Here is a 56102-nt window from a genome sequence, read left to right as displayed (position 1 = left end):
CCGGCGAGGAGAGCGGCGCCCCGCCGTGGACGATCGGCTCGCACCGCTCGGCGGCGAACCCGACCGGCACCGACGGTCCCGAGGCAGCGCCGTTCGGCGGCGTGCAGATCGGCGAGACCGGCATCTGGATCCGGGAGTACACGACCGAGCCGGAGAACGGCGCGCTCGGCGTCTTCGCCCACGAGTTCGGCCACGACCTCGGGCTGGCCGACTACTACGACACCCTCGGCGCCGAGAACGGCACCGGCTTCTGGAACCTGATGAGCCACGGCTCCTGGCTCAACCACGGCACCGACACCATCGGCACCACGCCCAGCCACCTCGGCGCCCACGAGAAGCTCCAGCTCGGGTGGCTCGACCACACGGTCGTCGCCGCCGGGGACTCCGCCACCGTCGACCTCGGGCCGGCCTTCCACGCCACGAAGAAGTCCCAGGCGGTGCTGGTCGAGCTGCCGCCCGGCACCGAGCAGACCGACGTCGGCCCGGCGGCCTCGGGCCGCCGCCAGCTCTACTCCGGCGCCGGCGACAACCGCACCGCCACCGTCACCAGCCCCGCGTTCACGGTCCCGAGCGGCGGCGAGCTCACCGCCCGGGCCAGCTACGAGATCGAGGCCGGCTACGACTGGGCCTACGTGGAGGTCTCCGCCGACGACGGCGCGACCTGGACCGCCCTGGAGACCGACCGGTCCGAGCCCGGCGACCCCCGCCACGGCATCACCGGCAGCACCGACGGCGCCTGGGTCGGGCTCACCGCCGACCTCGCGGCGTACGCCGGCCGCTCGGTGCGGGTGCGCTTCCGGACGGTCACCGACCAGGCGCTGCACCTGCTCGGCCTCCGGGTCGACGACATCGCCGTCACCGGGGACCCGGGGACCGTGCTCGCCACCGACGTCGAGGACGGCGCCCCGGGGTGGACCCGCGACGGCTTCGTGGTCGTCACCGACGGGCAGCACGAGACGACGTACTCGCACTACTACCTGGCCGAGAACCGGGTCTACGGCGGCTACGACGTGGCGCTGCGCGAGGGGCCGCTGCACTTCCCGTACTGGACGCCGGAGAGGTACAACACCGTGCAGCGCTTCCCCTACCAGGACGGCCTGCTGGTCTGGTACGTCAACGGCCGCTACGCCGACAACAACACCAGCCAGCACCCCGGGGGCGGCGCGGCCCTGCCGGTCGACGCGATGCCGCAGCCGCTGACCTGGTCCGACGGCCGGGTCGCGCGGAACCGGATCCAGACCTCCGACGCCACCTTCGGGCTCGGGCTGACGACGCCCTGGACGCTCACCGAGCAGGGCTGGCCGGACGGCACGTCCACGCTGCGGGCCCGCACCCGGGTGCAGCCGTCGGTCTTCGACGACAGCGATCCCGAGCGCTACTGGGACCCCGCGAACCCGACCCACAGCACGCTGGTCGCCGGCAGCGGCACCCGGATCCGGGTGCTGAGCCGGAACCCGGTCCACGGCACGATGCGGGTCCGGGTGAACTGAGCACCTATCCTCCTGAGGTGTCCGACCCCCGCCGTGGCCTCCTGCTCGGCGCGGCGGCGTACGTCATGTGGGGGGCCTTCCCGCTCTACTTCCCGCTCCTCGAGCCCGCCGGGGCCGTCGAGATCCTGGCGCACCGGGTGCTGTGGTCGGCGGTCACGATGGGCCTGCTGGTCGTGGCGCTGCGCCGCACCGCGCGGTTCCGGGCGCTCGCCGGGGACCGGCGGCTGCTCGGCCTGCTCACGCTGGCAGCGGCCCTGATCAGCGTCAACTGGGGCGTCTACATCTGGGGCGTCAACAACGGCCGCGTGGTGGAGGCCTCGCTGGGCTACTTCATCAACCCGCTGGTCACGGTCCTGATCGGCGTGCTGCTGCTCGGCGAGCGGCTGCGCCCGCTGCAGTGGGGGCGATGGGGGTGGCCGGTGCGGCGGTCGGGGTGCTGACCTGGGACTACGGCCGGCTGCCGTGGGTGGCGCTGGTCCTGGCGCTGTCCTTCGGCACCTACGGGCTGCTGAAGAAGACAGCCAACGCCGGCGCCATCGAGAGCCTGGCCCTGGAGACCGCTGTGCTCGGGCCGGTCGCGGCGGCGTACGTCGGCTGGCTGATGCTGACCGGCGGCTCCAGCTTCGGCACCGAGGGCATCGGCCACTCGCTGCTGTTCCTCACCCTCGGCGTCGTCACCGCGGCGCCGCTGATCTGCTTCGGCGCGGCCGCCACCCGGGTCACGATGGTGAGCCTCGGGCTGCTGCAGTACATCACCCCGGTGCTGCAGTTCGCCGTCGGCGTGTTCCTGCTGGGCGAGGACATGCCGCCCGGGCGCTGGGCCGGCTTCGCGCTGGTCTGGATCGCGCTGATGGTGTTCACGGTCGAGGCCCTGAGCCACCACCGGCGCCAGCTGCGGCTGATCGCCCAGGCCAGCACGGCGGCGTAGCCGCCGGGCCGCTGGGCTCAGGCCGAGCGGACCGCGACGATGTCGGCGAACGACTCCAGGGCCGAGCGCACCGGCCCGGGCGGCAGCACGTCGAGCTGGGCCTTGGCCTGCTCGGCGCGGGCCACGACGTAGGCCCGGGCCTGGTCCATGGCCGGGTGCCGGCGCAGCAGCTCCAGGGCCTCCGCGTGCAGCGCGTCGTCGGCGAGGTCGGCGTCCAGCAGCTCCAGGAGCCGGGCGTCGGCGGGGTCGGTGGAGGCCCGCGCCATCAGCACCGGCAGGGTCGGCACGCCCTCGCGCAGGTCGGTGCCGGCCACCTTGCCGGACTCCTCGGACTCCGAGGCGATGTCGAGGATGTCGTCGGAGAGCTGGAAGGCGCCGCCGACGATCTCGCCGTAGGCCGTGAGCGCTTCCTCGACCTCGCGGCTGGCGCCGCCGAAGCGGGCGCCGTAGCGGGCCGAGGTGGCGATCAGGGAGCCGGTCTTGCCGGCCACGACCTCCAGGTAGTGAGCCAGCGGGTCCTCGTCCGGACCGGGCGCGACCGTCTCCATGATCTGGCCCTCGACCAGCCGGGTGAACGTCTCGGCCTGGATCCGCACGGCGTCCGCGCCGAGGGTCGCGGTCAGCTCGGAGGACCGGGCGAAGAGGAAGTCGCCGGTGAGGATCGCTACGTGGTTGTCCCACCGGGCGTTGGCCGAGTCGGCGCCGCGGCGCAGCGCGGCCTCGTCCATGACGTCGTCGTGGTACAGCGAGCCGAGGTGGGTCACCTCGACGACGCAGGCCGCGGTGACGACCTCCTCCGCCGCGGGGTGCTCCCCCGCCTCGGCCGCCAGCAGCACCAGCAGCGGGCGGAACCGCTTGCCGCCGGCGTCGAGGAGGTGGCTGGCCGCCTCGGTGACGTAGGGGAACCGACTCTGGACATGGCCGTAGAGGGCCTTCTCGACGACCGCGAGGCGCTCACGCAGCCGCGCCTCGAGCGCGGGATCGGTGACGGGCAGGGCCAGGCTGGAGCTCACCTGAGGAATTGTCCCGCATCGGCCGCGAGATCGAGCACGGGGCCGGGCACGACGCCCAGCAGGAGCGTGCCGAGCACCGCCACCACGATAGTGGCGGTGGTCAGCGGGGAGGACCTGGTGACGACACCGACCTCCGGCTCGGGATCGGTGAAGAACATCAGCCGGATGTGGCGCACGTAGAAGTAGATCGTCACCACGCTGCACCCGATCGCCACCGCGACCACCGGCCAGGCGCCCGCCGACATCGCGACAGTGAAGACCGCCCACTTGCCGACGAAGCCCGCCGTCAGCGGGATGCCGGCCATCGAGAGCAGGAAGAACGCGAACGCCCCGGCGACCAGCGGCGAGCGTCGGCCCAGGCCGGCCCAGCGCGGGAACGAGGTGGCCTCGCCGCCCGCGTCGCGGACCAGCGTGATCACGGCGAACGCGCCGACGGTCGCGAAGCTGTAGGTGGCCAGGTAGAACAGCACCGACTGCATCGAGGTGATCTCGCCGTCGGCCAGCGCGTCGGCGCCCTGGGCGCCGAGCACGCCGGTGAGCAGGAAGCCGGTGTGGGCGATCGCCGAGTACGCCAGCATCCGCTTCACGTCGGTCTGGGTGACCGCGAGCACCGCGCCGAGGACCATGGTCAGGATCGCGACCAGCCACAGCATCGGCTGCCAGTTCCACTGCTCGGCGCCGAAGCCGACGTAGAACAGCCGCATCAGCGCGCCGAAGGCGGCGATCTTGGTGCAGGCGGCCATGAAGGCCGTCACCGCGGTCGGGGCGCCCTGGTAGACGTCGGGGGTCCAGGAGTGGAACGGCGCGGCGCCGATCTTGAACAGCAGGCCGACCGACAGCATCCCGATGCCGACCAGGAGCAGTGTCTGGTTCCCGGTCTCGTTGCGGACTGCCTCGTTGATCCGCTCCAGCTGCATCGACCCGGCGTAGCCGTAGACGAGCGCGACGCCGTAGAGGAAGAAGCCCGAGGAGAACGCGCCGAGCAGGAAGTACTTCATCGCCGCCTCCTGGCTCAGCAGCCGGCGACGGCGGGCGAGCCCGCACAGCAGGTACAGCGGCAGCGAGAGCACCTCGAGGGCCACGAACATCGTGAGCAGGTCGTTGGCCGCCGGGAAGAGCATCATGCCGCCGACCGCGAACATCAGCAGCGGGTAGACCTCGGTGTGGTCCAGGCCCTTGGTGGAGGCCTGCCGCTCCGCGTCGGTGCCGGGGAGCGCGGCGGCCTGGCCCGCGAACGCCGACACCCCGCCCTCCAGGCGGCGCTCGGCGAAGAGCAGCACGCCGGCGATCGCGAAGACCAGCACCAGACCCCAGAGGAAGACGCTGGGGCCGTCGACGGCGATCGTGCCGCCGGCGGTGACCAGCCCGCGGCCGCCGCCGACCTTGTCCAGGCCGGTCCCGACCAGCACGGTCCCGACCAGCGCCGCGACCAGGCCGGCCAGCGCCAGCCCGACCTGCACCGGGTGCCGCCGCTCGCGGGGCAGCGCGGCCTCGACGACCACGCCGAGGCAGGCGACGACGAGGACCACGATCAGCGGCCACAGCTCGGCGTACTCGATGGTGGGCTTGATGAACTCCATCAGTGTCCGCCTTCCTCGGTCCCGTGGTCCCCGCCGTCGGCGACCGTCGGCGGGTCGTCACTGACCCCCACGTGCTCCAGCAGCGAGTCGATCGCGGGGTTGCTGACGTCGAGCAGCGGCGCCGGGTAGAACCCGAAGAGCACCAGACCGACCATGAGCGGGGCGACCGCGAGCACCTCCCGGAGTCCCAGGTCCCGGCGCGCGCCGGGGGCCATGTCTTCGGGGAGGGCCTCGGGACGGGTGTCGGGCCCGGTCATGATCCGCTGGTAGGTCCACAGCACGTAGATCGCGGCCAGCACGATGCCGGTCACGGCGACCGCGCCCACGAACCAGTGGTAGTCGAAGGCCGCGATGATCACCAGGAACTCGGAGATGAACGGGCTCAGGCCGGGCAGGCTCAGCGTCGCCAGGCCGGCCACCAGGAACAGCCCGGCCAGCAGCGGGGTGGCCTTCTCGATGCCGCCCATCTCGCTGATCAGCGTGGTGCCGCGGCGCCGGATCAGGTAGCCGGCCACCAGGAACAGCGCGGCGGTGCCGAGGCCGTGGTTGACCATGTACAGGATCGAGCCGGAGCCGCCCTGGCTGCTGAACACGAAGATGCCGAGCGTGATGAACCCGAAGTGGCTCAGCGAGGTCAGCCCGATGAGCCGCAGCACGTCGTCCTGGCCGATCGCCAGCAGCGCGCCGTACACGATCGAGATCAGCGCGAGCGTGACCACGAGCGGGGTGGCCCACTGCGAGGCCTCGGGGAACAGCCCCAGGCAGAAGCGCAGCATCCCGAAGGTGCCGATCTTGTCGAGCACGCAGACCAGCAGGATGCTGGTGCCGGGCGTGGCGTTCTCGGTGGTGTCGGCCAGCCAGGTGTGCAGCGGGAACAGCGGGGCCTTGACCGCGAACGCGATGAAGAACCCGGCGAACAGCCAGCGGCCGGCGTCGGTGGAGATGTCGAGCTCGGCGAGGTCGGAGAGCAGGTACGACGGGGTCCCGGCGTCCGCGGAGACGACGTAGAGCCCGATCACCGAGCCCAGCAGCACCAGCCCGCCGGCGAGCTGGAACATCAGGAACTTGAGAGCGGCGGCCGAGCGGCCGGCGCGGCCGAAGCCGCCGATCAGGAAGTACGCCGGGATCAGCGTCGCCTCGAAGACGACGTAGAAGAGGAACACGTCGGTGGCCGCGAAGACCGCGAGCGAGAGCCCCTCGAGGGCCAGCGTCCAGGCCACGAACGAGGACGGGTGCGCGTCGCCGTCGTGCCAGGCGCCGACGAGGACGACCGGGACCAGCACCGCGGTGAGCAGGATCAGGAGCAGCCCGAGGCCGTCGACGCCGAGGGCGTAGTGGACGCCGAACGCCTCGATCCAGCTGTGGTCCTCCTCCAGCTGCATGCCGCCGTCGACGTCGAACTGGAGCGCCACCGCGACCGCCACCGCGAGGGTGACCAGCGAGACCGCCACGCCGACCTGCTTCGCCAGGGCCGGGGAGGTGCGAGGCAGGAACGGCACCACGGCGGCGCCCACGAGCGGGATCGCCACCAGCACCGTGAGCCAGGGGAAGTCGTTCATCGGCGTCCTCGTTCGGAGCGGAGCGAAGCGATCAGGAGCAGGGGGCGATTCGTCACAGGTTCACCGCCAGGAGGGCCAGCACGACGAGCACGGAGCCGCCGAGGACGGAGAGGGCGTAGGAGCGCACGAAACCGTTCTGGGTGCGCCGCAGCAGGCCGCCGAGGCCGCCCACGACGCGGGCGCCGCCGGTGAACAGACCGTCCACCCCGACCCGGTCGCCGACGACCAGGTCGCGGACCAGCGCCCCGCCGGGCCGGACGACCAGGGTGTCGTTGATGGCGTCGCCGTAGAGGTCCGCCCGGGCCGCGCGGGTGGCCAGGGAGACCTCCCGCGGCGCGGTCACCGGGACATCGCGCCGCCCGACCAGGAACCAGGCCGCAGCCACGCCGCAGGCGACCACGACGACCACGAGCGCGGTGACCGCCAGCGCCGGCAGCGGCGCGTCGTGGTGGGCGACCTCGCCGACCACCGGGGCCAGCCAGCTCTCGATCCACCCGCCGAGCAGCAGCACCCCGCCGAGGACCGAGAGCGCGGCCAGTACGACCAGCGGGCCGGTCATCACCGAGGGCGACTCGTGGGGGTGGGCGTCCTCCTTCCAGCGCTTGCTGGTGAAGAACGTGAGCAGCATCAGCCGGGTCATGTAGAACCCGGTGATCCCGGCGCCGAGGAGCGCGAGCAGCCCGACCAGCCAGTTCTCGGCCAGGGCGGTCTCGATGATCTTGTCCTTGGACCAGAAGCCGGAGAAGCCCGGGAAGCCGATGATCGCGAGGTAGCCCATCGCGAAGGTCAGGAACGTGACCGGCATGGCGTGGCGCAGCGCGCCGTAGCGGCGCATGTCGACCTCGTCGTTCATGCCGTGCATCACCGAGCCGGCGCCCAGGAACATGTTCGCCTTGAAGAACCCGTGGGTCAGCAGGTGGAAGATCGCGAACGCGTATCCGGCGGGGCCGAGGCCCGCGGCCAGCATCATGTAGCCGATCTGGCTCATCGTGGAGCCGGCCAGCACCTTCTTGATGTCGTCCTTGGCGCAGCCGATGATCGCGCCCCACAGCAGCGTGACCGTGGCGACGACGACCACCGCGGTCTGGGCGTGCGGGGCGAGGTCGAAGACGAAGTTCGAGCGCACGACCAGGTAGACGCCGGCGGTGACCATGGTCGCCGCGTGGATCAGCGCAGAGACCGGCGTAGGGCCCTCCATGGCGTCGAGCAGCCAGGCCTGCAGCGGCACCTGGGCGGACTTGCCGCAGGCGGCCAGGAGCAGCAGCAGCCCCACGGCGGTGAGGGTGCTCTCGCTGGCTCCCGCGGTGAGCTCGCTGACGCCGGAGAAGCTGGTGGTGCCGAAGGTGACGAAGAGCAGCGCGATCGCCAGCGCCATGCCGATGTCGCCGACCCGGTTGATCACGAATGCCTTCTTGGCCGCCGCGGCGGCGGAGGGCTTGTGCTGCCAGAAGCCGATGAGCAGGTACGACGCCAGGCCGACGCCCTCCCAGCCGAGGAAGAGGACCAGGTAGTTCTCGGCCAGCACCAGGAGCAGCATCGAGGCCACGAACAGGTTGAGGTAGCCGAAGAACCGGCGCCGTCGCGGGTCGTGGTCCATGTAGCCGATGGAGTAGACGTGGATCAGCGCGCCGACGCCGGTGATCAGCAGCAGGAACAGCGCCGAGAGCGGGTCGTAGAGCAGGTCCATGCCGACGTCGAGACGGCCGACCTGGATCCAGTCGTAGAGGTGCTGGACGACCTGCCGGTCGGACTCCTCGCGGCCGGTCAGGTCGACGAAGAGGACCAGGCTGACGACGAACGACGCGGCCACCGTCGCGGTGCCGAGCAGGTGGCCCCACCGGTCGGTCGCGCGGCCGCCGAGCAGCAGCACGGCGGCGCCCAGCAGGGGCAGCGCCACGACGAGCCACAGCAGCGACTGGACGCCGTCGGCGGTCGCGGGAGCCACCACCGGGACGCTCTCGGAGAGTGCATACATCGGGCTGCGGCTCCTAGTTCTTCAGCAGGCTCGCGTCGTCGACCGAGGCCGAGCGACGCGTCCGGAAGATGGTCATGATGATCGCGAGCCCGACGACGACCTCCGCGGCGGCCACGACCATGACGAAGAACGCCGCGACCTGCCCCTCGAGGTTGCCGTGCTGCTTGGCGAAGGCCACCAGCGCGAGGTTGCAGGCGTTGAGCATCAGCTCCACGCACATGAACACCACGATGGCGTTGCGCCGGGTCAGGACGCCCACGCAGCCGATCGCGAACAGGATCGAGGAGAGCAGGATGAAGGGGGTCACGTCGTCCATCAGCGGCCGCCCTCCCCGGTGTCCTGCCCGGTGTCCTGCCCGGTGATCTGCCCGTAGTCCTGCCCGGTGTCGTTCCCGACGTGGTGCCCGGACCCGGCGGAGGTGTCCCCGGGCGACCCGGAGCCACCCGGTACGCCGCCCAGCGAGCGCTGCACCTGCTCGATGTCCTCGGCGAGCGCCGGGGCGGAGCGCACCGTCCCGCGCGCCGCCAGCACCCGGCTCACCGAGGAGCCGGCGGCCGTGCCGTCGGGCAGCAGCGCCGGGGTGCCGACGGCGTTGTGCCGGGCGTAGACGCCCGGGGCCGGCAGCGGGCCGAGCGAGGTGCCCTTCTCGGCGTGGTCGCGCAGCCGCTGGGCGGCCAGGGCCTGCTGGCCGGGCTTCGGCGTGAGCCGCTCGCGGTGGGCCAGCACCATGGCGCCGAGGGCCGCGGTGATCAGCAGCGCGCTGGTGGTCTCGAACGCGAAGACGTAGCGGGAGAACAGGATGTTCGCCAGCGCCTCGATGTTGCCGCCCTCGTTGACCTCCTCGAGCCCCACGACGGTCCCGAAGGTGACCTGGCTCAGCGCCACCACGAGGACCGAGCCGAGGAGCAGCCCGCCGAGGATCGCCAGCACCCGCTGGCCGCGGATGGTCTCCACGACCGAGTCGGAGGCGTCGACGCCGACCAGCATCACCACGAACAGGAACAGCATCAAGATGGCGCCGGTGTAGACGATGATCTGCACCGCGAAGAGGAACGGCGCCTCCAGCACGGCGTAGAGGACCGCGAGGCTGATCATCACCACCGCGAGCAGCAGCGCGGCGTGCACCGCCTTGCGGACGAACAGGATGCCGAGCGCGGCGATCACCATGATCGGGGCGAGGATCCAGAACGCGGTCATGCGCCCGCCCCGCTGCCCGGAGCGGACGGCGCCGTCTGGGCCGTCGGGGCCGGCGCGGCGTACGCGCCGCGGTAGTAGTCGCCCTCGTCGTCCCCGAGCAGCATCGGGTGCGGCGGCTGCTCCATGCCCGGCAGCAGCGGGGCGAGCAGGTCGGACTTCTCGTAGATCAGGTCGGCGCGGTTGTCGTCGGCCAGCTCGTACTCGTTGGTCATCGTCAGCGCCCGGGTCGGGCAGGCCTCGATGCACAGCCCGCACAGGATGCAGCGCAGGTAGTTGATCTGGTAGACGCGGCCGTAGCGCTCCCCGGGGCTGAAGCGTCCCGAGCCGTCGGGCAGGTCGACGTTCGAGGCGCCCTCGACGTAGATCGCGTCGGCCGGGCAGGCCCAGGCGCACAGCTCGCAGCCGATGCACTTCTCCAGCCCGTCGGGCCACCGGTTGAGCTGGTGGCGGCCGTGGAAGCGCGGCGCCGTCGGGAACTTCTCGAAGGGGTACTGCTCGGTCACCACCTTCTTGAACATCGTGCGGAAGGTGACCCCGAACCCGGCGACCGGGTCCCAGAACTGCTCCTTGAGCGTGGCCATGTCAGGACTCCTCCGATGCGCCCGCGCGGACCGTGGGACTGGTGGGGAAGCGCAGCGGCGGGGCCGCTCCGCGGACCGGGCCGCCGGCCGGCATCGGCGGCACCGGGAAGCCGGCGGTGGTGGTGGGGCCCGGGGCTGGCTGGGCTCGGCCGCCGCCGGGGTCTCCTCGTCCTCGTCCTCGCCCACGAAGAACAGGACCAGGAAGAGGACGGCGAGGATGCCGGCGCCGATGAGCAGGTAGCGCCGGTCCAGGCCACCCTCCAGGGAGATCGCCCGGACGGTGGCGACCGCGACGATCCACAGCAGCGCGACCGGGATCAGCCGCTTCCAGCCGAACGCCATGAACTGGTCGTAGCGCAGCCGCGGCAGGGTGCCGCGCAGCCAGATGAACAAGAAGATGAAGAACAGCACCTTGCCGAGGAACCACAGCACCGGCCAGTAGCCCTCGTTGAACCCGGGGTAGAGCTCGTCGATCCAGAACGGCGCGTGCCAGCCGCCGAGGAACAGCGTCGTGGCCAGCGCGGAGACCGTGGCCATGTTGATGTACTCGGCCAGGAAGAACAGCGCGAACGTCATCGAGGAGTACTCGGTGTGGAACCCGCCGACCAGCTCGCCCTCGGCCTCGGGCAGGTCGAACGGGGCGCGGTTGGTCTCGCCGACCATCGCGATCACGTAGATCACGAACGAGGGCAGCAGGATCAGCCCGAACCACAGGTCGTCCTGGGCGTTGACGATCTGGGAGGTCGACATCGACCCGGCGTAGAGGAAGACCGCGACCAGCGCCAGGCCCATCGCGACCTCGTAGGAGATCATCTGGGCGCTGGAGCGCAGCCCGCCGAGCAGGGAGTACGTCGAGCCGCTGGACCAGCCGCCGAGCACGATGCCGTAGATGCCGATCGAGGCGATCGCCATCACGAACAGCACCGCCACCGGGATGTCGGTCAGCTGGAGCGGAGTCCTGATGTCGGTGAACGGCACGTCCACGACCGGCCCGAACGGGATCACCGCGAACGTGATGAACGAGGGGATGACCGCGATCAGCGGCGCCAGGAGGTAGACCGTCCGGTCGGCGGCCTTGGGGATGATCCCCTCCTTGAAGATCAGCTTCAGGGCGTCGGCCAGCGACTGCAGCAGCCCGAAGGGGCCGTTGACGTTGGGGCCGGGGCGGTGCTGCATGCGGCCCACGACCCGGCGCTCGAACCAGATGTTGAACAGCGTCAGCAGCAGCAGGAGGACCAGGATCAGCACGGCCTTGACCAGGACCAGCCACCACGGGTCGTGCCCGAAGTCGTCCAGGCTCACGTCGGTCGTCAGGGGCAGCGGCACCGGGCTCATGACATCCCTCCCGTCAGGTGCACCCGGGACCCGGGCGAGGCGAGCCCGGCGAGGACGCCGCGCCCGAAGGAGTTGCCCGGCACCCAGACCACGTCGGGCGGCAGCTCACGGTTGATCACGGCCGGCAGGGTCACCGATCCCCGGTCGCCGGTGATCGTGACCATCTGGCCGTACCGCTCGAAGACGCCGGTCGGGACCCGGACCACCGGGACCCGCGCGGTGGCGTGCAGGTTGTCGTCGCCGTCCTGCATCGAGCCGTTGTCGATCATCAGCTTCCAGCTGGCGAGTCGGTAGGCCTCCCCCTCCGGGGCGGCCGGCGCCGCCGGCGCGGGGACGTCGTACGCCGTGGCCCGCTCGCCGTCCCAGGGGCCCATCTCGATCATCCGGGCGCGGACCTCCGCGACGGTGCGGAACCCCAGGGGCCGGCCGAGCTCCTCGGCGATGCCGGCGAGCACCCGGGAGTCGGCGAGCGCGGACGGGTTCACGAACACCGGCTCGAAGGGGCGGGTCCGGCCCTCCCAGGTCACGAAGGTGCCGGGCTTCTCGGCGACCGAGGCCACCGGGAAGACCACGTCGGCGGCCCGGGTCACCTCGGTCTCGCGCAGCTCCAGGGCGACCACGAAGGACGCGGCCGCGACCGCGGCGCGGGTGGCGGCGGGATCGGCGGTGTCGTCGGGGTCCACCCCGCCGATCACCAGGCCGCCGAGCTCGCCCGCGACCAGGGCCGCGACGATCGCGTCGGCGTCCCGACCGGGGGCCTCGGGGAGGTGCTCGACCCCCCAGGCGGTCGCGGCGTCGACGCGGGCGGCGGGGTCGGCGACCGGACGGCCGCCGGGCAGCAGGTTCGGCAGGCAGCCGGCCTCGACCGAGCCGCGGTCCCCCGCGCGGCGCGGGACCCAGGCCAGCCTGGCCCCGGTGCGCCGGGCCAGCCGGGCCGCTGCGCTGAGCGCGCCCGGGGAGGTCGCGAGCCGCTCGCCCACGAGGACCACCGAGGTGGCGTCGATGCCGTGCTCCCCGTGCTCGACGAGGGAGTCGAGGACCGCTGCCTCCTCGCCGGGACCAGCGATCAGGGCCTTGCCGCCGGCCTTGCGCAGCCCGCGACTGCGGTACGGCGCGACCGAGAGCACACGGGTGCCGTGCCGGGAGGCCTTGCGCAGCCGCAGGAACAGGGTGCCGGCCTCCTCCTCGGGCTCCAGCCCGGCCAGCACGACCGTGCCGGCCGCCTCCAGGTCGGCGTACGTGACCCCGCCGGCGCCGGGCGCGCCGAGGACGACCTCGGCCGCCAGGAAGCCGGCCTCCTCGGCGGAGAGCGGGCGGGCCCGGAAGTCGACGTCGTTGGTGCCGAGGGCGACCCGGGCGAAGGCGCTGTAGGCGAACGCGTCCTCCGCGGTGACGCGCCCGCCGGGAAGCACGCCGACGGCTCCCGCCGCGCGCAGCCCGCGCGCCGCAACCGCGAACGCCTCGGTCCAGGACGCCGGGCGCAGGTCGCCGTCCCCGCCGTCCTCGACCCGGTCGCGGACCATCGGGTAGCCGAGCCGGTCGGGCTGCCGGGCGTAGTGGAACGCGAAGCGGTCCTTGTCGGTGATCCACTCCTCGTTGACCTCGGGGTCGTTGCCGGCCAGCCGGCGCATCACCTTGCCGCGCCGGTGGTCCACGCGGATCGCGGCGCCGCAGGCGTCGTGCTCGGCCACGGCCGGGGTGGAGACCAGGTCGAAGGGCCGGGAGCGGAAGCGGTACTCCGCGGAGGTGAGCGCGCCGACCGGGCAGATCTGGATCGTGTTGCCCGAGAAGTAGCTCTGCAGCGGCTCCTTCTCGTAGATGCCGACCTGCTGGAGCGCACCCCGCTCGAGCAGCGCGATGAACGGGTCACCGGCGATGTCCTCGGAGAACCGGGTGCACCGGGCGCACAGCACGCAGCGCTCGCGGTCGAGCAGCACCTGGGCGGAGAGGTTGATCGGCTTGGGGTAGGTGCGCTTCACGCCGGTGAACCGCGACTCGCCCCGCCCGTTGCTCATCGCCTGGTTCTGCAGCGGGCACTCGCCGCCCTTGTCGCAGACCGGGCAGTCGAGCGGGTGGTTGATCAGCAGGAACTCCATGATCCCCTGCTGCGCCTTGTCGGCGACGGCGCTGGTGGCCTGGGTGCTGACGACCATGCCCTCGGCGACCGGGATCGTGCAGGACGCCTGGGGCTTGGGGAACCCCCGGCCGTTGCCGGCGTCGGGGATGTCGACCAGGCACTGGCGACAGGCGCCGACCGGGTCCAGGAGCGGGTGGTCGCAGAAGCGCGGGATCTGGACCCCGACCTGCTCGGCGGCGCGGATCACCAGGGTTCCGGCCGGGACGCTGACCTGGATGCCGTCGATGGTGAGCGTGACCAGGTCCGTCTCGGTCGAGACCTTGTCCGGTGTGGTGGTCACGAGACCCCCTCGGTCGCGAAGGCGGTGGCGGCCACCGGGTCGAACGGGCAGCCGCCGTGGGTCAGGTGGGCGAGGTACTCCTCGCGGAAGTGCTGGATCGAGCTGGTGATCGGGCTGGTCGCGCCGTCGCCGAGCGCGCAGAAGGCGCGGCCGAGGATGTTGTCGCACTGGTCCAGCAGCAGCTCGAGGTCGGCCTCGGTGCCCTGGCCCCGCTCCAGCGCGGCCAGGGTCTGCACCAGCCACCAGGTGCCCTCGCGGCAGGGCGTGCACTTGCCGCAGGACTCGTGCTTGTAGAACTCGGTCCAGCGCAGCACGGCCCGGAGCACGCACACCGAGTCGTCGAAGATCTGCAGCGCGCGGGTCCCGAGCATCGACCCGGCGGCCGCGACCCCCTCGAAGTCCAGCGGGACGTCGAGGTGCTCGGCGGTGAACAGCGGTGTGCTCGACCCGCCGGGGGTCCAGAACTTCAGCTCGTGACCGGCCCGGACGCCGCCGGCGAGGTCGAGCAGCTCGCGCAGCGTGATGCCCAGCGGCGCCTCGTACTGGCCGGGGCGGGTCACGTGCCCGGAGAGCGAGAAGATGCCGAAGCCCTTGGACTTCTCGGTGCCCATCGAGGCGAACCAGTCAGCGCCGTTGCCGACGATGCTCGGGACCGAGGCGATCGACTCGACGTTGTTGATCACGGTCGGGCTGGCGTACAGGCCCGCGACGGCCGGGAACGGCGGGCGCAGCCGGGGCTGGCCGCGTCGGCCCTCGAGCCCCTCGAGCAGGGCCGTCTCCTCGCCGCAGATGTAGGCGCCGGCGCCGGCGTGCACGACCACGTCGAGGTCGAAGCCGGACCCGTGGATGTTCGTGCCGAGGTGGCCGGCGGCGTACGCCTCGGCGACCGCGGCCTGGACCCGGCGGATGACGTGCAGCACCTCGCCGCGGATGTAGATGAACGCGGTGTTGGCGCGGATGGCGTAGGAGCTGATGATCACGCCCTCGACGAGCGTGTGCGGGCTGGCCATCATCAGCGGGATGTCCTTGCAGGTGCCCGGCTCGGACTCGTCGGCGTTGACCACGAGGTACTTCGGGCGCGGGTTGTCCTGCGGGATGAACGACCACTTCATGCCGGTCGGGAAGCCGGCGCCGCCGCGGCCGCGCAGGCCGGCGTCCTTGACCGCCTCCACGACCGCGCTGGGCTCCATGGCCAGCGCCCGGTCCAGGGCCCGGTAGCCGCCGGACTCGGTGTACGCCGCGAGCGTCCAGGCCCGCTCGGTGTCCCAGGTGTCGGTGAGGACCGGGGTCAGGACTCCCCCGTCGCGCCCACGCTCGTCGAGCTCAGTCATCGTGGGTCTCCTGCTCGATCGTCTCGGACTCCGCCCGGGAGGTGTCGGCGGTGGAGGCGGCCGAGAGCTTGCTGGTGTCGGTCCCGGAGTCGGCGGCGCTCGCGGCCCGGGTGCTGGAGTCGGGCGCCGTCCAGCCGTGCTCGCGGGCCAGGGTCAGACCGGCCAGCGACGCCGGCCCGGCGGCCGGCCCCTCGTCGACCCGGCCGTCGGGGAAGCCGGCGAGCACCCGCTCGGCCTCCCGCCAGGTGCAGATCCGCGGGCCGCGGGTGGAGCGCACCTCGGCCCCGGCGCGCAGGTCGTCGACCAGCTGGACCGCCGAGGACGGGGTCTGGTTGTCCATGAACTCCCAGTTCACCATCACCACCGGCGCGTAGTCGCAGGCCGCGTTGCACTCGACGTGCTCCAGGGAGATCGTCGCGCTGTCGCCGTCGCGCAGCAGCGTCGTCTCGTCGTTGCCGACGTCGAGGTGCTCCTGGAGCCGCTCGAAGATCGCGTCGCCGCCCATCACCGCGCACAGCGTGTTCGTGCAGACGCCGACCAGGTAGTCGCCGACCGGCTTGCGCTTGTACATCGTGTAGAACGTGGCGACGCCGCTGACGTCGGCGGCGGAGATGCCGAGGATGTCGGCGCAGGCCTCGATGCCCTCGGGGGTGATCCGGCCCTGCACCGACTGCACCAGGTGCAGCATCGGCAGCAGCCCCGAGCGGGGCTGCGGGTAGCGGGCCGCGATCTGCTCCAGCTCGGCGTACGCCGTGTCGTCGAGCGCGGGGGTCGTGCTCATCGGTCGACTCCTCCCATGACCGGGTCGAGGGAGGCGATCGCGACCACCACGTCGGCGACCATGCCGCCCTCGCTCATCACGCTGGTCCCCTGCAGGTTGTTGAACGACGGGTCGCGGAAGTGCGCCCGGAACGGGCGGGTGCCGCCGTCGGAGACCAGGTGCGCGCCGAGCTCGCCGCGCGGCGACTCGATCGGCACGTAGGCCTGCCCGGCCGGCACCCGGAAGCCCTCGGTGACCAGCTTGAAGTGGTGGATCAGGGCCTCCATCGACTCGCCCATGATGTGGCGGATGTGGTCGAGGCTGTTGCCCTGGCCGTCGCTGCCGATCGAGAGCTGGCTGGGCCAGGCGATCTTCCGGTCGGCGATCATCACCGGCGCGCCCTCGAGCCCGGCCAGCCGGTCGGCGGCCTGCTCGACGATGCGCAGGGACTCCCACATCTCGGCCAGGCGGATCCGGAACCGGCCGTAGGCGTCGCTGGTGTCCCAGGTCTGGACGTCGAAGTCGTACTCCTCGTAGCCGCAGTAGGGCTGGGTCTTGCGCAGGTCCCACGGGTAGCCGGTGCTGCGCAGCACCGGGCCGGTGATGCCGAGCGCGAGGCAGCCCTCGAGGTCGAGGTGGCCGACGCCCTCGAGGCGGCCCTTGAAGATCGGGTTCGCGTTGCAGAACGCGGCGTACTCGGGCAGCCGCTTGCGCATCAGGGCGATGAAGGCCCGGATCTCGTCCAGCGCCCCGACCGGGAGGTCCTGGGCGACGCCGCCGGGGCGGATGAACCCGTGGTTCATCCGCAGGCCGGTGATCAGCTCGAACAGGTCCAGGACCAGCTCGCGCTCGCGGAAGCCGATCGTCATCACGGTCAGCGCGCCGAGCTCCATGCCGCCGGTCGCGATCGCGACCAGGTGCGAGGAGATCCGGTTGAGCTCCATCAGGAGCACCCGCATGACCTGGGCCTTCTCGGGGACCTCGTCCTCGATGTCGAGCAGCCGCTCCACGCCCAGCACGTAGGTCGTCTCGTTGAACAGCGGGGCGAGGTAGTCCATCCGCGTGCAGAACGTGACGCCCTGGGTCCAGGTGCGGTACTCCATGTTCTTCTCGATGCCGGTGTGCAGGTAGCCGATGCCGCACCGGGCCTCGGTGACCGTCTCGCCGTCCAGCTCGAGGATCAGCCGCAGCACGCCGTGGGTCGAGGGGTGCTGGGGCCCCATGTTGACGACGACCCGCTCCTCGGCCTCCTCGGCGAGGCCGTCGGCGATCTGGTCCCAGTCCTGGCCGGAGACGGTGAAGACCCGCCCCTCGGCGGTGTCGGCACCGGCGGCGTAGGTGTCCTGGTCGGATCCGGTGGTCGAGCTCGTGGTGACCATCAGCTGTAGCTCCTCCGCTGGTCGGGAGGCGGCACGGAGCCGCCCTTGTACTCCACCGGGATGCCGCCCAGGGGGTACTCCTTGCGCTGCGGGTGGCCCGGCCAGTCGTCGGGCATCAGGATCCGGGTCAGGGCGGGGTGGCCGTCGAAGATCAGCCCGAACATGTCCCAGGTCTCGCGCTCGTGCCAGTCCAGCGCCGGGTAGACCGACACCGTCGACGGGACGTGCGGGTCGGCGTCCGGTGCGGTGGTCTCCACCCGGAGCCGGCGGTTGTGGGTCATCGAGCACAGGTGGTAGACCGCGTGCAGCTCGCGGCCGTGGTCCTCGGGGTAGTGCACCCCGCTCACGCCGGTGCACAGCTCGAAGCGGAGTGCCGGCTGGTCGCGCAGCTGGCGCATCACCGCGAGCAGGTCGTTGCGGCGCACGTGCAGGGTCAGCTCGCCGCGGTGGATGACCACGCCCTCCAGCGCGTGCTCGACCCCCTCGGAGGCCAGCGCGGCCTCGAGCGCGTCGGCCACCTCGTCGTACCAGCCGCCGTAGGGGCGCCGGGCGTTGCCGGGGTAGGCGATCGCGGTGCGCAGGCCGCCGTACCCACTGGTGTCGCCGGAGCCGCTCGCGCCGAACATGCCGTGCCGCTCGCCGACCTGCCGGACCTCGTGGCCGGTCGGGGCCGGGACGTTGACCGGGGACTGGTCGACCGCAGCCTGCTCGGGCCCGGTGGTGCGCTCGGGCTTGCTCTCGGGGTCGCTCACCGCAGCAGGCCCTTCATCTCGGTGAGCGGCAGGGCCCGCAGCGCGGCGGTCTCGGTCTCCTCGATCTCGGCGAGCCGGTGCGGGCCGAGCTTGGTGGCCTGGACCTTGTCGTGGAGCTTGAGGATCGCGTCGATCAGCATCTGCGGGCGCGGCGGGCAGCCCGGCAGGTACATGTCGACCGGAACGACGTGGTCGACGCCCTGCACGATCGCGTAGTTGTTGAACATGCCGCCCGAGCTGGCGCACACGCCCATGGCCAGCACCCACTTCGGCTCGGGCATCTGGTCGTAGATCTGGCGCAGGACCGGCGCCATCTTCTGGCTCACCCGCCCGGCGACGATCATCAGGTCGGCCTGGCGGGGGCTGGCCCGGAAGACCTCCATGCCGAAGCGGCCGGTGTCGTGCTTCGGGCCGCCGGAGGTCATCATCTCGATCGCGCAGCACGCGAGACCGAAGGTGGCCGGCCAGAACGAGGCCTTGCGCATGTAGCCGGCCAGGCCCTCGACAGTGGTCAGCAGAACTCCGCTGGGGAGCTTCTCCTCGATACCCATCTCAGCTCTCTTCTCTTCCCACGCCGTCGCGCCCGGTCAGTCCCACTCGAGCCCGCCGCGGCGCCAGACGTAGGCGTAGGCGATGAAGACGGTGGCGATGAACAGCACCATCTCGACCAGACCGAAGATCCCGAGCGCGTCGAAGTGGACGGCCCACGGATAGAGGAAGACGATCTCGATGTCGAAGACGATGAACAGCATCGCGGTGATGTAGTACTTCACGGGGAACCGGCCGCCGCCGACCGGCTGGGGAGTCGGCTCGATGCCGCACTCGTAGGAGTCGAGCTTCGCCCGGTTGTAGCGGCGCGGCCCGACGAGGAAGGCCATGGCCAGCCCGCCCAAGGCGAAGACGGTGGCGATCACCGTCAGCACGACCACCGGGACGTACAGCTCCACGGGCACTCCTCCGCGCAATCGTGAACTTGTGAATAGAATCACTAAGTGGTGTGGGGCACAGTGTGCCACTGATCCCCACGTTGCGCACAGCGGGTCGGCGATCACCGCCCGGAGGGGTGGATCCGGTCCACGGGCGGGCGCGCGGGCGGGCCCGCGGGCCCGTGGGGCAGCGGTGAGCAGGCCACCGTTCGGCCGAGGATTTCGGTGGCAGGCTCACCGCCCACGATCGCGCTCGGTGGCAGGCTCACCGCTCGCCCGGGATCCGGGCAGCAGCGGGGATGAGTACGGCGGGGTCGGCGCCCTCAGGCGGTGGCGCGGTGCAGCGCGACGATCCCGCCGGACAGGTCGCGCCACTCCGGGCGCTGCCAGCCCGCGGCGGCGACCAGGTCGGCGAGGCCGCGCTGGTCGGGCCAGGCCCGGATCGACTCGGCCAGGTAGACGTAGGCGTCGGGGCTGGAGGAGACCGCCCGGGCGATCGGGGGGAGCGCCTTCATCAGGTACTCGAGGTAGACGAGCCGGAACGGCGACCAGGTGGGGTGGCTGAACTCGCAGACCAGGAGCCGGCCCCCGGGCTTGGTCACACGTCGCATCTCGGCGAGACCGGCGAGCGGGTCGACGATGTTGCGCAGGCCGAAGGAGATCGTGACCGCGTCGAAGGTGTCGTCGGCGAACGGCAGCTGGGTGCCGTCGCCGGCGGTGAACGGCAGGTGCGGCCTCGCCTGCTTGCCGACCCGGAGCATGCCGAGGGAGAAGTCGCAGGGGACCACCGTGGCGCCGCGGTCGGCGAAGGGCTGGCTGGAGGTGCCGGTGCCGGCCGCCAGGTCGAGCACCAGCTCGCCGGGGCGGGGGTCGACCGCCGCGATCACCGCGGTGCGCCAGCGCCGGTCCTGGCCCAGCGAGAGCACGTCGTTGGTGAGGTCGTAGCGCTTCGCCACGGCGTCGAACATGCGCCGTACGTCGGAGGGCTGCTTGTCGAGTTCTGCGCGGGCCACGCGCCGAACACTAGGCCGTCGCCGAGCGGCGGCGGACATCCGGCCGCCGGCCCGGGCCTCAGGCCGCGAGGTTCTCGAGCACCTCGATGGCCTCCTCGGGGTCGAGGCCGACACCCTCGAGCAGCCAGGTGGTCCCGTCCGCCCCGAGCTGGCACTGCAGACCGGAGGGCTGCTCGTCGGGGATCTCCTCGCCCTCCGCGACCGGCTGGGACCAGTAGACCGCGCACACGCCCTCGCCGACCTTGACCAGCTCGCGGGTGCTGCGCTCCAGGCCCAGCAGCGCGGCGTCGACCGGCGGGCCGGCCGGCGTGTAGGCGCCGGCCTCCACGGCGACGGCCGTCACCGTGAGCTGGACCTGCTGCTGCTCGTCGGAGTAGGAGCGCACAGCGGCCTTGGCGCCGAAGATCGTCTCCAGCTCCTCGGCGGACTTCGCGTAGAGCTCGCCCTGGGTCTCGGCGGTCTCGACCTCGGCGCCGGATTTGCCGGCGGTGAGGTCCATCGCCGTCAGCTCGACGGGCACCTCGATGGTGTCGGGCAGCTTCGGCGCGTCGGAGTCCGTGGACCCCTCCGCCTCCGGCAGGAGCACAGTCAGGACCACGAGCAGTCCGAGGCTGACCAGTCCGAGGGCGATACCGGTGATGCGCTGGGCGGCAGGAGTACGACTCACAGGCTCGACGGTACCGAGCCCCGGTGGCCCGACCGTCGCCCGGCCACCCCTGACCGGTCCCGGAAGGCCTGCGGGCGCGGCGTAGGCTCGCAGGCGTGACGACGAGTTCGACCCCGGCAGGCCCGCCGACCGGCGGTGCGCCGGACGGTCCGCTGGTCGCCCGGACCGTGGCACTGGACCCGGCCGACGTTGACGACCTGCTCGCGCTGCTGCCGGCCGACCGGCCCGTGACCTGGCTGCGCCGCGGGGAGGGCCTCGTGGGCTGGGGCGTCGCCGCGGAGATCCGGACCAGCGGCCCCACCCGGTTCGCCGACGCGGCCAAGTGGTGGAGCGAGACGACGGCCCGCGCGGACGTCGAGGACGAGGTCCAGGAGCCGGGCACCGGCCTAGTCTCGTTCGGCTCGTTCGCGTTCGGTGCCGAGCCGGGCCACTCCGTCCTGGTCGTGCCGCGGGTCGTGGTCGGCCGCCGGGGCGACCGGACCTGGCTGACCACCGTCGGCGCCGACGCCCCCGCGCCCCGCCCCGAGCTGACCGCCCAGGAGCCGCCGGAGGCGCCGGTCGGCATCGCGTTCGCCGACGGCGCCCTCGACGGCGAGCGGTGGATGAGCGTGGTCGCGGACGCCGTGGCCCGGATCTCCCGTGGCGACCTGGAGAAGGTCGTCCTGGCCCGCGACCTGATCGCGACCGCCACCGAGCCGGTCGACGTGCGCTGGCCGCTGCGGCGGCTCACGCAGCTCTATCCGATGTGCTGGACCTTCCACGTCGACGGCATGTTCGGCGCCACCCCGGAGATGCTGGTGCGCCGCGAGCGCGGGCTGGTGACCTCCCGCGTGCTGGCCGGCACGATCCGGCGTACCGGCGACGACGAGCGCGACCTCGCCCTGGCCGCCACCCTGGCCCGCTCCTCGAAGGACCTCGAGGAGCACGAGTACGCCGTGCGCTCGGTCGCGGACGCGCTGGACCCGCACTGCTCCTCGATGAACGTGCCCGAGGCGCCGTTCGTGCTGCACCTGCCCAACGTCATGCACCTGGCCACCGACGTGGCCGGCGTCGTCCACGACGCGGCGACGGTCTCCTCGCTCCAGCTCGCCGAGGCGCTGCACCCCTCCGCTGCGGTCGGCGGCACCCCCACCCCGGTCGCCACTGCCCTGATCGCGCAGATCGAGGGCATGGACCGGGGCCGGTACGCCGGCCCGGTGGGCTGGATGGACGCCGCCGGTGACGGCGAGTGGGGTATCGCGCTGCGCTCGGCCTCGGTGGAGGGCGCCGCCGTGCGGCTCTTCGCCGGCTGCGGCATCGTCGGCGACTCCGACCCGGAGGCCGAGCTCGCCGAGGCGCAGGCGAAGTTCGTCCCGGTCCGGGACTCGCTCGCCCCCTGACCTCAGAGGTCGGTGCCGTCGGCGCGCCGGAGGTACTCCTGGCCCGCCTGCGGCAGGAACGCGTTCATCTGCGTCTCGACGACCCCGTGCCCGAAGTCGGAGTAGACCCGGTCGTGGATCGCGAGGTTGCGGGGGGCGCCCACCGCGCGGGCGAACTCCACGGCCTCCGAGGTGCGCATCCACGGCGCGGAGGCGGGGACCAGGAGCACGTCCACGGGCTCGCCGGGCACGGTCAGCGCGTCGCCGGGGTGGTAGACCTTCCGGTCCCCGCAGGTCAGCACGTAGCCGCTGTTGAAGACCCGCGGGAACTCCGGGTGGATGACCGCGTGCAGCTCGCCGACGACCCGCACCGGCAGGCCCAGGTCCAGCTCCTGGCCGGGCTGCACCACCGTGACCCGCTCGGCGACGTCGGGGGCGTCCTCGGCGATCTTCGCCGCGACGGCGTCGACGGTGAACACGGCGGCGTCGGTGCCGCGCAGCAGGTCGGGCTGGTAGTGGTCGAAGTGCTCGTGGGTGATCAGCACCGCGTCGGCCCCGTCGAGCGCCTCGGGCGTCGCGAAGAGGCCCGGGTCGACCACGACAGTCGTGCCGTCGTGCTCGATCCGGACGCAGGCATGGCCGAACTTCGTGATCCGCATGGCGCTCAATCTAAACGGCCGGGTCGCCCGCCGGTCCCGGCTCCCTACGATGCTGCCATGACCGAGCACGCGCTGGACCACGTGGCGGTCCGTCGGGCCACGCCCGCGGACGCCGAGCTCCTCGCCCACCTGCACCCCGACGTGCTCGACGACGTCCTCGACGACGCCGGCGCCGGCCTGATGCCGCGCCAGCTGCTCGACGACCGCCAGGACCGGGTCGCCGCGCGGGTCGAGCGCTGGCGAGAGCTCCTCGCGGGCGACCAGCCCACCTGGGTCGCCGTCGACACCACCGCGGAGGGCGAGCTGATCGGGCTCGCCAGCACCGGCCCGGGCCGCGACAACGACCTCGCCGACGACATCGCGCTCGAGCTCACCGCGCTCTACGTCCGGGCCGCGTGGTGGGGCAGCGGGGTCGGCTACGAGCTGTTCCGGACCGCGGTCGGCGACCGCGCGGCGTACCTGTGGGTGCCGGGCGCCAACGAGCACGCGATCCGGTTCTACGAGCGGCAGGGGTTCCGCCTCGACGGGACCGAGGACGAGCTCGACGAGGGCCGGCACGTCCGGATGGTGCGGGCCGGCCGGTGACCGCGACGCCGGTGCGCCACCTCGACCTCGCCGACCCGGCCTTCGACGTCACCTCCGCGCAGGTGCACGCCGCCCGCGCCGAGGGCTGGTACGCCGAGACGCCGTGGGGCTGGGCGGTGCTGCGGTACGCCGAGGCCGCCGAGCTGCTGCGCGACCGCCGGTTCCGGCAGGGCAACGCCCGCTGGCCCGAGCAGAACGGCATCTCCTCCGGGCTGTTCGCGGGCTGGTGGAAGGAGACCCTGCTCAGCCTCGAGGGCGAGGACCACACCCGGATCCGCCGGCTGATGGTGCCGGCGTTCCGCAAGCGTGCGATCGAGGCGATGGCCCCGTCCTTCCGGGCCCTCGCCGAGGAGCTGGTCGACGGGTTCGCGGCCCGCGGCGAGGTGGAGTTCATCGGCGAGTTCGCCGAGCCGTACTCCGCCCGGATCATCTGCCGGCTGCTCGGGCTGGACGAGGCGCACTGGAAGCAGGTGGCCCGGTGGGCCGACGACCTCGGGGCCTCCTTCTCCGTCGACGTCGCCCGACAGGTGCCGCGGATCGAGGCGGCCATCACCGGCCTGCACGGCTATCTGGACGAGGTAGTGGCCGACCGGATCGCCCGGCCCCGCGAGGACCTGGTGACGACGCTGGTCCGGGCCAGCGAGGACGGCGAGCGGCTCAGCCGCCACGAGCTGGGCGTCGCGCTGGTCTTCCTGGCCTTCGCGGGGATGGAGACGACCCGCAACCAGCTGGGCCTCGCGCTGCAGACGCTGCTCGCCCGGCCGGACCAGTGGCGGCTGCTCGCCGAGCGTCCCGACCTGGGCCCGAACGCGGTCGAGGAAGTGATGCGGGTGAACCCGACAGTCACCTGGGTGACCCGCGAGGCGATCGAGGATGTGGACTTCCACGGCCTGCACATCCCCCGCGGCGGCATCGTGCAGGCGCTCTCCCACAGCGCCGGGACCGACCCCGAGGCCATGGGCGACCCGGCCCTCGACATCACCGCCACCCGACCGCCGCACCACGGCTTCGGGGCCGGCATCCACCACTGCCTCGGCCACCTCGTGGCACGCACCGACCTGGCGGTCGCGCTCCCGCTGCTGGCCCGTCGGATGCCGGACGCGGTGCCGGACGGGCCCGGCGTGTGGCTGCCGGTCTCCGGGAACACCGGGGCGGTCCGGTTCCCGATCCGGTTCCGCCCCGACCCGGGCTGACCCGGGCTGGGTAACGATGGGGTCATGACGACTGCCATCGCCCTGACGGGCGTGACCGGCGCGCTCGGCGGCCTGGTCGTGCGCGCGCTGGCCGACGACTTCCGCCTCGACCTGCGGCTGCTGGCCCGCGATCCCAGCCGGGCCCCGGACCTGGACACCGACCTGCGGGCCTGCGACTACGCCGACCCGGCCGGCGCCGAGGAGGCGCTGCGCGGGGTGCGGACCCTGTTCATGGTCTCCGCCTCGGAGTCGGCCGACCGTCGCGCCCAGCACCGCGCGTTCATCGGCGCCGCGGCCCGGGCGGGGGTCGAGCACGTCGTCTACACCTCGTTCGCCGGCGCCGCGCCGGACGCGACCTTCACGCTGGGCCGCGACCACGCGGACGCCGAGGCCGCGATCCGGGAGTCCGGGATGGCGTTCACGATCCTGCGCACGCTGAGCGGGCCGGAGGCGCTCACGCTGGCCGAGGTCGCCGAGCGGGCCGGTGCCGCGCTCGGCCGCGAGCTGCGCTTCGTCGACGAGACCGAGGACGAGGCCTACGCCTGGCGGCGGGACCGGTACGGCGCCGAGCAGTGGCAGCTGGACGCCTGGGTGAGCACCTACACAGCGATCCGGGACGGCTCGGTCGCCGAGGTCACCGACGACGTACGCCGGGTCGCCGGGCATCCGCCGCGCACCCTGGAGGAGGCGCTCAGGTCCTGACCGGCCGGCCCGCCGCGCTCGCCTCGAGCGCGGCGATCAGCGTCCGGGCGTCGTGCGGGCCCTCGTGGCGCCGCTCGCCGATGAAGAACGTGGGGGTCCCGCGGACCCCGCTGGCCTGCGCGCTGGCGACGTCGCGCTGGAGCCGGGCCGCGAGCCGGTCGTCCTCGAGGTCGCGCAGGAACTGCTCCACGTCGAGCCCGAGGTCGGCGGCGTACCCGGCCAGGTCGGCGAGCTCGAGCTCGTCCTGGTGCTGGAACAGCAGGTCGTGCATCTCCCAGAAGCGCCCCTGCCGGTCGGCCGCCTCCGCGGCCACCCCGGCGAGCTCCGCGTGCGGGTGCACCGCGAGCGGGAGGTGCCGGGCGACGTAGCGCAGCCGGTCCCCGAAGTAGGCGCGCACCTCCCGGGCCATGCCGGTGGCCCGTCCGCAGAACGGGCACTCGAAGTCGAGGTACTCGACGAGGGTCAGCTCGGCGTCGACCGGGCCGCGGACGTGGTCGACCTCCGGGTCGACGGGCTCGCTGAGCAGGGTCGGGAGCGCGGCGTCGTGCTGGCCGAACATCCGCGCCGCCACCTGGAACAGCAGCCAGCCCACCACGCTGGCCAGCACCGCGGCGAGCAGCACGCCGACGGTGGCCTGGTCCTGGACGGCCGGGTCGTCGGCGAAGGCCAGCCCGATGATCAGCAGCGAGACCGTGAAGCCGATCCCGGACAGGGCGGCGCCGCCCATCAGGTGCCCGGTGCCGACCCCCTGCGGGAGCCGGCCGAGCCCAAGCCGGACCGCCAGCAGCGCGCCGCCTCCGATGCCGACCAGCTTGCCCACCACCAGCCCGAGCACCACGCCCCAGGTCACCGCCGACGTCAGCGCCTCGCCCAGCACCCCGTCGCGCAGGTCGACCCCGGCGTTGGCCAGGGCGAACAGCGGCACGACGACGTAGCTGGTCGGGGCGTGCAGCACCTCCTGGAGGCGCTCGTTGACCGAGATCGCCCGGTTCAGGGTCCGCCGCGCCGCGCGCTGCACGTCGGGCATCGGCGACTGCCGGAAGGCGCGGAACCCGACGGCCGCGGACTCGACCAGGCGGCGGCTCGGTGCCTCGGCCGGCACCAGCAGCCCGGCCACCATCCCCGCGATCGAGGCGTGCAGCCCGGACTCCAGGGTCGCGACCCAGAGCACGACCACCAGGACGACGTAGGGCCAGGCCCGCCACTGGCCGACCCGGTCCAGCACCACCAGGCCGACCAGGCAGGCGGCCGCGACCAGCAGCGGCCGCAGCGCCAGCGACTCGGAGTAGACCAGCCCGATCACGCTGACCGCGACGATGTCGTCGATGACGGTGAGCGTGAGCAGGAAGATCCGCAGCTGGGTGGAGACCGCCGGGCCCACCAGCGCCAGCACGCCGAGCAGGAAGGCGGTGTCGGTGCCGATCACGATGCCCCAGCCGCGCGCGGCGTCGCCGGCGGGATTCAGCGCCAGGTACAGCGCCGCGGGCACCAGCATCCCGCCGATGCCCGCGACCAGCGGCACCACGACCCGGCGGCGGTCGGTGAGCTCGCCGACCGCCAGCTCGCGGCGTACCTCCAGGCCGATGACGAAGAAGAACAGCACCATCACGCCGTCGTTGATCCAGTGGTGCAGGTCCAGGGAGATCCCGCCGCTCCCGACGGACACCGAGACGACCGTGTGCCACAGGTCCACGTAGGAGTCCGACCAGGGCGAGTTGGCCCAGGCCAGCGCGAGCAGCGAGACCGCCACGAGCAGGCCGGCGCTGCCCGCCTCGGTGGAGATGAAGGCCCGCAGCGGCGAGGGCGCCTGACGCTCGAAGTCGTCGGTGCCGCCGGCGCCGCACCGCGTCGCTCCGGTGTCCAGGCCGCTCACGGGGCCCAGGATAGGGCCCGGTCCCAGGGCCTGCGGTTGCTCTCGGCGGCGAGCCGGGAGAGCCTGGCCCCGTGACCACCTCCTCGCGGCTGCGGACCACCGTCCTTCCCATCCTCGTCGGCGCCGGCGCCGTGGCCGCGGTCGTCGGCTTCACACTGCTCCCCTCGGGGCCCTCCCCGGACCCGGCCGCGTCGGAGGGCGACGCGGCCGCCGAGCGGACAGCGGCGGCGCACACGACTGCCTGCCGGACCTGGCGGACGCAGTACCCCGAGCCCCGGCTGAGCGAGGAGCTGGAGACGGTCCAGGCGGGGGCGTCCTCGGTGGGCGGCCTCGACGGCGTCGAGTTCTACTTCGACTGGGTGGACGTGGAGGCGACAGCGGCCACGCTGGACGAGGCGGTCGCGGCTACCCAGCAGGCGGCGACCACCCCCGACCTCGACGAGACGACGTACGCCGCCGCGGCCGCGCACGCCGAGGCCCTGGGCGCCTACCGCGCCGTCGTGCCAGAGGTCGCCACCGGCGAGGACCTGACCGCGCTCACCGGCGAGCTCGCCGTCGCGCTCACCGACACCCGCGAGCAGCTCGAGGCGGCGTGTGCCGACGTCGCCGACCCCGCGGCCGGCTAGGGAGCCAGGGCCCGGATCCGGGCGTCCAGGTCGCGCCGCCCCGCGCGGCCCACGACGGCCTCGACCACCTCGATGCCGCCGTTGGGGCTGGCCAGCGCGTGCTCGAGCTCGGCGCGGGTTCCGACCTGCCAGTGCGGGGTCCGGGTCGCGGCGCACAGCGCGGCGAGGTCGACGCGGTGCGGCGTCGCGAAGATCCGCTCGAACGGCCCGGCGTGCTCGGCAGCGCCCTGCTCCAGGGTGGCGAAGATCGACCCGCCGTCGTCGTTGACGACCACGATCGTCAGGTCCGGCCGCGGCTCGTCGGGGCCCAGGATCAGCCCGTTGGCGTCGTGGAGGAACGTGACGTCGCCCAGCAGCGCGAGGCTGCGGCTGCCGTAGGGGCGACCCAGCGCGGCGCCGATCGCCGTCGACACGACGCCGTCGATGCCGGCCAGCCCGCGGTTGGCGATCACCTTGCGGCGCTCGTGGACCGGATGGGCGGGCGCCATCAGGTCCAGGTCGCGGATCGGGTTCGAGGCCCCGACGTGCAGCAGCCCCCGGGGCGGCAGCGCGCGTGCGACCGCGCCGGCCACGTCGTACGGCGTGAGCGCGGGCTCGGCGGCCAGCAGCGCGTCGAGCTGCCGGGAGACCGAGCGGTCGGCCGCCAGCCAGGCGGCCAGCCAGCCCGGGTCGGCCGCCGGAGCGTCGTCGAGCTCGGGCGCGGTCCCCAGCAGCAGCGCCGGGTACGCCGGGTCCGACCAGGTCCCGCGGTGGCGCACCGCGATCGTCTCGACGTCGGGACGGGCCAGCAGCCGGCTGACCGGCCGGGACAGGGTCGGGTGGCCCAGCACCACCACCCGCTCGATGCTGCTGGCCAGCTCGGTGTCGAGCAGCAGCCGGCAGCAGCGCAGCGCGTTCGGCCCGGTCCGCGACCCGCTGCTGGGCTCGGCCAGCACCGGCCAGCCGCCCCGCTCGGCCAGCACCCGGGCGGCCGCGCCGGCGTCGTCACCGGCGACCACGACGGTCCGTGGCCCGCGGGCCAGGCGGTGCGGGGCACCGGTGCCGGCGGGGACGCCGGCCCCGGCCTCGGTCTCGATCTCGGTCTCGGCGGAAGTGCCCGCGGGCGGGAGCACCCACCGGTCGGCCGGCACCAGCGGCTCGTCGAGCTGGACGTTCCAGTGCGTCGGCCCGGCGGCCTCCGGCTCGGGGAGCGGGTCGCCGGCCGCGAGGTCGCGGGTCGTCACCAGGGGCCCGAAGATGCCGACCTGGTCGGTGGTCTGGTTCGCGCCGGTGCCGCGCAGCCGGGCCGGGCGGTCGGCGGTGAGGACCACCAGCGGCAGCCCGGCGTGCGCCGCCTCGAGGACGGCGGGATGCAGGTTGGCCACCGCGGTCCCGGACGTGCACAGCACCGCCGCCCGGGCCCCGACCTTGGTCAGGCCCAGGGCGACGAAGCCGGCCGAGCGCTCGTCGATGCGGGTGTGCAGCCGCAGCCGGCCCGCCGCCGCGGCGTCGTACGCCGCGAAGGACAGCGGCGCGTTGCGGGAGCCGGGAGCCAGCACGACCTCGCTCACCCCGGCGTCGAGCAGGGCCGTCAGCACGGCCCGGGCGTGGGCGGTCGCGGAACCGGTCTCGGGGCTGGTCACGACCGGCGATCCTGCCGCACGGCGCGCACCGCCGCGAGCCGCGCCTCCCAGGCCGCCACCCGCTCCGGGTCGGCGCTCAGCCGATCCAGCGCCGCCGGGTCCACCGTCGGCAGCCGCACCGGCAGGGCGCCGTCGACCGGCAGCAGCGGGTCGACCGTGACGTCGTCGGTGAGCAGCTGGACGGTCGCCAGCCCGCAGGCGTGCGGCAGCTCGGGCAGCGCCGCGGCCAGGGCCACGCCCGCGGCGATCCCGACCGAGGACTCCAGGGCGGAGGAGACGACCACCGGCAGCCCGATGTCCTCGGCGATCCGCAGGCAGGCCCGGACCCCGCCGAGGGGCTGGACCTTGAGCACCGCGATGTCGGCGGCCTCCAGGTCGCGCACCCGGTAGGGGTCGGCGGCCCGGCGGATGGACTCGTCGGCCGCGACCGGCACGTCCACGCGGCGGCGCACCCGGGCCAGGTCCTCGACCGACGCGCACGGCTGCTCGACGTACTCCAGGCCGCCGGCGGCGCGGTCCAGCGCCCGGACGGCGGCCACGGCCTCCTCGACCGGCCAGCCGCCGTTCGCGTCGACCCGGACCCGGCCCTCGGGGCCCAGCGCGTCGCGGACCGCCTCCACCCGCGCCAGGTCGTCGGCGAGCGTCTGGCCGGGCTCGGCGACCTTGACCTTCGCGGTGCGGCAGCCCCCGCGGCGCACGACGTCGTACGCCGCCTGGGGACCGACCGCGGGCACTGTGACGTTGACCGGCACGCTGGCCCGCAGCGGCTCCGGCCAGTCCCCGGCCGCGGCCTCCTCGGCGCAGCGCAGCCAGGGCTCGCTGACCGCCGGGTCGTAGTCCAGGAACGGGCTCCACTCCCCCCACCGGCCGGTGTCGGGGTCCTGGAACAGCACTCCCTCGCGCACCGTGATGCCGCGGAAGCGGGTCCGCATCGGGATGCTCCAGACCCTCACCGCTCCGCCTCCCCGGCCAGGGCGCGCAGCCGCAGCCGGTCCGGCTTGCCGTTGGCCAGCATCGGCAGGTCGTCGAGCGCGACCACCTGGCGCGGCGCCCAGGATCGGGGATGCGCCGCCGCCACCCAGTCGCGGGCATCGGCCAGCGGGAGCCGGCCCACGACGAACGCCACCAGCCGGTTGCCCCACTCCTCGTCGGGGACGCCGAGCACCTCGGCGGCCACCACGTCGGGGTGCTCGCGCAGCCGGGCGGCGACGGCCGGGCCCGGCACGTTGACGCCGCCCGTGACCACGACATCGTCGAGGCGGCCGAGCACCTGCAGCCGGCCGTCCTCGTCGAAGCGGCCCGCGTCGGAGGTCCGGAACCAGCCGTCCACGAGGACCTCCGCGGTCAGCGCCGGGTCGCCCTCGTAGCCGGCGAACAGCGTCGGGCCGCCGAGCCGGATCCGCCCGTCCGCCTCCAGCGCGACAGCCACCCCGTCCAGTGGCACGCCGTCGTAGACGCAGCCGCCCGCGGTCTCCGCCGAGCCATAGGTCGCCACCACCCGCACCCCGGCCGCCTCGGCCCGAGCGCGCAGCGCAGGGTCGATCGGCCCGCCGCCGAGCAGCAGCGTGTGGAAGGTGACCAGCGCCGCGGCCGACTCCGGGTCCGCCAGCAGCCGGTGCAGCTGGGTCGGCACCAGCGAGACGAACCGGTCGCCGGGGCCCATCGCCTCGGTCGCCGCCGCGAAGGACTGGTGGTCCTCGAGCAGCACCGGCTCGTGGCCCGCCGCCAGCGAGCGGCACACGACCTGCACGCCCGCGACGTACGCCGCCGGGACCGCGAGCAGCCAGCGGCCGGTCGCGCCGACCCGCCGCGCCGAGGCCGCCACCGAGGCCAGCACCGCTGAGCGCGGCAGCAGGACGCGCTTGGGGCGACCGGTCGACCCCGACGTCTGGACCGTCCACGGGTCGGGCTCGGCCTGTGAGGTCAGCCACGTCCTGAGCGCGGCGACGGTGGCGCGGGCGTCGGTCGGAGCGGAATCCACCAGACGAACGCTAGTCCTGCGTGGTCCCATGCTCCGGTGCCGACCCGCCTGGACCAGCTCAAGCCCCCCACGCCGCTGGCCGGTCGTCTCTCCACCCAGTCGGTGCTCTACGCCGTCGGCGACGGGGCCGCGATCACCGCCAGCGCGGTCTTCTTCACCCAGGTGGTGGGGCTGAGCGCCGCCCAGGTGGGGCTCGGCATCACGATCGCCGGCGTCGTGTCGTTCCTGGTCGCCGTCCCGGCCGGCAAGCTCGCCGACCGGATCGGCCCGCAGCGGACCTGGGCGCTCGGCGCAGTCGCGACGGCCGGCATGTACGCCGTGTGGCCGTTCGTGCACGGGTTCGCCGCCTACCTGGTGGTCAGCGTGATCCTGGAGGTCGTCAACAGCGCCGGCGGCGCCGGTCGCGGCGCCTACGTGCTGGACCTGGTCCCCCGCGACGAGCGGGTCCGCACCCAGGCGTACATGTACTCCGCGCTCAATCTGGGCTTCACGCTCGGCGCCGCCCTGGGCGGCATCGCGCTCGGCGTCGGCAGCCTGGACCTGGTCCGCGGGCTGCCGTGGCTGGTGGCCGCGCTGGGGCTGGTGAACGCCTACTGGATCACCCGGCTCCCCGCCGCCCGGCACCGCGAGCGGCCGTCGGCGCTGGAGGAGGCCGTGGCCGGCGCGGTCGCCGACGCCCACGAGCCGGCGCAGCGCCAGGTGCCCGGGGCGCTGCGCAACCGGGGCTTCCTGGTCACCTCGTTCTTCACCGGGGTGCTCAACACCAACCAGGTGCTGCTGCAGATCGTGATCCCGCTGTGGCTGGTCGAGGCGACCGACGCCCCGCGGGTGCTGCTCGCCTGGCTGTTCGCCACCAACACCGTGATGTGCGTGCTGCTGCCGATGGCCGCCTCCCGCGGCGTGCGCGACGTGTCCTCGGCCCTCAAGGCCGTCCGGGTCAGCAGCGTGTTCTTCGTCGTCTCCTGCCTGATCACGCTGGCCACCCACGACACCGTCGGGTGGCCCACGATCGCGCTGGTCTGGGTCGGCCACGTCACCGTGACCGGGGCCGAGCTCTACCTCTCCGCCGCCAGCTGGGCCCTGGAGTCCGAGCTCTCCGACCCGGACCGGCGCGGGGAGTACCAGGGAGCCGGCAACCTCGGCAGCACCCTCGGCTACGTGTGGGCTCCGGCCCTGTACACCTACCTGGCCATGGAGTGGGGCGCCACCGGCTGGCTGGTGATCGCCGGGATCGTGGTGGTCGCCGCGATCGGGATCCACCCCGCCGCCCGGGCCGCGCAGCGCTTCCTGGAGCGCCACGACCTCGACCCGACGCGCTGAACCGGGCCGGAGCGGTGTTGAATCACCCCCCGTGGCAACCTCGTCCCCGACCCCTGGCCAGTGGCTCGCCGGCGCCCGCCCGCGCACCCTGCCGGCGGCGCTCGCCCCGGTGCTCGCCGGCAGCGGCGTCGCGGCGTACGCCGACGGCTTCGTGTGGTGGAAGGCGCTGCTCGCCCTGGTGGTGAGCCTGGCGCTGCAGGTGGCCGTCAACTACGCCAACGACTACTCCGACGGGATCCGCGGCACCGACGCCGACCGGGTCGGCCCGATGCGGCTGGTCGGCTCCGGGGTCGCCACCCCCGCGGCGGTGAAGCGCGCGGCGTTCCTCGCCTTCGGCGTGGCCGGCGTGGCCGGCGTGGCGCTCGCCGCCACGACCGCCTGGTGGCTGGTGGCCGTCGGCGTCGTGTGCGTGCTCGCCGCCTGGTACTACACCGGCGGCTCCCGGCCCTACGGCTACCTGGGCCTGGGCGAGGTGATGGTGTTCGTCTTCTTCGGCCTGGTCGCGGTGCTCGGCACGACGTACGTGCAGACCGGGACCTGGGAGTGGCCGGCGCTGTGGGCGGCCATCGGGATCGGGGCGCTGGCCTGCGCGATCCTGGTCGTGAACAACCTGCGCGACATCCCCACCGACACCGAGTCCGGCAAGCGCACCCTCGCGGTCCTGATCGGGGACCGGGCCACCCGGCTGCTGTACGCCGCCCTGCTGCTGGTCGCCGCGGCCGCCGTCGTCGCGGTCGCCGCCGCCACGACCTGGTGGGTGCTGGTCGGGCTGCTCTTCCTGCTGCCGGCAGCCCCCGGGCTGCGCGCCGTGCTCGGCGGCGCCACCGGGCCCGCCCTGGTCCCCGTCCTGCAGACCACCGGCACCGGCGAGCTGGCCTGGGCCGCGCTGGTCGGCGTCGCGCTGGCCGTCTGCGGCTGAGCGGCGGGCGGGCGCGGACCCCGGGTCAGGGGCGGCTCAGTCCTCGCGGGCCTTGCGCTCCTCGAAGCGGATCTTGGCCGACTCGGCCCGCTGCTCGACCCGGCGGGCGAACGCCTGCCGGGGCGCCGAGAGCAGGAAGTAGGAGCCGATGCCGCTGAGCACGAGCGCGATGATCGCGACGAAGAAGAGCTCGGCGGTGTCGGCGACCAGCAGCCAGACAGCCAGGACGAGCGCGAACGACCCGAGGAACAACAGGGCGCGCAGACCGGTGTAGACCCAGAACTCCTTCACGCCCTCAGGGTAGTTGCTCACCAACGACGCCCTACCCTGGAGGGGTGCTCAAGATCCTGCTGGTGGTGGCGCTCGTCGCAGTGCTGGTCTACCTGGTCGTCCGGGTCGCCGAGCGCCGTGGGGGCGCAGTCGTGCGCCGGCGCTCCCCGAGGCCGCAGCCGCCCCGGATGGTCGCGCCGGACGACGACGAGGACTTCCTGCGCGGCCTGGACCGCAAGCGCCGGGACCCCGAGGCCCCCGAGGAGCCCGAGGCCCCCTGAGGAGCCCGAGGCCTCCTGAGCCCGGACGTCAGCCGGCGCCAGGCGGGCCCTGCGCCTCGAGGCCCGGCACGGCCGGCGCCTCGATCGCCGGAGCGGCGTCGGCGTAGGAGTGCTGGCTGGTCGTGGAGAAGAAGTTGATCCCGATGAAGTTGAACCACAGCGTCGCCAGGCCCACCAGCGCCAGGATCGCGGCGTGGCGGCCCTTCCAGCCGGCCGTCGCGCGGGCGTGCAGGTACGCCGCGTAGACGACCCAGGTGATGAAGGCCCAGACCTCCTTGGGGTCCCAGTTCCAGTACGACGACCAGGCCTGGTGCGCCCAGATCGGGCCGGAGATCAGGGCCGCGAACGTCCACACCGGAAACGCGAAGGCGTGCATCCGGTAGGAGATCAGGTCGAGCCGGTCGGGGCCGGGCACCCGGGCGAGGTAGCCGCCGGTCGAGCCCTTGCGCAGCGCCCGCTCCTTGAGCAGGAACAGCACCGAGGTGATGCCGCCCAGCGTGAAGGCGCCGGTCGCGATCACCGCGGACACCACGTGCAGGACCAGCCACGGGGAGTTGAGCGCCTCGGCCAGCGGGGCGACCTCGTCGTGCAGCCAGATCACCGCGGCCATCAGCAGCCCGACCTCGACGAAGGCCACGATCGGCGCCATCCAGGCCAGCTGGAACTTCCGGTAGAGCAGCAGGTAGCCGAGGCTGACCACGAAGGTGCCCGAGAGCGTGAACTCGTACATGTTGCCCCACGGCACCCGGTTCGGGTCGGCGGCCATGCCGCGGCCCAGCAGCGCCACGAAGTGCACGGCTGTCGCGAGCACGAGCAGCAGCAGCCCGAGCCGCCCGAAGAGCGCGGTACGGCGCTCGGTGTCGGGGTCGGCGGGCCCGCCCTCGGCCACCGCGACGGACCCGTCGCCCCGATCGGCGGTGCGGGTGGCCTCGGCGGCCGGGATCGAGCCGGCGGTGACCGGCAGCCGGCGCAGGGCCGACCACTCGACGAGGTGGGCGAGCAGGGCCAGGAAGTACACGACGCCACAGGCGGCGACCGCCTGGTTGCTCAACGTCTCCCACGCGGAGTTGGTCACGAGTCCTCCTTGGACCGGGGTGCTGCGGCTGACTGGTGGTGGTCGGGGGCGGCCGGCTCGGCCGGCGCGTCACGCAGGGCGTCGGCGACGGCCTGGATCTCGGCGGTGACGTCGCCCCCGCCGGAGCGGTCGAGCGCGGCGATCTCCACCAGTGTCTCCCCGTCCACCCGGCGAGCACGAACCCAGACCCGCCGCGGGCGGATGAACAGCGACCCGCACAGGCCGATCAGGGCCAGCACGACGCCGCCGAGGGCCAGCTCCTTGCCGGGGGTCTGGCTGATCTGGAGCCGGTTCCACTGCTCGACGCCCTCGAAGGTGACCGAGCCGAGACCGTCGGGCAGCTCGGCGGTCTGGCCCTCCTGCAGGTCCAGGCGCAGCGGCTCCCCGTCGGCGTTGCGGACCTGCTCGGCGTCCCCCTTCGGCAGCACGTACACCGACTGCGGGGAGCCGTCGTCGAGGCCGAGGTCGCCGGTGTAGACGAGCATCGAGAGCAGCGGGTTGTTCAGGTCGCCCATCAGGTTCGTCGGGTCGCCGTCGACGTTGATGAACGTCGGGTAGAACAGCCCCTCCAGGCCGATCTGGGCGGGCCGGGCGTCGGGTGCCTTCACGACGCCGAAGGAGAGCAGCCCCTGGTCCTGGGGCAGGAAGATCGTCGGGCCGCTGTAGGCGACCTCGCCGGTGCCGTCGCGGACCGTGATCACCGGGGCGTAGCCGTGGCCGATCAGGAACACCTCGGTGTCGCCGATCGCGAGCGGGTGGTTGACGCGCAGGTCGTAGGACTTCTCCTCGGCGTCGGGGCGCTCCCGGTAGCGCAGGTCGGCGCTGAACCCCTGGGCCATGCCCTTGCGGGGACCGTCGAGGAGCCAGTCGACGTCGAACTCGTCGACGGTGAACGAGAACGGCTCCATCTCGTCGGCGTCGAACAGGTCGCCGGGCACGAAGTCGTCGTACTGGGTCAGGCTGTTGGAGAAGCCCTGCCCGACGACCAGCAGCACGCCGCCCTTGTAGCCGAACAGGCTGCCGATCGCGAAGCCGACCAGCACCACGAGCACCGAGAGGTGGAAGACCAGGTTGCCGGCCTCGCGCAGGTGGCCACGCTCGCTGCTGACCGCGCCCTCCCCCGGGTCGTCCAGCTCGGCGGCGCGGACCCGGTAGCGGCGCCCGCGCAGCACGGTCCGGGCCCGCGACAGCACCGCGTCGACGTCCTCGGAGGTCGTGTACGCCGTGGAGTCGGGCAGCCGGGACAGGTTGCGCGGGGCCCGGGGCGGGGCGGCGCGCAGGGCGCGGGCGTAGACGAACAGCCGCGGCACGATGCAGCCGACCAGCGAGATCATCAGCAGGATGTAGATCGCGGAGAACCAGGGCGCGTCGTAGACGTCGAAGAGCCCGAGCCGCTCGTAGACCGGCGTCAGGTCGGGGTGCTCCTCCTGCCACTGGCTGGTCTTGAGGGAGTCGACCCCCTCCTGCGGGATGATCGAGCCCGGCACCGCGGCCAGCGCCAGCAGGAGCAGCAGCACCAGCGCGGTGCGCATCGAGGTGAGCTGGCGCCACGCCCAGCGCAGCAGCTCACGGAAGGTCAGCTCGCCGGAGCGGCGCGATGGGTCCACGGTCTCGCCCTGGGTCTCGTCGGGGGTGCTGGGGTCGGGGGTGGTCTCGGCCGGAGGCCTGCGGGTGCTCACACCGACACCTCGAAGTCGCTGATCAGGTGCAGCTGGAGCCAGGTGACTGCCCAGTCCCACCAGCCGGTGAGGAGCGCGAGCCCGACCAGGATCAGCATCCCGCCGCCGATCCGGGTCAGCCACTGCTGGTGGCGACGCAGCACCGCCAGGGCCCGGGTGGCGTGGTCCCAGAACAGCCCGGCCAGGATGAACGGCAGCCCGATGCCGACGGAGTAGGCGCCGAGCAGCAGGGCCCCGCGGCCGGCGGTGCCCTCGGCGTACGCGAGCGTGCTGATCACGCCCAGCGTGGGACCGGCGCACGGGGTCCAGCCCAGGCCGAACAGGAAGCCGATCAGCGGCGCGGCGGCCAGCCCGACCGACGGCACCTTGTGCACCCGCACGTCGCGCTGGAGGAACGGCACCAGGCCCATGAACGCCAGTCCGAGCACGATCGCTACCAGGCCGAGCACGATGTCGAGGGTGTCGTCGTTGACCTTGAACCAGTACGCCACGCTGCCGCTGGCGACGCCGAGCAGCACGAAGACGGAGCTGAAGCCCAGCACGAACAGCACCGAGCCGAGCAGCATCCGGCCGCGCCGGACCCGACCGCTCGCGGCGTCGGCGGCCAGGTCCGCGCCGGAGAGCCCGGTCGCGTAGGACAGGTACGCCGGCAGCAGCGGGATCACGCAGGGCGAGAAGAACGAGACCAGGCCGGCCAGCAGCGCGACCGGGACCGCGAGCACCAGCGCGCCGGAGCCGGCGATGTCGCTGAACGTCTCACCCACGGCTCACGCCCCGCTGCCGGCCGGGGCGTCCTCCGCCGCGACCTCCTCGACCACGTCGACCAGCGTCAGCTTCGAGGGGATGTCGCCGTTGACCAGCGCCGCGACCCGGCCCTCACGGTCCAGGACCAGCGTCGTGGGGATCGTGCGCAGGTTGGTCACGCCGGAGAACGCCAGCAGGGCCTGACCGTCGACTGCATAGATCGAGGGGTAGTCCACGCCGAACTGGCGCTGGAAGGCCAGCCCGTTGGCGGGGCTGTTGTCGCGGATGTTGACGCCCACGAACGAGACGTCGAGCTCGGCGAGCTCGCGCTCGGCCTCCACCAGCATCGGCATCTCGGTGCGGCACGGCGGGCAGCCGGACCACCAGGCGTTGACGACGACCACCTCGCCCCGACGCTCGGCGAGGTCGATCGGGTCGCCCTCCAGGGTCTTCCCGGCCAGCTCGATCGGGTCGGACCGGTCACCGGGCTCGAACTGCACGACCCGCCCCTCGCCGGAGATGTATCCGCCGTCGTTGGTGCCGCCCAGCGAGGAGCAGCCGGGAAGCAGCAGGAGCAGGCAGGCGAGCAGGACGCCCGACCGGGCGCGGGAACCGGACATGACTAGGGCTTGTGCTCCTCGGGTGCGCCTCCGGCCGAGAACGGCGCGCTGCGGTCCGCGACCGGGATCAGGTCGCCGGCCGGCTCGGAGTAGGAGACCTGGGTCAGGCGGTCCCCGACGAAGTGGAAGGAGGTCAGCGAGCACAGCGTGCACTGGCGGCTGCGCGGGTCGTGCGCGAACGAGCGCTTCTCCACGTGCAGGCGGGTGGTCCAGATCGGGAGCTGGTGGGAGACCACGACGGCCTCGTGGCCGGCGGCGGCGACCCGGGCGTCCTCGACGGCGGCCATCATCCGCGCCGCGATGTCCCGGTAGGGCTCGCCCCACGACGGCCGGAACGGGTTCCACAGGTGCTTCCACAGCTGCGGGCGCTTGAGCAGCGTGCGCGCCCCCTCGCCGAAGCTGATCCCCTCGAAGACGTTCGTGGACTCGATGACGCGCTCGTCGGTGACGACCTCGAGCTCGCGGACCTTCGCCAGCGGGGCGACGGTCTCCCTGGCCCGCTCCAGCGGCGAGGAGACCAGGTGGGTGATGTCGCGCTCGCCGAGGACGTCGGCGACCCGCTGCGCCATCTGCTGGCCGCGCTCGGAGAGGTGGAAGCCGTCGCGGCGGCCGTAGAGCACGCCGCCGGGGTTGTAGACCTCGCCGTGGCGCAGCAGGTGGACGATCGTGTCGGGCGTGGCGCTCACGCGCTCACCTCCGTGGCTCGGGCGGCGGCACGCGCGGCGCCGGGCAGCGCGTCCAGGACGGTCTGCACCGCGCGGTCGTCGTGCGCGCTGGAGAGGAACCAGGTCTCGTACGCCGAGGGCGGCAGGTAGACCCCGGCCTCGAGCATCGCGTGGAAGAACGCGGCGTACGCCGCGGTGTCGGTGCGGGAGGCGTCGGTGAAGTCGCGCACCGGCCCCTCGCACAGGAAGACCGAGAACATGGTGCCGCTGGCCTGCACGGTGTGCGGGACGCCGGCCTCGGCGAGCGCGGTCGCGACGGCCGAGCGGATGGTGTCGCCGGCCGCGCCGATGTGGGCGTAGACCTCGTCGGTGGCCAGCCGCAGCGTCGCCAGCCCGGCGGTGGTGGCGACGGGGTTCCCGGCGAGCGTGCCGGCCTGGTAGACCGGCCCCTGCGGGGCGAGGTGGGCCATCACGTCGGCGCGGCCGCCGAACGCGGCGGCCGGGAAGCCACCGCCCATCACCTTGCCGAACGTGGTCAGGTCCGGGGCCCAGCCCTCGACGGCGCCGTCGAGGCCCCACTGGCCCTGCCTGGAGGCGCGGAACCCGGTCATCACCTCGTCGCTGACGAACAGCGCACCGTGACGCCGGCAGGTCGCGGCGAGGAACTCGTTGAAGCCGGGCTCGGGCGGAACGATGCCCATGTTGCCGGGAGCGGCCTCGGTGATCAGGCACGCGATCCGGTCGCCGTGCTCGGCGAAGGCCGCCTCGACGGCGGCCCGGTCGTTGTAGGGCAGCACCAGCGTCAGCTCGGTCGAGGAGACCGGGACGCCCGGCGTGCCGGGGACCGCGAAGGTCGCCAGCCCGGAGCCGGCCGACGCCAGCAGCGCGTCGACGTGGCCGTGGTAGCAGCCGGCGAACTTGACCACGACGTCGCGGCCGGTGAAGCCGCGCGCCAGCCGGATCGCGGACATCGTCGCCTCGGTGCCGGAGGAGACGAACCGGACGGCCTCGACGGAGGTCCTGGCCACGATCTCCTCGGCCAGCTCGACCTCGGGCTCGGTCGGGGTGCCGTACGACGTGCCCCGGGCGACCGCGGCCTGCACGGCGGCCAGCACCTCGGGGTGGGCGTGGCCCAGCAGCATCGGGCCCCAGGAGCAGACCAGGTCGACGTACTCGTTGCCGTCGACGTCGCTCAGCCAGGCACCGGCCGCGGACCGGATGAACCGAGGGGTGCCGCCGACCGCGTTGAAGGCGCGCACCGGGGAGTTCACCCCGCCGGGGGTCACTGCGCGGGCGCGCGCGAACAGGTCCTCCGAGCGCGTGGTCCCCTGCGCGGGGGCGTGAGGCTCGGACGAGGTGGGGGCAGGCACGGACTCATTGTCCCCCAGCGGACCAACCTGCTCCGGGCCCGCCGCGGGGCCGCGCCTGGTTTGCGTGACGCGGGTCACGGGAACAGAGTCGGTGTCCGCCGATCCTCCCCCATCCGTGGGAGGCCCCGGAAAGGCCCACGGCCGTAACCTGGCCGTGACACCATTCGTTCCAGATTCGTTCCAGCAGTAACTCCGGGTGCCGCGGGCACCCGGTCAGGCAGAGCCCGGCGTCCAGCCGTGTCACAGGAGTCGCGAGATGTCAGCCAACCGTTTCGGGCGAGCACAGAAGGCCACCGCACTGGTCCCGCTCGCGCTCCTGTCGGCGGCCTGGACCGCCAGCCTCGCGGGCGTCGGCTCGGCGACCACCTCCGTCTCCGCCCCGGCCCCGGCGGTGGCCGAGGGCCTCCCCGACGGCACCAGCGTGCCGACCCGCGCGATCGAGGCCCCCGCGAGCGTGTCCGCTCCCGACGTCGTCGCCCCCGGGCTGCGCGGCACCGACCCGGCCCAGGTCGTCTCCTCCGCCTCCACCTCCGGCATCCCGGCGGTCGCCCTCGCCGCCTACCAGCGTGCCGAGACCGTGATCAACGCCGCGGACACCTCCTGCAACGTCAGCTGGCAGCTGGTCGCCGCGATCGGCCGGGTCGAGTCCGACCACGGCCGCTACGGCGGCAACCGCCTCGACGACGCCGGCCTGGCCGTGCCCGGCATCTTCGGCCCGGCGCTGGACGGGACCAAGAAGACCCGCGCGATCAGCGACACCGACGCCGGCCAGTTCGACAGCGACGCCGTCTGGGACCGCGCCGTGGGCCCGATGCAGTTCATTCCCTCCACCTGGTCGGTGGTGGGCGTCGACGCGGACGGCGACGGCCGCCGCAACCCGCAGGACGTCGACGACGCCGCCCTGGCCAGCGCCGTGTACCTCTGCTCCGGCGCGGACGACCTCGCCACCGAGGCCGGCCAGCGGGCCGCCGTGCACCGCTACAACAACAGCGACTCCTACGTCGACCTGGTGCTCTCGATCGCGGCCTCCTACCTCGCCGGCGAGTTCGCCCCGGTGCCCAACGCGACCACCTCGGCCGGCTACTTCCTCCCGGACCCGCAGAGCAACGGGCCCGGCACGACCGCCGGCGCGCCCAGCGCGAAGAAGCCCGGCGCGAGCACGAAGCTGCGCGAGGGCACGACCGGCGGCGGCCGGGTCACCCAGCCCGAGGACGACGAGGGCATCGCGGCGGCACCGGCACCGGTGAAGCCCCCCAAGCCTGCCAAGCCGACCCAGCCCCAGCAGCCCGGCAACGGCGGCGGTGCGGGCGACGGTGCTGGCGACAGTGGGGGCGGCACCGTCGACAAGGGCGGCCCCGGCATCCCCGGCGCGCCCACCGTGACGCTGCCTCCGCTGCCCGGCACCGGCATCCCGCCCGTCGACCAGCTGCTCAACCAGACCCAGGCCCGCGCCCAGTGCGTGCTGGACGGGTACGTCGTGCTGACTCCGGCGTTCCGCGCCTGCGTCGAGCGCTACACGCAGCCCTGACCCGGCCCTGACCCGGGCCCGACCGGCCCCCGGCCGACCCGTGGCTCAGCGCGCGAGCAGGCGGGCCGCCTCGGTGGCCCAGTAGGTCAGCACCACGTCGGCACCGGCCCGCCGGATCGAGGTGAGGGTCTCGAGGATGGCCGGCTCCCGGTCGATCCAGCCGTTCGCGGCGGCCGCCTCGACCATCGCGTACTCCCCCGAGATGTTGTACGCCGCCACCGGCACGTCGACGGCGTCGCGGACCCGGCGTAGCACGTCGAGGTAGGCCAGCGCCGGCTTCACCATCACCAGGTCGGCGCCCTCGGCGACGTCGAGCAGGGCCTCGCGCACGCCCTCGACGGCGTTGGCCCCGTCCTGCTGGTAGGTGCGCCGGTCGCCCTGGAGCGCGGAGTCCACGGCCTCCCGGAACGGCCCGTAGAACGCCGAGGCGTACTTCGCGGAGTACGCCAGGATCGAGACGTCGGTGTGGTCGGCCCGGTCGAGCGCCGCGCGGATCACCGCCACCTGGCCGTCCATCATGCCGCTGGGGCCGACCATGTCGACGCCGGCGTCGGCCTGGACCTGCGCCATCTCGGCGTACACCGCGAGGGTGCGGTCGTTGTCGACCCGCCCGTCCGGGGTGAGCAGCCCGCAGTGGCCGTGGTCGGTGAACTCGTCGAGGCACAGGTCGCTCATCACCGTGAGCGCGTCGCCGACCTCGGCGACCACGTCGGTGATCGCGAGGTTGAGGATCCCGGCCGGGTCGGTCGCGCCGGAGCCGACGGCGTCCTTCTGGGCGGGGATGCCGAAGAGCATCACCCCGCCGAGCCCGAGCTCCGCGGCCTCGGTCACCGCCGCCAGCAGGCTGGAGCGGGTGTGCTGGACCACGCCGGGCATCGAGGAGATCGCGACCGGCTCGTCGATGCCCTCGCGCACGAAGACCGGGAGCACCAGCTGGCGCGCCTCGAGCGAGGTCTCGGCCACCATCCGGCGCAGGGCCGGGGTGGTGCGCAGCCGGCGCGGGCGCACCGTGGGACCGGGGACGGGGGCGTTGCTCTCCATGGGCCGATCCTCTCTCGCCGCCGGTTGCGGACGCGCAGAGACCCCGCGCCGGTACGACGCGGGGTCTCGCTCTGGGTCTCGACACGCTCGCTCGCGCTCGCGGCTCGACCACCGTGGTTGCTACTCGGCGCGGACCTTGCGGGAGCGCGCGCTGGGCTTGCGGTCCGACGGCTTGGTGACCGGCTGGTCGGCCTCGACCAGCGCGGCGCGGCGGGCGGCGCCGAAGTCCGCGAGGGCGTCGGCGAGCTCCTCGACGTCCGGGTTGGGGGCCAGCACGTCGACCCGCAGGCCGTGCTCCTCGGCGGTCTTCGCCGTGGCCGGCCCGATCACCGCGATGATCGTCGACGGGTGCGGCTTGCCGGCGATGCCGACCAGGTTGCGCACGGTCGAGGACGACGTGAACACGACAGCGTCGAACTTGCCGGTCTTGATCGCGTCCCGGGTCGGCGCCGGCGGCGGGGTGGCCCGCACCGTCCGGTACGCCGTGACGTCGTCGCACTCCCAGCCCAGGTCGATCAGGCCCGCGACGAGGTTCTCGGTCGCGATGTCGGCGCGCGGCAGGAAGACCCGGTTGATCGGGTCCAGCACGTCGTCGTACTCGGGCCAGTCGGCCAGCAGCCCGGCCGCCGACTGCTCGCCGGAGGGCATCAGGTCCGCGCGCAGGCCCCAGGCCGCGATCGCCTGGGCGGTCTTGTCGCCGACCGCCGCGATCTTCAGCCCGGAGAAGGCACGGGCGTCGAGCCCGTACTCCTCGAACTTCTCGCGGACGGCCTTGACCGCGTTGACCGAGGTGAAGGCGATCCACTCGTAGCGGCCCTCGACCAGGCCCCGGATGGCCTTGTCCATCTGCTGGGGGTTGCGCGGCGGCTCCACGGAGATCGTCGGCACCTCCTCGGGCACCGCACCGTACCCGCGCAGCCGCGCGGTGAGCGGGCCGGCCTGGTCCTTGGTGCGCGGCACCAGGACCCGCCAGCCGAACAGGGCCTTGGTCTCGAACCACGACAGGGTCGAGCGCAGGTCGACCACGTCGCCCACGACGGTGACCGCCGGCGGCGCCATCCGGGCCGCGCGGGCGTCGGCCGCGATGTTCTCCAGCGTCGAGGTCACGGTCTCCTGGGTGGTGGTGGTCCCCACCCGGGTCATCGCGACCGGCGTGCTGGGCCGGCGACCGGCGTCGAGCAGCGCCTTGCTGATGTCCGCGATCTGGCCGACGGCCGAGAGCAGCACCAGGGTGCGGCGGTCGGCGTACTGGCTCCAGTCGATGCTGCCGTCACAGGTGACGACGGCGACCTCGCGGTGGTCCTTGGTGGTCAGCGGGATGCCGGCGTACGCCGGGACCGCGCTCACCGAGGTGACCCCCGGCACGATCTCGAACCCGAGGCCGGCCTTGACGCAGGCCTGCGCCTCCTCGGGGCCGGAGGCGTAGACGAACGGGTCGCCGGTCATCAGCCGGACCACCCGCAGGCCCTTCTTGGCCTGCTTGACCACGACCTTCGCCCGCGCCGCGTGGGTCAGCGGCTGGCCGTCCTCGCCGAAGCCGCCGTCGACCAGGATCGGGCCGACCGGCGCCTCGGCCGGTGTCTCGTCCTCGGCGGCCGGCTCCGGCAGCCCCAGCAGCGTGCGCACCATCGGTGCGTGCTCGGGCGCCTCGGTCACGACGACCTCGGCCTGCCGCAGCAGGTCGACGGCGCGCACCGTCAGGAGGTCGGGGTCGCCCGGTCCGCTTCCGACGAACGACACCCAGCCGCGCCCGGTTGCCTCGGTGGTGGTGATCTTGCCTCGCGTCATGCCTTCTGCACCCTGTCTGACTCTCGGTCTTCTGGTTCGTCTCGCGTCGGCGGCCGGACCTCGTCCAGCTCACCAGCACCGTCGGCGAGCATCTCGCTCGCAAGCCGGGTTCCTAGCCCGGCGGCGTCCTGGGGGGACCCGGTGGCGGACTTGCGCACCGAGAGGGCCCCATCGGGTGAGAGCGCCACGGCTCGCACCCACAGCTCTTCGCCGTCCTCGCCCTCGACCACCTCGGCCAGGGCGCCGATCGGCGCCGCGCAGCCACCCTCGAGGGTGGCCAGCACCGCCCGCTCCGCCTCGACGGCGGCCCGGGTGGGCGGGTCGTCGAGGTCGGCCAGGGACGCCCGCAGCGGGTCGTCGCTGCGGCACTCCACGCCCAGGGCGCCCTGCCCGGGGGCGGAGAGCATCTGCAGCGGGTCGAGCACCTCGGTGATCTCCTCGAGGCGACCGATCCGGGCCAGTCCCGCGCGGGCCAGCACGACGGCGTCGTACTCCCCGGAGCGGACCTTGCCGATCCGGGTGTCGACGTTGCCGCGCACGCCGGCGATGTCCAGGCCCAGCCCGAGGGCGCGCAGCTGCGCCTCGCGCCGCGGGGAGCCGGTGCCGACCCGGGAGCCGGGCGGCAGCTCGGCGAGGGTGAGCCCGTCGCGGGCGACGACGACGTCGCGGGGGTCCTCCCGCGGTGGCACCGCCACCAGCGTGACGCCCTCGGTCGGGTAGGTGGGCAGGTCCTTGAGCGAGTGCACAGCCACGTCGACGTCGCCGGCCAGCAGCGCCTCGCGCAGCGCGGCGACGAAGACGCCGGTGCCGCCGGCGGCCGCGAGCGGGGTGCCGGCGGCCTGGGTCCGGTCGCCGTCGGTCGTGACCTGGACCAGCTCGACCTCGCGGCCCAGCCGCGCGCGGATCAGCTCCGCGACGTGCCCGGACTGGGTAGTGGCCAGCAGCGAGGCCCGGGTCCCGACCCGGACCGGGCGGGCGGTGGTCACCGTGGTCATCACAGGCCCTCCGGACGGGTGACGGCGCTGACCGCGCCGGGGTCGAGCGCGAACAGGTCGGCCAGCGCCTCGGCGTAGGAGACGACGCCCGCGGTGTTGGAGAGCTCCTTGACCCGCACGGTGGGCTCGTGCAGCAGCTTGTCGGCGACCCGCCGCACGGTCTGCAGCACCTCGGCGCGGGTCTCCTCGTCGAGGTCGGGCAGCCGGTTGGCCAGCCGCTCCATCTCGGTGTCGACCACTGTCGTCGCCATCGTCCGCAGGGCCACCACTGTCGGCGTGACGCTGGCCTGGCGCCGGGCGGCGAGGAACGCGGCCACCTCCTGGCCCACGATGCGCCGCACCTCGTCGACCTCGTCGGCGGCCTCGGTGCCGCGCAGGGCGGTCGCGAGGTCGGCCAGGCCGACCAGTGTCACACCGGGCAGGTCGCGGACCTCGGGATCGATGTCGTGGGGCAGCGCCAGGTCGACCAGCGCCAGCGGCCGCCCGCCCGCGGTGGCCTCGCGCACCATCGCCGCGGTCACCAGCGTGCCGCGCGCGCCGGCGCAGGCCAGCACGACGTCGGCCTCGGCGAGGGCGGCGGGCAGGTCGGCCAGCGCGACCGGGGTGCCGCCGTACTCGGCGGCGAGGCGCTCGGCGCGCTCCGGGGTGCGGTTGGCGATCACGACGTCGGTGGCACCACGGCGTACGGCGGTCGCGGTCGCGAGCCCGGCCATGGCGCCGGCGCCGACCACGAGGACCCGCCGGCCGGCGAGGCCGCCGCCGTGCAGCGCCTGGTCGAGCGCCGCGGAGACCAGCGAGGGCGCGACCCGGTCGATGCCGGTCTCGGCGCGGGCCCGCTTGCCGACCCGCAGCGCCTGCTGGAACAGCACGTTCAGGGTCGAGCCGACGGTGCCGAGCTCCTGGCCGGTGCGCAGCGCGTTGCGGGTCTGGCCCAGGATCTGCGCCTCGCCGACGGCCATCGAGTCCAGCCCCGCGGCCACCTGGAACAGGTGGGAGACCGCGGCGTCGTCGTAGCGGACGTAGAGGTGGGGGACGAACAGCTCGGGCTCGCCGCCGGCCTTCTCGACCAGGTGGGCGGAGAGCTCCTCGACCGAGCCGTGGAAGCGCTCCACCTCGGCGTACACCTCGAGGCGGTTGCAGGTGGCGATCGCCACGGCCTCGGTGACGTGGGAGCTGCTGCTCACGTCGAGGACCAGCTTGTGCACGCCCTCGGGGTCGAGGGCGAGGCGCTCGAGGAGTGCCACCGGGGCGGTGTTGTGGGAGATGCCCACGACCAGGACGCTCACGCGGACGCTCCTTCGGTCTCGCCGTGAGCCTTGCGCTGCTCGTGGTAGGCGAGGATCTGCAGCTCGATGGACAGGTCGACCTTGCGGACGTCGACCCCGGCCGGCACCGCCAGCACGGTCGGTGCGAAGTTCAGGATGCTGCCGATGCCGGCGGCGACCATCCGGTCGGCGACGGCCTGGGCGGCGACGGCGGGCGTGGCGACCACGCCGATCGCGACCCGCTGCTCGCGCACGATCTGCTCGAGGTCGTCGAAGGGCCGCACGGCGACCCCCGCCACGACCTCGCCGTGCCGAGCGGGGTCGGCGTCGAGCAGCGCGACCACCTGGAAGCCGCGGCTGCGCACGCCGGAGTAGTTGGCCAGCGCGTGCCCGAGGTTGCCGATGCCGACGATGACGACCGGCCAGTCCTGGGTCACGCCGATCTCGCGGGCGATCTGGTAGCGCAGGTACTCCACGTCGTACCCGACGCCGCGGGTGCCGTAGCTGCCGAGGTAGGAGAGGTCCTTGCGCAGCTTGGCGCTGTTGACGCCCGCCGCCGCGGCCAGGTCCTCGCTGGAGCAGGTGGTGGTGCCGGCCTCGGTGAGGGAGGAGAGGGCCCGCAGATAGATCGGCAGTCGAGCGACGGTGGCCTCGGGAATCTCCCGGGCGCTCTCGCTGGGTGTCCGTGCGCTCACGTGTCTTCTCTCCACTGCCACTGACGCTCGCCGCGGAGGGGGCCGGCCCGACCCGGAGTCGTCCGACGGCTCGATCACTGTAGGAGTTTGTGAACGTGAGAACAAACCGAGCGGACCCGTTCTCGCCCCGCGGGCTAGCACATGTGAGATGACCCACGCGCGGCGGGGTCGACCCGGCGCGGCCCGGCCTGGCGGGGCCTCAGCCGGTCAGCGCGGCGCGCAGCCGGTCCTCGCTGACCCGCCAGAAGTCGTGCTGGCGACCGTCGACGAACGTGACCGGGATCTCCTCGGCGAACCGCTGCAGCAGTGCCGGGTCGTCGAGGATCGAGACCTCGACGTAGGACTCCCCCAGCTCCGCGCACACCCGCTCGATCACCGCGCGGGCGTCCTCGCACAGGTGGCAGCCCGGCTTCGCGTACAGGGTCACCCGGGGCTCGCTCATGGCCCCCATTCCAGCACTGCCCCGGTCAGTCCACGAGGCCCAGGGTCCGCCGCCGCTCGACGCCGCGCAGCCCCGCCCGGTGCACGGTGCCGACGCGGGTCATCGGGAGCTCGGCCACGACCTCCACCCGGGTCGGCCGCTTGAACCGCGCCAGCCGGGCGCCGGCGTGCCGGTGGACGGCGTCCGTGACCTCCGCGGGGTCCGCGTCGGGCGCCACGACGTAGACCACCACCGCCTCCCCCGTGTGCTCGTCGGGCACGCCGATCACGGCCGCGGCCCGGACCCCCTCCACCTCGCCGACGACGTCCTCGACCTCGGCGGGGTAGACGTTGAACCCGGAGACGCTCACCAGGTCCCGGAGCCGGTCGACGAGGACCAGGTCGCCCTGGGCGTCGAGGTAGCCGACGTCCCCGGTCGACCACCAGCCGGCGGCGTCGGGCGCGTCCGCGCCGTCGGGCCAGTAGCCGCTGAACAGGTTGGGCCCGCGGACCTGGATCTCGCCGGGGTCACCGCCGTCGAGCGGCCGGCCGGCGTCGTCGACCAGGCGCAGCTCGATGCCGGGCAGCGCTGCGCCGAGCGAGCCCGGCGCCGGGTGCGCGCTGCGCAGCGTGCTGGTGACCACCGGCGCCGCCTCGGTGAGCCCGTACCCCTGGTGGACCAGGACCCCGGTGCGGCCCACGAACTCCTGGACCGCCTCGGCCGAGAGCGGCGCCGAGCCGGAGAGCACCAGCCGCACCGGCCCGAGCCGCTCGGCCAGGTGCTCGGCGTCGCGCCAACGGGCGAAGACCGGAGGCGCCACGGGCAGCACGCTGCACGCCTCGTCGTCGATGACATCGAGGGTCCCCTCGGGGTCGAACCGGTCGACGAGGACCAGCTTCGCCCGGTGCCGCAGCACGCCGCCGAGCACCGCGTTGAGGCCGTAGACGTGGAACAGCGGCAGCACGCCGAGGACCACGTCGTCGCCGTGCATCAGCGGCGGCTCGACCGCGGCGACCTGCTCGACGTTCGCGAGCAGCGCGCGGTGGGTCAGCATCGCCGCCCGGGGCCGGCCGGAAGTCCCCGCGGTGTAGAGCAGGCAGGCCAGCTTCTCGGGGTCCTGGAGCGGCGGCACCGGGCGCGCCGGCTCGGCGCGCAGGTCGTCGTAGGCCTGCTCGCCGGGGAGCGGCGGGGCGCCGACGACCACGACCCGCGGGGGCACGGCCTCGCGGCCCCCGGTGAGCCCGGTGAGGCCCGTGAGTGCAGCGCGCACGGCGCCGACGGTGTCGGCCCCGGCGACCACCACCCGGGCGCCGCTGTCGGCGAGCATCGCGGTCAGCTCCTCGGGGGTCGACCCGGGGTTGACCGGCACCGCGACCGCCTGGGCCCGCAGCGCCCCCAGGTACGTCGTGACGAACTCGAGCCGGTTGCCCAGCACCACCAGCACCCGGAAGCCGGCGACGATCCCCGCGGCGCCGAGGCCGGTCGCCACCCGGCCCACCTCGTCCTCGAGCTGGGCCCAGGTCAGGCTGCGTCCGGAGGCCTCGACGAGCGCGAGGCGGTCCGGTGCCGCCTCGGCGGCGGTCGCCACCAGCTCGGCCACGTCGCGGACAGCGGAACCTCGCTCCGGCTCACCCATGGCCGGATCCTTCCACACGATCCGGCGGGCGTCGCGGCGTGAGGTTGGTCGCACTACTGTGTGCCGGGTGACCCCGCCTGCACGCCGGCGCACCCTGCCCAACCTCCAGCAGCGGTCCACGCTGGCGGGTGAGGCCGCGGCCGCCGCCGCCGAGGTGGAGACCGCGCTGCACCAGCCGGGCGACCCGCGCGCCGCGGCGTTCTTCGACGTCGACAACACCCTGATGCAGGGCGCCAGCATCTTCCACCTGGCCCGCGGCCTGCACCGGCGCGAGTTCTTCACCACCCGCGAGCTCCTCGGCGCCGCCTGGAAGCAGGCCTACTTCCGGATGGTGGGCGTCGAGGACCCTGAGCACGTCGCGGCGGCCCGCCACTCCGCGCTGGCGTTCATCGCCGGGCACACCGTCTCCGAGCTGGAGACCCTGGTCGCGGAGATCTTCGACGAGGCGATGGCGCACCGCATCTGGCCCGGCACCCGTGCCCTGGCCCAGCTCCACCTCGACCGCGGCCAGCGGGTCTGGCTGGTCACCGCGGCCCCGATCGAGGTCGCCCGGGTGATCGCCCGACGGCTGGGCCTCACCGGCGCGCTCGGCACCGTCGCCGAGCACGAGGACGGCGTCTACACCGGCCGCCTGGTCGGAGACCTGCTGCACGGGCCGGCCAAGGCCGAGGCGGTCCGGGCGCTCGCCGCGCGCGAGGACCTCGACCTGGAGGCCTGCTCGGCGTACTCCGACTCCGCCAACGACCTGCCGATGCTCGGGCTGGTCGGGAACCCCTGCGCGATCAACCCCGACCCCCGGCTGCGCGCCCACGCCCGCGCCCGCGGCTGGCTGGTGCGCGACTATCGCACCGGCCGCAAGGCGGCCCGGGCCGGCGTGGTCCTCGGCGCCGTCGCGGGCGCGGCGACCGGCACGATCGCGGCCGGCGCCGCCCTGCGTCGCCGCCGCTGAGCCAGTCCCTGAGCCGCCCCTGAGCCGCGCCCGGACCGCCCCGGGGCGGGCGTCCTCGACAACGGTTCCCCGGCCGTCCTCCCGGGGTTAGAGTCGAATCCGCTTCGCGAGGAAGCGGTGGGGGGAACGTGGCGCTGTCGGGCGTGGCTGACCAGGGATCGCGGGGGCTCGACGCCCTGCGCGTCGTGGTCGCGCGCGTGCTGTGCGGCAGGGCTCCCTGGGCCGCTCCCTGGGGCCCCGGCGCGGACGCCGGGATGCTGCTGGCCGAGGCGGGTGGCCGGGCAGGTGGCGGGCGACCGCCCCGCGACGAGGGGCCGGCCGCGTCCGCGGAGGAGTCGGAGGCCGACCGGTCCCGACTGATCGGGCTGGTCGAGCTCGCCCGTCAGGGCGACGCCGACGCCTTCGGGCTGCTCTACGACCACTACCAGGGCCCGGTCTTCCGCTTCCTGTGGTACCGCACCCGGTCGCGGGTGCTGGCCGAGGACCTGACCTCCGAGACGTTCTTCCGGGCGCTGCGCAGCGTGCGCACGTTCCGATGGCAGGGCAAGGACTTCGGGGCCTGGCTGATGACGATCGCCCGCAACCTGGCCACCGACCACGCCAAGGCCGGCCGGACCCGCCTGGAGGTCAGCACCGAGGACATGACCCAGCACGACGGCAGCGCCGAGGGACCGGAGAGCACGGTGCTCGCCCGCCTCACCCGCGAGGTGCTGGTCGACGCGCTCACCCGGCTTCCCGGCGAGCAGCGCGACTGCCTGGTCCTGCGGTTCCTCGAGGGGCTCAGCATCGCCGAGACCGCCGCCGTCCTCGGGCGCAGCGACGGCGCTGTCAAGCAGCTCCAGCTGCGCGGGGTCCGCAACCTCGCCAAGCTGATGCCCGAGGGGATCCGGGGATGAGGGCGCCCTGGCGCGGCCGCCGCGACGCCGAGGAGCTGCAGCGGCTCCTCGAGGGCGCGCCGGCGCGCAGCTCCGGAGCCACCGCCGCCCCGGTCGCCGACCCCGAGCTGGCCCGGCTGGTCGCCCTGACCGGCGAGCTGCGCGCGCTGCCACAGCCCGAGGCCCGGCCCGACTTCGTCGCCGACCTGCGCGAGCGGCTGATGGCGCAGGCGGCCACCACGCTCGCGACCGACCCGGGGCCGGACCCGGCTCCCCGACCCGCCGCTCCGGACCCCGACGCCCGCGCCCGCCTGCGCGCGCCGTACGGCCGGAACCGGCGGGAGCGCCGGGTGGCCGTCCTGGCCGGCACCGCCGCGGTGCTCGCCGCCACGACCTCGGTGGCGGTCGCCTCCCAGTCCGCGGTCCCCGGCGACGTGCTCTACCCGGTCAAGCGCGCGATCGAGAACACCCACAGCGGCGTCACCCTCGACGAGCGCAGCAAGGGCACCACGCTGCTCGCCCAGGCCCGCAGCCGGCTCGAGGAGCTCCAGGAGCTCACCCGGCGCACCGACGACGGGGCCTCCTCCGAGGACGTCGCGGTGATCGAGGAGACCCTCACCAGCTTCTCCGAGCAGGCCACCGAGGCCTCCGACCTGCTGCTCGCCGACTTCGACGACCGTGGCGAGCAGGAGTCCGTCGACCGCGTCCAGGAGTTCGTCGTCGACAGCTTCGCCCGGCTCGACGAGATCGCCCCGCTGGTGCCGCCGGACGCCCGGGAGGCGCTGGTCGAGGCCGGCCGCGTCCTGACCGGCATCCAGCGGACGCTGCAGTCGGCCTGCCCGGCCTGCCCGGTCAGCCCGACCGAGATCCCGCAGTGGCTGGTCAGCCAGGCCGGACCGGTACTCGACGGCCTGCTCCCCCCGGCGACCGGCACGCCCGCCCCGACCCCGGCTCCGTCACCGGCCCCGAGCGTCGAGCCGGTCCGCCCTCCGAAGCCCGCCCCGGCCCCCAGCCCGCCCGCTCCGCAGCCCAGCGTGCCGCCCCCCTCGGCGCTCCCCCCGCCGCCGGCCCCGGCTCCGGCCCAGCCGGAGCGTCCCGGCGGCGCCCCGTCCCGCAAGCCCAAGGGCCCCGCCGGCAAGCTCCTCGAGGACCTGACCACGCCGCCGTCCGGGGCGCCGACGCTGCCGGTGGTCCCCGAGGTGCTCCAGGGCGTCGGCGACCTGCTCGACGACCTCACGGGACCGCTGCTGCCGCCGACCCCGCGGCCGTAGCGCGGCCGGGCCCGGGCGCCCGGGCGTCCTCAGCCGAAGACGGAGGGGCGCTGGACCAGCAGCGAGTACAGCGTCTGCTGGATCGTCTCGCGGACCTGGTCGGTCACGTCGAAGACCAGCATCGGGTCGTCGGCCGCACCGTGGTCGTACTCGTCGGTGCGGATCGGCTCGCCGAACTCCAGCAGCCACTTCGAGGGCAGCGGGATCATCCCGAGCGGGCCGAGCAGCGGGAAGAACGGCGTGATCGGGATGTAGGGCAGCCCCAGCAGCCGCGCCAGCGTCGGCAGGTTGCCGACCATCGGGTAGATCTCCTCCGCGCCGACCACCGAGAGCGGCACGATCGGCACGCCGGTGCGCAGCGCGGCCGACACGAAGCCGCCCCGACCGAAGCGCTGGAGCTTGTAGCGCTCGCTGAACGGCTTGCCGACGCCCTTGAAGCCCTCGGGCCAGACGCCCACCAGCTCACCGTCGGCGAGCATCCGCTCCGCGTCCTCGTTGCAGGCGAGGGTCGCACCGGCCTTGCGGGCCAGCACGCCCACCCCGGGCAGCCGGAACATCAGGTCCGCGCCGAGCGGGCGCAGGAACCGGCCGGTGTGGTCGTGGACCGAGAGCATCGTCATCAGGCCGTCGACGGGCAGCGTGCCGGAGTGGTTGGAGACCACGAGGGCGCCGCCCTCGGTCGGGATGTTCTCCGCGCCACGGACCTCGACCCGGAACCAGCGCTGGGCGATGGGGCGCAGCGCGGCGAGGAAGAACCGCCGGGTGACCTCCTCGTCGAAGCCGTACTCGTCGACCGTGAAGTCGCCGGTCACGCGGCGCCGCAGAAAGGCCAGGAACCGGGCCAGCTGGCGCTCGGCGTCGTCGCCGAGCACCTCGTGGGCAGCCTCGCGGAACGCCGCGAGCAGGTCGGCCTCCGACAGCGGGGCGGGCCCCCCGGACCCGGTCTCGGGATCTGCCGGCTCCGGGGTCGGCACGGCGCGCGGCCCCTCCTCGGAGCCGCGGGGCGGGGTACGCCGCGGCGCCGGGCGGCCGGGGGCCAGGTCCCGGGCGGCGGCGGAGGGCCGCTGGCCGGTGCCGCGGCCGGGACGGCCCCGGGTCCCGATCGGGATGATCTCGGCGTCAGCCACGACCGCTTCCTCCCGCGAGCTCGCGCTCGGCGGCGCCGAGCAGCCGGTCCACCAGGTCGGCGCCGCCCACCGGCGGCAGGCCGGCACCGAAGTCGGCGAACGCCTCGGGGGTGGTCAGTGCGGGCTCGAAGCCCAGCTGGGTGCGCATCCGCGTGGTGTCCACACCCCGACCGTAGGTCAGGAACCCGAGCTGCTCGGGGGAGAAGTCCGCGACCCGCGCCGAGCGCAGCGTCGCGCCGATCCGGCCGACCGCGACCGAGGGCAGCGGGACCGAGGGCCGGCGGATGCGCCGCAGCGCCTGGGAGAGCACGAGGACCTCGTCGCCGGCGACGTTGAAGGTGCCCTCGACCTCGGTGGCGACAGCGTGGCGCAGCACGGCGTACAGGTCGCGCTCGTGCAGGAACTGCATGCGCGGGTCGTAGCCCAGGACGGTCGGCACCACCGGCAGCCGGAAGTACGACGTGAGCGGGCTGACCACGCTGGGCCCGATGACGTTGGCGCAGCGCAGCGTCGTCACCCGCACGTCGGAGCGACGCCGGGCGAAGCCGCGCACGTAGCCCTCGATCTCGGCGACGTCCTTGACGTACCCCGACCTGGGGGCCCGTCGGGGCCCCATCTCCTCGGTGAACATCGCCGGGTCCCGGCTGCTGGCCCCGTAGACGGTGGTCGTCGACTTCACGACCAGGCGCCGCAGCGCTGGCGCCTTCTGGCACGCGGCGAGGAGCTGCATCGTCCCGATGACGTTGAGCTCCTTCATCGTGTTCCGCCCGCCGGCGCTGCCGGGGGTGGAGATGACGCTCATGTGGACGACGGTGTCGACGTCCTCCTTGGCGATCACCTTGGCGATCACCGGAGTGCGGATGTCGGCCCGGACGAACGAGACCGAGCCGAGGTCTCCGCGCGGCGGCACGACGTCGACGCCGATGACACGACGTACGCCGGGGTCGGCGGCCAGGTCGCGCGCGAAGGTCCGGCCGAGGTCTCGAGAGACCCCGGTGACCAGCACGACCTTGCCGTCCTCACCCATGCAGTCCGCCTGCCGTTCGCCGTCCGAGCCGTCGTCCGCCCGAGCGCGGAGGACCTACTTGCCGAGCTTGCGACGCTGAACGCGCGTCTTCTTCAGCAGCTTGCGGTGCTTCTTCTTGGCCATGCGCTTGCGCCGCTTCTTGATGACAGAACCCACGGGACACCTTTCAGACGATCGGCCCCCGGGCAGACACCCGGCGGACCGGGCCAGCCTATCCGTAGCGCGGAAGGGCGAGGAATCGCGGCCGCCACGCGGTCGGCGCGCGGTTCAGCGCACCGGTCAGCCGGCGTCGTAGAAGCTCTTGCGGATGTACTCGTTCGCGTCCTCCTCGCGGACGCGGAACGACCGGCCCACCCGGACGGCAGGCAGCTCGCCGCCGTGGACGAGCCGGTAGACGGTCATCTTGGAGACGCGCATCATCGCGGCGACCTCCGCGACGGTCAGGAACTTCGCCTCGGAGATATCCCCCGTGGAGTTGGCAGCCATCGTGCACCGTTCTTTCTCTGCAGCGCGCCACTGACTTCCCACCAGTGCTCACCCGGCTGCGTGCTTGGGAGAATAGGGCCAGAAGTGACTGTTGGGGAAGAGGAACAGGAAAGGAACTTGAGTGGTCTCCGGCGTGTCGCCTTGCATTTGACAAGTCCAGCCCCGGCCGGAACCTCCGACCGACCCCTCCACCCTGCCACGGGAGTCCGCGCCCGGCCCGGGCTCGCGGGTCAGGGCATCGGGTCCAGACCGTGCAGCGGGAACGCCGCCGTCCGGGTCGCGTGCACCGCGCGGTCCAGCCAGGTCTCGGGGTCGTAGCCGCCCGTCCAGTCCCGGTAGTCGACGGCCCGGCCGTCGCCCATCAGCGACGGCGCCGTGCGCCCGAACCGCTCCCGGACGTGCTCGCGCCAGCCGCCCGGGGTCTCCAGGGCGGGGTCGAGCGGCTGCCCCCCGACCACCGCCAGCAGGTGGGTCCAGGTGCGCGGGACCACGCCGACCACCGAGTACCCGCCGCCGCCGGTGACGACCCACCGGCCGCCGGTGACCTCGTGGG

The 56102-nt window shown here is 73.7% G+C and carries 55 protein-coding genes and 1 pseudogene (2 of these 56 running past the window's edge); 15 read left to right on the top strand and 41 right to left on the bottom strand.

What is annotated here, in order from left to right; genetic code table 11:
• The 3 genes in view from EBO35_RS02085 to EBO35_RS19820 are tightly spaced (at most 17 nt apart) and all read left to right on the top strand, a layout consistent with a single transcriptional unit that may run on beyond the window.
• Positions 1–1490: the 3' portion of an immune inhibitor A domain-containing protein gene (locus tag EBO35_RS02085; RefSeq protein WP_122816258.1), read on the top strand. Its footprint begins 820 nt before the window's first position; only the last 1490 of its 2310 coding nucleotides appear in the window; its start codon lies beyond the left edge, outside the window; its stop codon occupies positions 1488–1490.
• A 17-nt stretch (positions 1491–1507) separates the two neighbouring features.
• Positions 1508–1930, top strand: coding sequence for an EamA family transporter (locus EBO35_RS19825; RefSeq protein WP_241153820.1), 423 nt, complete (start codon positions 1508–1510; stop codon positions 1928–1930).
• Positions 1897–2418 (top strand): EamA family transporter, encoded by a 522-nt coding sequence (locus EBO35_RS19820; RefSeq protein ID WP_241153819.1) that lies wholly within the window; start codon positions 1897–1899, stop codon positions 2416–2418. Before EBO35_RS19825 ends, EBO35_RS19820 begins: the two co-directional genes overlap by 34 nt.
• A gap of 17 nt (positions 2419–2435) precedes the next feature.
• Here EBO35_RS19820 and EBO35_RS02075 read toward each other — a convergent pair whose 3' ends face one another.
• The 17 genes and pseudogenes from EBO35_RS02075 to EBO35_RS02000 form a co-directional block, all read right to left on the bottom strand.
• Positions 2436–3431 (bottom strand): polyprenyl synthetase family protein, encoded by a 996-nt coding sequence (locus EBO35_RS02075; protein ID WP_396954378.1) that lies wholly within the window; start codon positions 3429–3431, stop codon positions 2436–2438.
• Complete coding sequence (gene nuoN, locus EBO35_RS02070) at positions 3428–5011, bottom strand: NADH-quinone oxidoreductase subunit NuoN (protein ID WP_122816257.1); 1584 nt, start codon at positions 5009–5011, stop codon at positions 3428–3430. Before nuoN ends, EBO35_RS02075 begins: the two co-directional genes overlap by 4 nt.
• Complete coding sequence (locus EBO35_RS02065) at positions 5011–6570, bottom strand: NADH-quinone oxidoreductase subunit M (RefSeq protein ID WP_122816256.1); 1560 nt, start codon at positions 6568–6570, stop codon at positions 5011–5013. The genes nuoN and EBO35_RS02065 overlap by 1 nt, the downstream gene beginning before the upstream one ends.
• 52 nt (positions 6571–6622) lie before the next feature.
• Positions 6623–8545 carry an NADH-quinone oxidoreductase subunit L gene (gene nuoL / locus EBO35_RS02060; RefSeq protein WP_122816255.1) on the bottom strand — a complete coding sequence of 641 codons (1923 nt, stop codon included), beginning with the start codon at positions 8543–8545 and terminating at the stop codon, positions 6623–6625.
• 13 nt (positions 8546–8558) lie between these two features.
• Positions 8559–8861, bottom strand: coding sequence for an NADH-quinone oxidoreductase subunit NuoK (gene nuoK / locus EBO35_RS02055; protein ID WP_122816254.1), 303 nt, complete (start codon positions 8859–8861; stop codon positions 8559–8561).
• The gene (locus EBO35_RS02050; RefSeq protein ID WP_122816253.1) at positions 8861–9742 is read right to left on the bottom strand and encodes an NADH-quinone oxidoreductase subunit J; all 882 of its coding nucleotides are present in this window, start codon (positions 9740–9742) and stop codon (positions 8861–8863) included. Before EBO35_RS02050 ends, nuoK begins: the two co-directional genes overlap by 1 nt.
• Entirely contained in the window at positions 9739–10323 is a 585-nt protein-coding gene (gene nuoI / locus EBO35_RS19685; protein ID WP_127479147.1) for an NADH-quinone oxidoreductase subunit NuoI, read from the bottom strand. Before nuoI ends, EBO35_RS02050 begins: the two co-directional genes overlap by 4 nt.
• Before the next feature lie 153 nt (positions 10324–10476).
• Positions 10477–11658, bottom strand: a pseudogene (gene nuoH, locus EBO35_RS19680) (NADH-quinone oxidoreductase subunit NuoH); the annotation flags it as partial.
• On the bottom strand, positions 11655–14075 hold the full coding sequence (locus tag EBO35_RS02040) for an NADH-quinone oxidoreductase subunit G (RefSeq protein ID WP_122816251.1): 2421 nt from the start codon (positions 14073–14075) through the stop codon (positions 11655–11657). The gene EBO35_RS02040 and the pseudogene nuoH, both read right to left, overlap by 4 nt.
• Complete coding sequence (gene nuoF / locus EBO35_RS02035; RefSeq protein ID WP_122816250.1) at positions 14072–15406, bottom strand: NADH-quinone oxidoreductase subunit NuoF; 1335 nt, start codon at positions 15404–15406, stop codon at positions 14072–14074. Before nuoF ends, EBO35_RS02040 begins: the two co-directional genes overlap by 4 nt.
• Positions 15399–16187, bottom strand: a complete 789-nt coding sequence (gene nuoE / locus EBO35_RS02030; protein ID WP_122816249.1) for an NADH-quinone oxidoreductase subunit NuoE — start codon at positions 16185–16187, stop codon at positions 15399–15401. Before nuoE ends, nuoF begins: the two co-directional genes overlap by 8 nt.
• Positions 16184–17545, bottom strand: coding sequence for an NADH-quinone oxidoreductase subunit D (locus tag EBO35_RS02025; RefSeq protein ID WP_122816248.1), 1362 nt, complete (start codon positions 17543–17545; stop codon positions 16184–16186). The genes nuoE and EBO35_RS02025 overlap by 4 nt, the downstream gene beginning before the upstream one ends.
• Positions 17545–18297 carry an NADH-quinone oxidoreductase subunit C gene (locus EBO35_RS02020; RefSeq protein WP_122816247.1) on the bottom strand — a complete coding sequence of 251 codons (753 nt, stop codon included), beginning with the start codon at positions 18295–18297 and terminating at the stop codon, positions 17545–17547. The genes EBO35_RS02025 and EBO35_RS02020 overlap by 1 nt, the downstream gene beginning before the upstream one ends.
• Positions 18294–18848: a NuoB/complex I 20 kDa subunit family protein gene (locus EBO35_RS02015; RefSeq protein WP_122816246.1), complete on the bottom strand. Its 555-nt coding sequence runs from the start codon at positions 18846–18848 to the stop codon at positions 18294–18296. Before EBO35_RS02015 ends, EBO35_RS02020 begins: the two co-directional genes overlap by 4 nt.
• A gap of 36 nt (positions 18849–18884) precedes the next feature.
• A complete protein-coding gene (locus EBO35_RS02010) occupies positions 18885–19244 on the bottom strand; it encodes an NADH-quinone oxidoreductase subunit A (RefSeq protein WP_122816245.1) in 360 nt (119 codons plus the stop codon).
• A gap of 302 nt (positions 19245–19546) precedes the next feature.
• Entirely contained in the window at positions 19547–20275 is a 729-nt protein-coding gene (locus EBO35_RS02005) for a demethylmenaquinone methyltransferase (RefSeq protein WP_206422640.1), read from the bottom strand.
• Positions 20276–20294: 19 nt separating this feature from the next.
• Positions 20295–20903 (bottom strand): hypothetical protein, encoded by a 609-nt coding sequence (locus EBO35_RS02000; protein WP_122816243.1) that lies wholly within the window; start codon positions 20901–20903, stop codon positions 20295–20297.
• A 95-nt stretch (positions 20904–20998) separates the two neighbouring features.
• On the opposite strand from EBO35_RS02000, the gene EBO35_RS01995 reads away from it, so the two are divergent.
• Complete coding sequence (locus tag EBO35_RS01995) at positions 20999–22282, top strand: isochorismate synthase (protein ID WP_122816242.1); 1284 nt, start codon at positions 20999–21001, stop codon at positions 22280–22282.
• 2 nt (positions 22283–22284) lie between these two features.
• On the opposite strand, the gene EBO35_RS01990 is transcribed toward EBO35_RS01995, so the two are convergent.
• Positions 22285–22920 (bottom strand): MBL fold metallo-hydrolase, encoded by a 636-nt coding sequence (locus EBO35_RS01990; protein WP_122816241.1) that lies wholly within the window; start codon positions 22918–22920, stop codon positions 22285–22287.
• 57 nt (positions 22921–22977) lie between these two features.
• Here EBO35_RS01990 and EBO35_RS01985 point away from each other — a divergent pair, with 57 nt between their 5' ends.
• The 3 genes from EBO35_RS01985 to EBO35_RS01975 are packed head-to-tail and all read left to right on the top strand — an operon-like array spanning position 22978 to position 25400.
• Positions 22978–23505 carry a GNAT family N-acetyltransferase gene (locus tag EBO35_RS01985; protein WP_122816240.1) on the top strand — a complete coding sequence of 176 codons (528 nt, stop codon included), beginning with the start codon at positions 22978–22980 and terminating at the stop codon, positions 23503–23505.
• Complete coding sequence (locus EBO35_RS01980) at positions 23502–24698, top strand: cytochrome P450 (RefSeq protein ID WP_241153818.1); 1197 nt, start codon at positions 23502–23504, stop codon at positions 24696–24698. Before EBO35_RS01985 ends, EBO35_RS01980 begins: the two co-directional genes overlap by 4 nt.
• 24 nt (positions 24699–24722) lie before the next feature.
• Positions 24723–25400 (top strand): NAD(P)H-binding protein, encoded by a 678-nt coding sequence (locus EBO35_RS01975; protein ID WP_122816239.1) that lies wholly within the window; start codon positions 24723–24725, stop codon positions 25398–25400.
• Here EBO35_RS01975 and nhaA read toward each other — a convergent pair.
• Positions 25390–27273 (bottom strand): Na+/H+ antiporter NhaA, encoded by a 1884-nt coding sequence (gene nhaA / locus EBO35_RS01970; RefSeq protein ID WP_241153817.1) that lies wholly within the window; start codon positions 27271–27273, stop codon positions 25390–25392. The genes EBO35_RS01975 and nhaA overlap by 11 nt on opposite strands.
• Positions 27274–27344: 71 nt before the next feature.
• Between nhaA and EBO35_RS01965 the strand changes: the two genes are divergently transcribed.
• Positions 27345–27899: a hypothetical protein gene (locus EBO35_RS01965; RefSeq protein WP_122816238.1), complete on the top strand. Its 555-nt coding sequence runs from the start codon at positions 27345–27347 to the stop codon at positions 27897–27899.
• Here the strand turns inward: EBO35_RS01965 and menD are convergent.
• From menD to EBO35_RS01950, 3 genes are read right to left on the bottom strand one after another with little or no spacing between them, the layout of a single operon-like run.
• Complete coding sequence (gene menD / locus EBO35_RS01960; protein ID WP_122816237.1) at positions 27896–29521, bottom strand: 2-succinyl-5-enolpyruvyl-6-hydroxy-3-cyclohexene-1-carboxylic-acid synthase; 1626 nt, start codon at positions 29519–29521, stop codon at positions 27896–27898. The two genes, EBO35_RS01965 and menD, sit on opposite strands and share 4 nt — an antisense overlap.
• Positions 29518–30474, bottom strand: coding sequence for an o-succinylbenzoate synthase (locus tag EBO35_RS01955; RefSeq protein ID WP_122816236.1), 957 nt, complete (start codon positions 30472–30474; stop codon positions 29518–29520). The genes menD and EBO35_RS01955 overlap by 4 nt, the downstream gene beginning before the upstream one ends.
• Positions 30471–31502 (bottom strand): AMP-binding protein, encoded by a 1032-nt coding sequence (locus EBO35_RS01950; protein ID WP_241153816.1) that lies wholly within the window; start codon positions 31500–31502, stop codon positions 30471–30473. The genes EBO35_RS01955 and EBO35_RS01950 overlap by 4 nt, the downstream gene beginning before the upstream one ends.
• A 36-nt stretch (positions 31503–31538) precedes the next feature.
• On the opposite strand from EBO35_RS01950, the gene EBO35_RS01945 reads away from it, so the two are divergent.
• A complete protein-coding gene (locus tag EBO35_RS01945) occupies positions 31539–32822 on the top strand; it encodes an MFS transporter (protein ID WP_122816234.1) in 1284 nt (427 codons plus the stop codon).
• Positions 32823–32853: 31 nt separating this feature from the next.
• Entirely contained in the window at positions 32854–33741 is an 888-nt protein-coding gene (locus tag EBO35_RS01940; RefSeq protein WP_122816233.1) for a 1,4-dihydroxy-2-naphthoate polyprenyltransferase, read from the top strand.
• A gap of 36 nt (positions 33742–33777) precedes the next feature.
• Here the strand turns inward: EBO35_RS01940 and EBO35_RS01935 are convergent, their stop codons facing one another.
• The gene (locus EBO35_RS01935) at positions 33778–34053 is read right to left on the bottom strand and encodes a DUF4229 domain-containing protein (protein WP_241153815.1); all 276 of its coding nucleotides are present in this window, start codon (positions 34051–34053) and stop codon (positions 33778–33780) included.
• 23 nt (positions 34054–34076) lie between these two features.
• On the opposite strand from EBO35_RS01935, the gene EBO35_RS01930 reads away from it, so the two are divergent.
• Entirely contained in the window at positions 34077–34292 is a 216-nt protein-coding gene (locus EBO35_RS01930) for a hypothetical protein (RefSeq protein WP_122816232.1), read from the top strand.
• 28 nt (positions 34293–34320) lie between these two features.
• On the opposite strand, the gene ccsB is transcribed toward EBO35_RS01930, so the two are convergent.
• From ccsB to hemL, 6 genes are read right to left on the bottom strand one after another with little or no spacing between them, the layout of a single operon-like run.
• Positions 34321–35367, bottom strand: a complete 1047-nt coding sequence (gene ccsB / locus EBO35_RS01925; RefSeq protein WP_122816231.1) for a c-type cytochrome biogenesis protein CcsB — start codon at positions 35365–35367, stop codon at positions 34321–34323.
• A complete protein-coding gene (gene resB / locus EBO35_RS01920; protein WP_241153814.1) occupies positions 35364–37046 on the bottom strand; it encodes a cytochrome c biogenesis protein ResB in 1683 nt (560 codons plus the stop codon). The genes ccsB and resB overlap by 4 nt, the downstream gene beginning before the upstream one ends.
• Positions 37043–37810: a cytochrome c biogenesis CcdA family protein gene (locus EBO35_RS01915; protein WP_122816230.1), complete on the bottom strand. Its 768-nt coding sequence runs from the start codon at positions 37808–37810 to the stop codon at positions 37043–37045. Before EBO35_RS01915 ends, resB begins: the two co-directional genes overlap by 4 nt.
• Positions 37811–37813: 3 nt before the next feature.
• Entirely contained in the window at positions 37814–38410 is a 597-nt protein-coding gene (locus tag EBO35_RS01910; protein WP_122816229.1) for a TlpA disulfide reductase family protein, read from the bottom strand.
• 2 nt (positions 38411–38412) lie between these two features.
• Positions 38413–39096: a histidine phosphatase family protein gene (locus tag EBO35_RS01905; protein WP_122816228.1), complete on the bottom strand. Its 684-nt coding sequence runs from the start codon at positions 39094–39096 to the stop codon at positions 38413–38415.
• Positions 39093–40445, bottom strand: coding sequence for a glutamate-1-semialdehyde 2,1-aminomutase (gene hemL, locus EBO35_RS01900; protein ID WP_122816227.1), 1353 nt, complete (start codon positions 40443–40445; stop codon positions 39093–39095). Before hemL ends, EBO35_RS01905 begins: the two co-directional genes overlap by 4 nt.
• Positions 40446–40701: 256 nt before the next feature.
• Here hemL and EBO35_RS01895 point away from each other — a divergent pair, with 256 nt between their 5' ends.
• Positions 40702–41973 carry a lytic transglycosylase domain-containing protein gene (locus tag EBO35_RS01895; RefSeq protein WP_122816226.1) on the top strand — a complete coding sequence of 424 codons (1272 nt, stop codon included), beginning with the start codon at positions 40702–40704 and terminating at the stop codon, positions 41971–41973.
• Between the two features lie 45 nt (positions 41974–42018).
• Here the strand turns inward: EBO35_RS01895 and hemB are convergent, their stop codons facing one another.
• The 7 genes from hemB to EBO35_RS01860 all read right to left on the bottom strand — a co-directional run bounded on the left by hemB (position 42019) and on the right by EBO35_RS01860 (position 49814).
• Positions 42019–43014 carry a porphobilinogen synthase gene (gene hemB, locus EBO35_RS01890; protein WP_122816225.1) on the bottom strand — a complete coding sequence of 332 codons (996 nt, stop codon included), beginning with the start codon at positions 43012–43014 and terminating at the stop codon, positions 42019–42021.
• A gap of 120 nt (positions 43015–43134) precedes the next feature.
• Complete coding sequence (locus EBO35_RS01885; RefSeq protein WP_122816224.1) at positions 43135–44802, bottom strand: bifunctional uroporphyrinogen-III C-methyltransferase/uroporphyrinogen-III synthase; 1668 nt, start codon at positions 44800–44802, stop codon at positions 43135–43137.
• Positions 44799–45797 (bottom strand): hydroxymethylbilane synthase, encoded by a 999-nt coding sequence (gene hemC, locus EBO35_RS01880; RefSeq protein ID WP_122816223.1) that lies wholly within the window; start codon positions 45795–45797, stop codon positions 44799–44801. The genes EBO35_RS01885 and hemC overlap by 4 nt, the downstream gene beginning before the upstream one ends.
• On the bottom strand, positions 45797–47083 hold the full coding sequence (locus EBO35_RS01875; RefSeq protein WP_122816222.1) for a glutamyl-tRNA reductase: 1287 nt from the start codon (positions 47081–47083) through the stop codon (positions 45797–45799). The genes hemC and EBO35_RS01875 overlap by 1 nt, the downstream gene beginning before the upstream one ends.
• On the bottom strand, positions 47080–47757 hold the full coding sequence (locus EBO35_RS01870; RefSeq protein WP_122816221.1) for a redox-sensing transcriptional repressor Rex: 678 nt from the start codon (positions 47755–47757) through the stop codon (positions 47080–47082). Before EBO35_RS01870 ends, EBO35_RS01875 begins: the two co-directional genes overlap by 4 nt.
• 199 nt (positions 47758–47956) lie before the next feature.
• Positions 47957–48199: a glutaredoxin family protein gene (locus EBO35_RS01865; RefSeq protein WP_122816220.1), complete on the bottom strand. Its 243-nt coding sequence runs from the start codon at positions 48197–48199 to the stop codon at positions 47957–47959.
• A 25-nt stretch (positions 48200–48224) separates the two neighbouring features.
• On the bottom strand, positions 48225–49814 hold the full coding sequence (locus EBO35_RS01860; protein ID WP_122816219.1) for a class I adenylate-forming enzyme family protein: 1590 nt from the start codon (positions 49812–49814) through the stop codon (positions 48225–48227).
• A 67-nt stretch (positions 49815–49881) separates the two neighbouring features.
• Here EBO35_RS01860 and EBO35_RS01855 point away from each other — a divergent pair, with 67 nt between their 5' ends.
• From EBO35_RS01855 to EBO35_RS19675, 3 genes are all read left to right on the top strand, one after another.
• Entirely contained in the window at positions 49882–50763 is an 882-nt protein-coding gene (locus tag EBO35_RS01855; protein WP_241153813.1) for an HAD family hydrolase, read from the top strand.
• Between the two features lie 143 nt (positions 50764–50906).
• Positions 50907–51659 (top strand): sigma-70 family RNA polymerase sigma factor, encoded by a 753-nt coding sequence (locus EBO35_RS01850; protein WP_241153812.1) that lies wholly within the window; start codon positions 50907–50909, stop codon positions 51657–51659.
• A complete protein-coding gene (locus EBO35_RS19675) occupies positions 51656–52909 on the top strand; it encodes a DUF5667 domain-containing protein (RefSeq protein ID WP_122816217.1) in 1254 nt (417 codons plus the stop codon). Before EBO35_RS01850 ends, EBO35_RS19675 begins: the two co-directional genes overlap by 4 nt.
• 29 nt (positions 52910–52938) lie before the next feature.
• On the opposite strand, the gene EBO35_RS01840 is transcribed toward EBO35_RS19675, so the two are convergent.
• The 5 genes from EBO35_RS01840 to EBO35_RS01820 all read right to left on the bottom strand — a co-directional run.
• The gene (locus EBO35_RS01840) at positions 52939–54036 is read right to left on the bottom strand and encodes a lysophospholipid acyltransferase family protein (protein WP_122816216.1); all 1098 of its coding nucleotides are present in this window, start codon (positions 54034–54036) and stop codon (positions 52939–52941) included.
• On the bottom strand, positions 54029–55063 hold the full coding sequence (locus EBO35_RS01835; protein WP_122816215.1) for an NAD-dependent epimerase/dehydratase family protein: 1035 nt from the start codon (positions 55061–55063) through the stop codon (positions 54029–54031). The genes EBO35_RS01840 and EBO35_RS01835 overlap by 8 nt, the downstream gene beginning before the upstream one ends.
• Positions 55064–55117: 54 nt before the next feature.
• Entirely contained in the window at positions 55118–55219 is a 102-nt protein-coding gene (locus tag EBO35_RS01830) for a 30S ribosomal protein bS22 (protein ID WP_008356322.1), read from the bottom strand.
• 123 nt (positions 55220–55342) lie between these two features.
• Entirely contained in the window at positions 55343–55549 is a 207-nt protein-coding gene (locus EBO35_RS01825) for a helix-turn-helix domain-containing protein (protein WP_122816214.1), read from the bottom strand.
• Between the two features lie 230 nt (positions 55550–55779).
• A protein-coding gene (locus tag EBO35_RS01820; RefSeq protein ID WP_122816213.1) for an acetoin utilization protein AcuC crosses the window boundary here: on the bottom strand, positions 55780–56102 show its 3' end. The gene runs 862 nt beyond the window's last position; the window shows 323 of its 1185 coding nt (coding positions 863–1185); its start codon lies off the right edge, out of view; it ends in the stop codon at positions 55780–55782.

The sequence above is a fragment of the Nocardioides pantholopis genome (genome assembly GCF_003710085.1).
Lineage (GTDB): Bacteria > Actinomycetota > Actinomycetes > Propionibacteriales > Nocardioidaceae > Nocardioides > Nocardioides pantholopis.
This window is presented reverse-complemented; position numbering and strand designations above follow the sequence as displayed.

Bases quoted from the DNA above. Each gene is read 5' to 3' on its own strand.
- EBO35_RS19820 (WP_241153819.1), top strand. From the start codon at position 1,897: ATGGGGGTGGCCGGTGCGGCGGTCGGGGTGCTGACCTGGGACTACGGC.
- nuoN (WP_122816257.1), bottom strand. From the start codon at position 5,011: ATGGAGTTCATCAAGCCCACCATCGAGTACGCCGAGCTGTGGCCGCTG.
- EBO35_RS02065 (WP_122816256.1), bottom strand. From the start codon at position 6,570: ATGAACGACTTCCCCTGGCTCACGGTGCTGGTGGCGATCCCGCTCGTG.
- nuoL (WP_122816255.1), bottom strand. From the start codon at position 8,545: ATGTATGCACTCTCCGAGAGCGTCCCGGTGGTGGCTCCCGCGACCGCC.
- nuoK (WP_122816254.1), bottom strand. From the start codon at position 8,861: ATGGACGACGTGACCCCCTTCATCCTGCTCTCCTCGATCCTGTTCGCG.
- EBO35_RS02050 (WP_122816253.1), bottom strand. From the start codon at position 9,742: ATGACCGCGTTCTGGATCCTCGCCCCGATCATGGTGATCGCCGCGCTC.
- nuoI (WP_127479147.1), bottom strand. From the start codon at position 10,323: ATGGCCACGCTCAAGGAGCAGTTCTGGGACCCGGTCGCCGGGTTCGGG.
- nuoF (WP_122816250.1), bottom strand. From the start codon at position 15,406: ATGACTGAGCTCGACGAGCGTGGGCGCGACGGGGGAGTCCTGACCCCG.
- nuoE (WP_122816249.1), bottom strand. From the start codon at position 16,187: ATGAGCACGACCCCCGCGCTCGACGACACGGCGTACGCCGAGCTGGAG.
- EBO35_RS02025 (WP_122816248.1), bottom strand. From the start codon at position 17,545: ATGGTCACCACGAGCTCGACCACCGGATCCGACCAGGACACCTACGCC.
- EBO35_RS02015 (WP_122816246.1), bottom strand. From the start codon at position 18,848: ATGGGTATCGAGGAGAAGCTCCCCAGCGGAGTTCTGCTGACCACTGTC.
- EBO35_RS02005 (WP_206422640.1), bottom strand. From the start codon at position 20,275: ATGTCCGCCGCCGCTCGGCGACGGCCTAGTGTTCGGCGCGTGGCCCGC.
- EBO35_RS01990 (WP_122816241.1), bottom strand. From the start codon at position 22,920: ATGCGGATCACGAAGTTCGGCCATGCCTGCGTCCGGATCGAGCACGAC.
- EBO35_RS01985 (WP_122816240.1), top strand. From the start codon at position 22,978: ATGACCGAGCACGCGCTGGACCACGTGGCGGTCCGTCGGGCCACGCCC.
- EBO35_RS01975 (WP_122816239.1), top strand. From the start codon at position 24,723: ATGACGACTGCCATCGCCCTGACGGGCGTGACCGGCGCGCTCGGCGGC.
- EBO35_RS01910 (WP_122816229.1), bottom strand. From the start codon at position 38,410: ATGTCCGGTTCCCGCGCCCGGTCGGGCGTCCTGCTCGCCTGCCTGCTC.
- EBO35_RS01895 (WP_122816226.1), top strand. From the start codon at position 40,702: ATGTCAGCCAACCGTTTCGGGCGAGCACAGAAGGCCACCGCACTGGTC.
- hemB (WP_122816225.1), bottom strand. From the start codon at position 43,014: ATGGAGAGCAACGCCCCCGTCCCCGGTCCCACGGTGCGCCCGCGCCGG.
- EBO35_RS01885 (WP_122816224.1), bottom strand. From the start codon at position 44,802: ATGACGCGAGGCAAGATCACCACCACCGAGGCAACCGGGCGCGGCTGG.
- hemC (WP_122816223.1), bottom strand. From the start codon at position 45,797: ATGACCACGGTGACCACCGCCCGCCCGGTCCGGGTCGGGACCCGGGCC.
- EBO35_RS01865 (WP_122816220.1), bottom strand. From the start codon at position 48,199: ATGAGCGAGCCCCGGGTGACCCTGTACGCGAAGCCGGGCTGCCACCTG.
- EBO35_RS01860 (WP_122816219.1), bottom strand. From the start codon at position 49,814: ATGGGTGAGCCGGAGCGAGGTTCCGCTGTCCGCGACGTGGCCGAGCTG.
- EBO35_RS19675 (WP_122816217.1), top strand. From the start codon at position 51,656: ATGAGGGCGCCCTGGCGCGGCCGCCGCGACGCCGAGGAGCTGCAGCGG.
- EBO35_RS01835 (WP_122816215.1), bottom strand. From the start codon at position 55,063: ATGGGTGAGGACGGCAAGGTCGTGCTGGTCACCGGGGTCTCTCGAGAC.
- EBO35_RS01825 (WP_122816214.1), bottom strand. From the start codon at position 55,549: ATGGCTGCCAACTCCACGGGGGATATCTCCGAGGCGAAGTTCCTGACC.